Annotated in this window: 56 protein-coding genes and 2 tRNA genes (2 of these 58 running past the window's edge); 33 read left to right on the top strand and 25 right to left on the bottom strand. The window is 63.7% G+C overall.

What is annotated here, in order from left to right:
- The 14 genes from eno to C437_RS09765 form a co-directional block, all read left to right on the top strand.
- Positions 1-998: the 3' portion of a phosphopyruvate hydratase gene (gene eno / locus C437_RS09830; RefSeq protein ID WP_004516795.1), read on the top strand. The gene continues 208 nt to the left of window position 1, outside the view; 998 of the gene's 1,206 nt are visible here — the last part of the coding sequence; the start codon falls outside the window, past its left edge; the stop codon is at positions 996-998.
- A complete protein-coding gene (gene rpsB, locus C437_RS09825) occupies positions 995-1,816 on the top strand; it encodes a 30S ribosomal protein S2 (protein WP_004516794.1) in 822 nt (273 codons plus the stop codon). The genes eno and rpsB overlap by 4 nt, the downstream gene beginning before the upstream one ends.
- 101 nt (positions 1,817-1,917) lie before the next feature.
- Positions 1,918-2,301: a DUF5518 domain-containing protein gene (locus C437_RS09820; RefSeq protein WP_004516793.1), complete on the top strand. Its 384-nt coding sequence runs from the start codon at positions 1,918-1,920 to the stop codon at positions 2,299-2,301.
- Positions 2,302-2,357: 56 nt separating this feature from the next.
- On the top strand, positions 2,358-2,738 hold the full coding sequence (locus C437_RS09815; protein ID WP_004516792.1) for a DUF5518 domain-containing protein: 381 nt from the start codon (positions 2,358-2,360) through the stop codon (positions 2,736-2,738).
- Between the two features lie 70 nt (positions 2,739-2,808).
- Positions 2,809-4,146, top strand: a complete 1,338-nt coding sequence (locus C437_RS09810; RefSeq protein ID WP_004516791.1) for a cytochrome P450 — start codon at positions 2,809-2,811, stop codon at positions 4,144-4,146.
- 371 nt (positions 4,147-4,517) lie between these two features.
- Positions 4,518-6,698, top strand: coding sequence for a PAS domain S-box protein (locus C437_RS09805; RefSeq protein ID WP_004516790.1), 2,181 nt, complete (start codon positions 4,518-4,520; stop codon positions 6,696-6,698).
- A gap of 47 nt (positions 6,699-6,745) precedes the next feature.
- Positions 6,746-7,729 (top strand): mevalonate kinase, encoded by a 984-nt coding sequence (mvk, locus tag C437_RS09800; protein ID WP_004516789.1) that lies wholly within the window; start codon positions 6,746-6,748, stop codon positions 7,727-7,729.
- A complete protein-coding gene (locus tag C437_RS09795) occupies positions 7,726-8,478 on the top strand; it encodes an isopentenyl phosphate kinase (RefSeq protein ID WP_004516788.1) in 753 nt (250 codons plus the stop codon). Before mvk ends, C437_RS09795 begins: the two co-directional genes overlap by 4 nt.
- A gap of 173 nt (positions 8,479-8,651) precedes the next feature.
- Positions 8,652-10,133 carry a hypothetical protein gene (locus tag C437_RS09790; RefSeq protein ID WP_004516787.1) on the top strand — a complete coding sequence of 494 codons (1,482 nt, stop codon included), beginning with the start codon at positions 8,652-8,654 and terminating at the stop codon, positions 10,131-10,133.
- 264 nt (positions 10,134-10,397) lie between these two features.
- Complete coding sequence (locus C437_RS09785; protein ID WP_004516786.1) at positions 10,398-11,738, top strand: ribonuclease J; 1,341 nt, start codon at positions 10,398-10,400, stop codon at positions 11,736-11,738.
- Positions 11,739-11,742: 4 nt separating this feature from the next.
- Positions 11,743-12,783, top strand: coding sequence for a geranylfarnesyl diphosphate synthase (gene idsA3 / locus C437_RS09780; protein ID WP_004516785.1), 1,041 nt, complete (start codon positions 11,743-11,745; stop codon positions 12,781-12,783).
- Positions 12,784-12,785: 2 nt separating this feature from the next.
- The gene (locus C437_RS09775; RefSeq protein WP_004516784.1) at positions 12,786-14,051 is read left to right on the top strand and encodes a hypothetical protein; all 1,266 of its coding nucleotides are present in this window, start codon (positions 12,786-12,788) and stop codon (positions 14,049-14,051) included.
- Positions 14,052-14,126: 75 nt separating this feature from the next.
- A complete protein-coding gene (locus C437_RS09770; protein WP_049919722.1) occupies positions 14,127-15,062 on the top strand; it encodes an ArsA family ATPase in 936 nt (311 codons plus the stop codon).
- Between the two features lie 349 nt (positions 15,063-15,411).
- Positions 15,412-17,151, top strand: coding sequence for a glutamate--tRNA ligase (locus C437_RS09765; RefSeq protein WP_004516782.1), 1,740 nt, complete (start codon positions 15,412-15,414; stop codon positions 17,149-17,151).
- 7 nt (positions 17,152-17,158) lie between these two features.
- Here the strand turns inward: C437_RS09765 and C437_RS09760 are convergent, their stop codons facing one another.
- Positions 17,159-19,600 (bottom strand): PAS domain S-box protein, encoded by a 2,442-nt coding sequence (locus tag C437_RS09760; protein ID WP_004516781.1) that lies wholly within the window; start codon positions 19,598-19,600, stop codon positions 17,159-17,161.
- A gap of 252 nt (positions 19,601-19,852) precedes the next feature.
- Between C437_RS09760 and C437_RS09755 the strand changes: the two genes are divergently transcribed.
- From C437_RS09755 to C437_RS09720, 8 genes are all read left to right on the top strand, one after another.
- The gene (locus tag C437_RS09755) at positions 19,853-20,224 is read left to right on the top strand and encodes an Hsp20/alpha crystallin family protein (protein ID WP_049919718.1); all 372 of its coding nucleotides are present in this window, start codon (positions 19,853-19,855) and stop codon (positions 20,222-20,224) included.
- Between the two features lie 185 nt (positions 20,225-20,409).
- Positions 20,410-21,366 (top strand): alpha/beta hydrolase, encoded by a 957-nt coding sequence (locus C437_RS09750; protein ID WP_004516779.1) that lies wholly within the window; start codon positions 20,410-20,412, stop codon positions 21,364-21,366.
- Positions 21,367-21,415: 49 nt separating this feature from the next.
- Positions 21,416-21,745, top strand: coding sequence for a 4Fe-4S dicluster domain-containing protein (locus tag C437_RS09745; protein WP_004516778.1), 330 nt, complete (start codon positions 21,416-21,418; stop codon positions 21,743-21,745).
- A gap of 196 nt (positions 21,746-21,941) precedes the next feature.
- Positions 21,942-22,796, top strand: a complete 855-nt coding sequence (locus C437_RS09740) for an electron transfer flavoprotein subunit beta/FixA family protein (protein WP_049919717.1) — start codon at positions 21,942-21,944, stop codon at positions 22,794-22,796.
- A gap of 2 nt (positions 22,797-22,798) precedes the next feature.
- Positions 22,799-24,463 (top strand): electron transfer flavoprotein subunit alpha/FixB family protein, encoded by a 1,665-nt coding sequence (locus tag C437_RS09735; RefSeq protein WP_004516776.1) that lies wholly within the window; start codon positions 22,799-22,801, stop codon positions 24,461-24,463.
- Positions 24,456-26,117, top strand: a complete 1,662-nt coding sequence (locus tag C437_RS09730) for an FAD-dependent monooxygenase (protein ID WP_004516775.1) — start codon at positions 24,456-24,458, stop codon at positions 26,115-26,117. Before C437_RS09735 ends, C437_RS09730 begins: the two co-directional genes overlap by 8 nt.
- Positions 26,114-26,488, top strand: a complete 375-nt coding sequence (locus C437_RS09725) for a hypothetical protein (protein WP_004516774.1) — start codon at positions 26,114-26,116, stop codon at positions 26,486-26,488. The genes C437_RS09730 and C437_RS09725 overlap by 4 nt, the downstream gene beginning before the upstream one ends.
- A 68-nt stretch (positions 26,489-26,556) precedes the next feature.
- Positions 26,557-27,288 (top strand): GNAT family N-acetyltransferase, encoded by a 732-nt coding sequence (locus C437_RS09720; protein ID WP_004516773.1) that lies wholly within the window; start codon positions 26,557-26,559, stop codon positions 27,286-27,288.
- On the opposite strand, the gene C437_RS09715 is transcribed toward C437_RS09720, so the two are convergent.
- On the bottom strand, positions 27,285-28,259 hold the full coding sequence (locus C437_RS09715) for an LLM class flavin-dependent oxidoreductase (RefSeq protein ID WP_004516772.1): 975 nt from the start codon (positions 28,257-28,259) through the stop codon (positions 27,285-27,287). The genes C437_RS09720 and C437_RS09715 overlap by 4 nt on opposite strands.
- A gap of 251 nt (positions 28,260-28,510) precedes the next feature.
- Between C437_RS09715 and C437_RS09710 the strand changes: the two genes are divergently transcribed.
- The gene (locus C437_RS09710) at positions 28,511-29,716 is read left to right on the top strand and encodes an RNA-guided endonuclease InsQ/TnpB family protein (RefSeq protein ID WP_004516771.1); all 1,206 of its coding nucleotides are present in this window, start codon (positions 28,511-28,513) and stop codon (positions 29,714-29,716) included.
- Positions 29,717-29,794: 78 nt separating this feature from the next.
- Here C437_RS09710 and C437_RS09705 read toward each other — a convergent pair whose 3' ends face one another.
- The 4 genes from C437_RS09705 to tmcA all read right to left on the bottom strand — a co-directional run bounded on the left by C437_RS09705 (position 29,795) and on the right by tmcA (position 34,412).
- Complete coding sequence (locus C437_RS09705; RefSeq protein WP_004516770.1) at positions 29,795-31,396, bottom strand: class I adenylate-forming enzyme family protein; 1,602 nt, start codon at positions 31,394-31,396, stop codon at positions 29,795-29,797.
- Positions 31,397-31,519: 123 nt separating this feature from the next.
- Positions 31,520-31,684: a hypothetical protein gene (locus C437_RS20615; protein ID WP_004516769.1), complete on the bottom strand. Its 165-nt coding sequence runs from the start codon at positions 31,682-31,684 to the stop codon at positions 31,520-31,522.
- Positions 31,681-32,178: a DUF456 domain-containing protein gene (locus C437_RS09700; RefSeq protein ID WP_004516768.1), complete on the bottom strand. Its 498-nt coding sequence runs from the start codon at positions 32,176-32,178 to the stop codon at positions 31,681-31,683. Before C437_RS09700 ends, C437_RS20615 begins: the two co-directional genes overlap by 4 nt.
- Positions 32,175-34,412, bottom strand: coding sequence for a tRNA(Met) cytidine acetyltransferase TmcA (gene tmcA, locus C437_RS09695; RefSeq protein WP_004516767.1), 2,238 nt, complete (start codon positions 34,410-34,412; stop codon positions 32,175-32,177). Before tmcA ends, C437_RS09700 begins: the two co-directional genes overlap by 4 nt.
- Positions 34,413-34,499: 87 nt before the next feature.
- Between tmcA and C437_RS09690 the strand changes: the two genes are divergently transcribed.
- The 6 genes from C437_RS09690 (at position 34,500) to C437_RS09665 (ending at position 37,471) form a co-directional block, all read left to right on the top strand.
- The gene (locus tag C437_RS09690; protein ID WP_049919716.1) at positions 34,500-35,513 is read left to right on the top strand and encodes an NAD(P)H-dependent flavin oxidoreductase; all 1,014 of its coding nucleotides are present in this window, start codon (positions 34,500-34,502) and stop codon (positions 35,511-35,513) included.
- Between the two features lie 213 nt (positions 35,514-35,726).
- Positions 35,727-36,089: a 50S ribosomal protein L7Ae gene (gene rpl7ae / locus C437_RS09685; RefSeq protein WP_004516765.1), complete on the top strand. Its 363-nt coding sequence runs from the start codon at positions 35,727-35,729 to the stop codon at positions 36,087-36,089.
- An 11-nt stretch (positions 36,090-36,100) separates the two neighbouring features.
- Positions 36,101-36,328, top strand: a complete 228-nt coding sequence (locus tag C437_RS09680; RefSeq protein ID WP_004516764.1) for a 30S ribosomal protein S28e — start codon at positions 36,101-36,103, stop codon at positions 36,326-36,328.
- 2 nt (positions 36,329-36,330) lie between these two features.
- On the top strand, positions 36,331-36,684 hold the full coding sequence (locus C437_RS09675; RefSeq protein WP_004516763.1) for a 50S ribosomal protein L24e: 354 nt from the start codon (positions 36,331-36,333) through the stop codon (positions 36,682-36,684).
- Positions 36,684-37,148, top strand: coding sequence for a nucleoside-diphosphate kinase (gene ndk, locus C437_RS09670; RefSeq protein WP_004516762.1), 465 nt, complete (start codon positions 36,684-36,686; stop codon positions 37,146-37,148). The genes C437_RS09675 and ndk overlap by 1 nt, the downstream gene beginning before the upstream one ends.
- Before the next feature lie 65 nt (positions 37,149-37,213).
- Complete coding sequence (locus C437_RS09665; RefSeq protein ID WP_004516761.1) at positions 37,214-37,471, top strand: glutaredoxin family protein; 258 nt, start codon at positions 37,214-37,216, stop codon at positions 37,469-37,471.
- Here C437_RS09665 and C437_RS09660 read toward each other — a convergent pair.
- The 11 genes from C437_RS09660 to C437_RS09610 form a co-directional block, all read right to left on the bottom strand.
- On the bottom strand, positions 37,444-38,157 hold the full coding sequence (locus C437_RS09660) for a hypothetical protein (RefSeq protein ID WP_004516760.1): 714 nt from the start codon (positions 38,155-38,157) through the stop codon (positions 37,444-37,446). The genes C437_RS09665 and C437_RS09660 overlap by 28 nt on opposite strands.
- Before the next feature lie 48 nt (positions 38,158-38,205).
- On the bottom strand, positions 38,206-38,610 hold the full coding sequence (gene msrB / locus C437_RS09655; RefSeq protein ID WP_004516759.1) for a peptide-methionine (R)-S-oxide reductase MsrB: 405 nt from the start codon (positions 38,608-38,610) through the stop codon (positions 38,206-38,208).
- A gap of 35 nt (positions 38,611-38,645) precedes the next feature.
- A tRNA-Thr gene (locus C437_RS09650) sits at positions 38,646-38,719 on the bottom strand.
- A gap of 32 nt (positions 38,720-38,751) precedes the next feature.
- A complete protein-coding gene (locus C437_RS09645) occupies positions 38,752-39,219 on the bottom strand; it encodes a GNAT family N-acetyltransferase (RefSeq protein WP_170832133.1) in 468 nt (155 codons plus the stop codon).
- Between the two features lie 86 nt (positions 39,220-39,305).
- Positions 39,306-39,881 carry a CBS domain-containing protein gene (locus C437_RS09640; RefSeq protein ID WP_004516757.1) on the bottom strand — a complete coding sequence of 192 codons (576 nt, stop codon included), beginning with the start codon at positions 39,879-39,881 and terminating at the stop codon, positions 39,306-39,308.
- A 67-nt stretch (positions 39,882-39,948) separates the two neighbouring features.
- Positions 39,949-40,722: a GTP cyclohydrolase III gene (locus C437_RS09635; RefSeq protein ID WP_004516756.1), complete on the bottom strand. Its 774-nt coding sequence runs from the start codon at positions 40,720-40,722 to the stop codon at positions 39,949-39,951.
- Positions 40,723-40,830: 108 nt separating this feature from the next.
- Entirely contained in the window at positions 40,831-41,169 is a 339-nt protein-coding gene (locus C437_RS09630) for a DUF7344 domain-containing protein (protein ID WP_004516755.1), read from the bottom strand.
- A 55-nt stretch (positions 41,170-41,224) separates the two neighbouring features.
- Entirely contained in the window at positions 41,225-41,524 is a 300-nt protein-coding gene (locus tag C437_RS09625) for a DUF5785 family protein (RefSeq protein WP_004516754.1), read from the bottom strand.
- Between the two features lie 45 nt (positions 41,525-41,569).
- On the bottom strand, positions 41,570-42,835 hold the full coding sequence (locus C437_RS09620; protein WP_004516753.1) for a CARDB domain-containing protein: 1,266 nt from the start codon (positions 42,833-42,835) through the stop codon (positions 41,570-41,572).
- 495 nt (positions 42,836-43,330) lie between these two features.
- Positions 43,331-43,414: transfer RNA gene (locus tag C437_RS09615), tRNA-Ser, on the bottom strand.
- A 26-nt stretch (positions 43,415-43,440) separates the two neighbouring features.
- The gene (locus C437_RS09610) at positions 43,441-44,193 is read right to left on the bottom strand and encodes a hypothetical protein (RefSeq protein WP_004516752.1); all 753 of its coding nucleotides are present in this window, start codon (positions 44,191-44,193) and stop codon (positions 43,441-43,443) included.
- A gap of 100 nt (positions 44,194-44,293) precedes the next feature.
- Between C437_RS09610 and C437_RS09605 the strand changes: the two genes are divergently transcribed.
- Positions 44,294-44,836: a hypothetical protein gene (locus tag C437_RS09605; RefSeq protein WP_004516751.1), complete on the top strand. Its 543-nt coding sequence runs from the start codon at positions 44,294-44,296 to the stop codon at positions 44,834-44,836.
- Here C437_RS09605 and C437_RS09600 read toward each other — a convergent pair whose 3' ends face one another.
- The 4 genes from C437_RS09600 to aroA all read right to left on the bottom strand — a co-directional run bounded on the left by C437_RS09600 (position 44,837) and on the right by aroA (position 48,501).
- Positions 44,837-45,463 (bottom strand): uracil-DNA glycosylase, encoded by a 627-nt coding sequence (locus C437_RS09600; RefSeq protein WP_004516750.1) that lies wholly within the window; start codon positions 45,461-45,463, stop codon positions 44,837-44,839.
- Position 45,464: 1 nt separating this feature from the next.
- A complete protein-coding gene (gene aroC, locus C437_RS09595) occupies positions 45,465-46,664 on the bottom strand; it encodes a chorismate synthase (RefSeq protein ID WP_004516749.1) in 1,200 nt (399 codons plus the stop codon).
- A 48-nt stretch (positions 46,665-46,712) separates the two neighbouring features.
- A complete protein-coding gene (locus C437_RS09590) occupies positions 46,713-47,108 on the bottom strand; it encodes a hypothetical protein (protein WP_004516748.1) in 396 nt (131 codons plus the stop codon).
- A gap of 103 nt (positions 47,109-47,211) precedes the next feature.
- On the bottom strand, positions 47,212-48,501 hold the full coding sequence (aroA, locus tag C437_RS09585) for a 3-phosphoshikimate 1-carboxyvinyltransferase (RefSeq protein ID WP_004516747.1): 1,290 nt from the start codon (positions 48,499-48,501) through the stop codon (positions 47,212-47,214).
- A 95-nt stretch (positions 48,502-48,596) separates the two neighbouring features.
- Between aroA and C437_RS09580 the strand changes: the two genes are divergently transcribed.
- Both C437_RS09580 and C437_RS09575 read left to right on the top strand, forming a co-directional pair.
- Positions 48,597-49,304, top strand: a complete 708-nt coding sequence (locus C437_RS09580) for an SDR family NAD(P)-dependent oxidoreductase (protein ID WP_206537045.1) — start codon at positions 48,597-48,599, stop codon at positions 49,302-49,304.
- Between the two features lie 45 nt (positions 49,305-49,349).
- On the top strand, positions 49,350-50,216 hold the full coding sequence (locus tag C437_RS09575) for a ZIP family metal transporter (protein WP_004516745.1): 867 nt from the start codon (positions 49,350-49,352) through the stop codon (positions 50,214-50,216).
- Positions 50,217-50,225: 9 nt separating this feature from the next.
- On the opposite strand, the gene C437_RS09570 is transcribed toward C437_RS09575, so the two are convergent.
- The 4 genes from C437_RS09570 to C437_RS09555 form a co-directional block, all read right to left on the bottom strand.
- Positions 50,226-51,623 (bottom strand): PAS domain S-box protein, encoded by a 1,398-nt coding sequence (locus C437_RS09570; protein ID WP_004516744.1) that lies wholly within the window; start codon positions 51,621-51,623, stop codon positions 50,226-50,228.
- Between the two features lie 6 nt (positions 51,624-51,629).
- The gene (locus C437_RS09565) at positions 51,630-53,120 is read right to left on the bottom strand and encodes an ATPase domain-containing protein (protein ID WP_004516743.1); all 1,491 of its coding nucleotides are present in this window, start codon (positions 53,118-53,120) and stop codon (positions 51,630-51,632) included.
- Positions 53,121-53,317: 197 nt separating this feature from the next.
- Positions 53,318-54,547, bottom strand: a complete 1,230-nt coding sequence (locus C437_RS09560; protein WP_004516742.1) for an ornithine cyclodeaminase, nickel-pincer nucleotide-dependent — start codon at positions 54,545-54,547, stop codon at positions 53,318-53,320.
- A 60-nt stretch (positions 54,548-54,607) separates the two neighbouring features.
- Positions 54,608-54,994, bottom strand: coding sequence for a hypothetical protein (locus C437_RS09555; protein ID WP_004516741.1), 387 nt, complete (start codon positions 54,992-54,994; stop codon positions 54,608-54,610).
- A gap of 159 nt (positions 54,995-55,153) precedes the next feature.
- Between C437_RS09555 and C437_RS09550 the strand changes: the two genes are divergently transcribed.
- On the top strand, positions 55,154-55,668 hold the 5' end (the start) of the coding sequence (locus C437_RS09550) for a thiamine pyrophosphate-binding protein (protein WP_004516740.1). It continues 1,135 nt past the right edge of the window; the window shows 515 of its 1,650 coding nt (coding positions 1-515); its start codon is at positions 55,154-55,156; the stop codon falls past the right edge of the window.

The following is a 55,668-nucleotide window of genomic DNA, read 5'->3' as shown; positions in this document are numbered from 1 at the left end:
GTGAGGTCCACGCCGGGAACCAGCGTGACGTCGACGCGGCACTGCACGCCGCCGACGGCACGGACGACTTCTCCGGCATCGGCGCCAACAGCGCTGTCGCCATCTCGATGGCGGCCGCCAAGGCCGGTGCCGACGTGCTGGGCGCACCGCTGTACCAGCACCTCGGCGGTACGTTCCGGGGCAACGAGTACCCGACGCCGCTTGGCAACATCATCGGCGGCGGTGAACACGCTGCGGACGCGACCAACATTCAGGAGTTCCTCGCGGCCCCCGTCGGCGCACCGAGCGTCGAAGAGGCCGTCTTCGCCAACGCCGCGGTCCACCAGGAAGTCCACGACATTCTGGCCGACCGCGACCTGCCAGCGGGCAAGGGCGACGAGGGTGCCTGGGCACCGTCCGTCTCGGACGACGAAGCGTTCGAGATTATGGACGAGGCCGTCGAGACTGTCGCCGACGACTTTGGCTTCGCAATCTCCTTTGGCCTCGACGTTGCTGGCGCAGAACTCTACGACGAGGAGGAGGACGGCTACGTCTACGACGACGGCGTCAAATCCACCGAAGCGCAGATCGAGTACATCGCCGGGAAGGTCGAGGAGTACGACCTCGTCTACGTCGAGGACCCCCTCGACGAGAACGACTACGAGGCCTTCGCGGACCTGACCGCACAGGTCGGTGACCAGACGCTCGTCTGTGGTGACGACCTGTTCGTCACGAACGTCGAGCGCCTGCAGGCCGGTATCAACGCCGACGCCGGGAACTCCATCCTGATCAAGCCCAACCAGATCGGGACGCTCACCGACGCTGTCGACGCCATCGAACTGGCGACGGCAAGCGGCTACGAGTCCGTCGTCTCCCACCGCAGCGGTGAGACGGAAGACACGACAATCGCACACCTCGCTGTCGCCACTGACGCACCGTTCATCAAGACCGGCGCGGTCGGCGGCGAGCGCACAGCCAAGCTGAACGAACTAATCCGTATCGAGGACAACGCAGTATGAGCGGCAACGAAAAAGAAGGTCTCGACGCGTCCGACTCCGACTTCGACCCGTCCGACGAGGACGACGAAGCGGTCGACGCGGAGACCGAAACGGAAGCCGAACAGCCCGCCGACGACGCCGACGAGGCGACAGAGGCCGAACCAACCGATGCCGACACGGAGGCCGACGAAGAAGCCGAGGCCGACGAGGCCGCCGGCCCGCAGCTGGACGAGGACGTCATGCCCGACGAGCAGTCGGAGGCCGACCTCCTCATCCCCGTCGAGGACTACCTCGGCGCCGGTGTCCACATCGGGACCCAGCAGAAGACCCAGGACATGGAGCGGTTCATCCACCGCGTCCGGACCGACGGGCTGTACGTGCTGGACGTCTCGATGACCGACGAGCGCATCCGGACCGCCGCGGACTTCCTGTCCAACTACGAACCGGAGCAGATTCTGGCCGCATCGTCGCGCCAGTACGGTCGGTTCCCGGCCGAGAAGTTCGCCGAAGCCATTGGCGCACGCGTCCGCACCGGCCGGTTCATCCCCGGCACGCTGACCAACCCCGACTACGACGGCTACATCGAGCCTGACATCGTGGTCGTCACCGACCCGATTGGTGACGCCCAGGCTGTCAAGGAGGCCATCACGGTCGGGATCCCGGTCATCGCGATGTGTGACTCCAACAACACCACGTCGAACGTCGACCTGGTCGTCCCGACGAACAACAAGGGGCGTAAGGCGCTGTCGGTCGTCTACTGGCTGCTGGCCAACGAGACGCTCGACCGTCGCGGTGCCGAGCCGACGTACGGACTCGACGACTTCGAGTCCGACCTCTAACGTCGCTGAACTGTTTCGTTTTTCCGCCCGTTGACCTGCGAGTGGCAACACCGGTCGCTCCAACACAAGACCTACCACGAGACCCGGAGTAGGGCTGGCAAATGGGAGAGGGAGACACGTTCGTCAACGCCGTTATCGGTGCCGTCGCGACCGCACTGCTGAGTGGGTTCGTCCCACTCGCACCGCTGCTCGGCGGCGGCATCGCGGGCTACCTCGAAGGTGGCGAGCGAGCCGACGGCGTCCGCGTCGGCCTGCTGTCCGGCGTCGTCGGGCTGGCAATTTCGCTGGTCTTCTTCGTGGTCGTGTTCGTTTTCCTGGCCGCGTTTCTGGCGTTCGTTCCCGAGGCGCTTGGCGTGTTCGGCGCACTGGGGCTGGTCGTGCTCGTTCTGGGAACGCTCACGACAGTCGCGTACTTTCTCGGACTGAGCGCGCTCGGCGGGTGGCTGGGCAACTACGTCAGGTACGATACGACTATCGGCGACTGACAGCTCACACAGTGTCGGTAACTACATCACTCGGGACGCTACTACCAGCAACGCATATGCGCGAGTCGGTGAGAAACGCGGGTCTCGGTGCATTCGTGACGATTGCGCTGTCTTTCATTCCCTTCTCGTCGGTGGCCGGCGGTGCCATCGCCGCGGCGAACCACGGTGGCGGCTACCGGACCGGACTCTGGCTGGGGTCGCTGGCCGGCGTCTGTGCGATGGTCCCCTTGCTCGCACTCTTCATCCCGGCGCTGTACATCGTCGGGTTCCTCGGGTTCGGAATCCCGCCCGGGACGCCCGGGTACGACCTGTTTCTGGCACTCGTCTTTGCGTTCTTTCTGCTGTACACTGTCGGTCTCAGCGCGCTTGGCGGCCTCGGCGGGGTCTGGGTATCGGCACACACCGACTGGAATCTAGATGCCGACCGCTGGCTCTAAACGCGCCAGAGCCGCCCGCTGTCCGATATTTGGCATACCATTCAAGCGTGTTCGGCACTAATAGCGGCTGATGTCAAAGACGCCGCCCGGACCGAAGGGCGAACCGCTGTTCGGCAGTAGTCGTACGTACGCTCGGGACCCGTTCCGATTCATCTCAGCGCTGGAGCGGGCTTACGGCGACGTCGCCCGTTTCGACATGGGGCCGATGGACACGGTCATGCTGTGTGACCCGACGGCAATCGAGCGCGTGCTGGTCTCGGAGGCCGACCGGTTCCGAAAGCCAGACTTCCAGGGCGACGCGCTGGGGGATTTACTGGGTGACGGGCTGTTGCTGAGCGAGGGCGAGACGTGGGAGCAGCAGCGAAAGCTCGCGAACCCCGCGTTCTCGATGGCTCGGCTGTCGGGGATGGCCGAGCGCATTACCGGTCACGCAGAGGACCGCATCGCCGACTGGTCCCACGGGGACATCATTGACGCCGAGCAGTCGATGACGCGGGTCACGCTGGACGTGATTCTGGACCTGATGATGGGCGTCGAACTCTCCGAACAGCGAGTCCAGACCATTGAAGAGCAGTTGTTGCCGCTAGGCCAGCGGTTCGAGCCGGACCCGATCCGCTTTGCCATGCCGGAGTGGATGCCGATGCCCGACGACGGCGAGTTCGACCGTGCCGTACGGACGCTGGATGAGGTGCTGGACGACATCATCGCGGTCCGCGAGGATTCGCTTGGGACGGATGAGGACGGCCCGATGGACTTCCTGTCGGTGCTCCTGCGCGCTCGCGACGAGGGGAACCAGTCGCCCGAGCAACTCCGCGACGAGATGATGACGATGCTGCTTGCGGGCCACGACACGACGGCGCTGACGCTGACCTACACGTGGTTCCTGCTGTCGGAACACCCGGAGGTCGAACAGCGAGTCCACGAGGAACTGGACGACGTTATTGGCGACGACCGACCGGGGATGGAACACGTCCGCGAACTGGACTACCTCGAATGGGTGATTCAGGAGGCGATGCGTCTCTACCCGCCAGTGTACACCATCTTCCGGGAGCCGACCGAGGACGTGACGCTGTCGGGCTATGATGTCGAGGCGGGGACGACGCTGATGGTCCCACAGTGGGGCGTCCACCGGTCCGAGCGGTTCTACGACGACCCGGAGACGTTCGACCCGGAGCGCTGGAAGCCCGAGCGAGCCAGCGAACGCCCGCGGTTCGCCTACTTCCCGTTCGGTGGTGGCCCGCGCCACTGTATCGGGAAGCACCTTGCAATGCTGGAAGCGCAACTCATCACCGCAACAACGGCCAGTCAGTATCGACTGGAATTTCAGGGGGAAACACCGCTGGAACTGCTGCCGTCGCTGACTGCTCACCCACGACAGCAGATGTCGATGCGCGTGCAGGAGCGGTAACACGGTCCCCGAGATAACTACTCCGTCGTCGTCGGTTGCCGCCGAGCAGGGCCGGCGTGACAGCTGACTTGGTCACCAGCTATTTACTGCAGAGCCCCGTGTAAACGTGCAAGAAAAGCAGATTTATACGTCGCTCCAGTGACCGATTTCGGTTACGGTCACTGCTAGAGGACCACAGCCGCAACTGATAACCCACTCATGATGACACTACTGCGGACAAGTACTAGCAGTAATCGTCTCGCGCTGTTTATAGTTGTCCTGCACCCGGCGCTGCCCCGGGACCGTGCACAGAGCTACACTGCTCCGGGTATGATTAGTAATTTAGATGGCATTAATCCTGACGCAACGACCGAATCCGAACAGGATACCGGATGACGTCTGAAACCACTGTCAACAGGGACGATAGGGTCCGGGTCCTCTACGTTGGCACCGATGCAGACGACATCGAGGCGCTGTCGGCGGCGCTCGAACGCGAAAACGACCGTTTCATCGTCGAGACAGCTCGTACTATCGACGAGACTGTGGCAATGCTGGCTGCCGATGCCGTCGACTGTCTCGTCTCCGACTACGACCTATCAGGTAGCAACGGTATCGAGCTGCTGGAAACGGTCCGTGACGAGTACTCGACTCTCCCGTTTATTATCTACACCGCGAAAGGAAGCGAGGCAGTCGCCAGCGAGGCAATTTCAGCCGGTGTTACGGACTACCTCAGGAAAGAGCCAGGCAACGAACAGTATGCCGAGCTGGCGAACCGAATCATGGATGCCGTCGACCATTCTTGCTCACAGCGGGCGGTCAGCGAGCGGAACCGAGCGCTACAGAGCTACGAGCGGATGGTCAACTCCATGCAGGAGGCAGCCTGTATTTATGATGCCGAGGGCCGGTTCGAAACCGTCAACGAGACCGTAGCAGAGTGGTACGACACGACGCGTGCTGCGCTCGAAGGACAGAACAGTAGACTCGTTCCGCGTATTCGAGCCGAAGGTGAGACAGACTGTTACCAGGAACTGCTCGACGGAACGCGGGAACAGCTCAGTGGCGAAATCGAAGCTGAGTTCCCCGGCCATGGACACGCAGTGGTCGCGTATCAATTAACGCCGCTACTTGTCGACGGCACTATTGACGGCATCGTCGGCGTGGCACGCGATGTCACCGACCGGAAAGAGCGCGAACAGGAGCTACTCCGGAACAAACGCGCGATAGACGAGGCCCCGGTCGGTGTCGTTATTACCGACCCCGACCAGACGGACAATCCGCTGATCTACGCCAACGACCACTACCGCGACTTGACTGGCTATTCGCTTCCGGAGTTGCTCGGGAAGAACTGCCGGATGCTACAGGGCGAGAACACTGAGCCAGAGCCCGTCGCCGCGATGCGGGACGCTATCGACACAGAGGAGCACGTGACGGTCGAACTCCGGAACTACCGGAAGGACGGGACCGAGTTCTGGAACAGGGTTCGAATCGCGCCGGTTCGAGACGACGACGGGACAGTCGTCAACTACGTCGGGTTCCAGCAGGACATCACGGCGCGGAAACAACGCGAGCAACGGTTAGAGGAAACCTCGTCGCGGCTGGAAGCCCTCTTCGAGAACTCACCGGACATGATCGACGTGCTTGACGCCGACGGAACGATTTGCGACGTGAACCAGCGGTTCTGTGCGGAACTGGGGTACGACGAAAGCGAGGTACTCGGGCGGTCGATCTGGGAGTTCGACCTGACGTTCGACGCCGAGGATGTCCGGACACAGCTTTCCGGATTCAGCGTCGACGAGCGCCGGAAGTTCGAAGGCCTGTACGAGCGCCGCGACGGGTCGACGATGCCGGTCGAAGTACATCTGCTCCGGCTCAACCTCGACGGCGAGGACCGATTCCTGGCGATCAGTCGCGATATCACAGAGCGCAAGGAACGAGAGCAGGAACTCCAACGGCAGAACGAACAGCTCGAACAGTTCGCCAGCGTCGTCAGCCACGACCTGCGGAACCCGCTGACCGTCGCCCGCGGACGCCTCGAACTCCTGCGTGAGGAGTCCGACAGCGAGCATATCGACGCTATCGGCAGCGCACACCGACGCATGGATACGCTCATTGACGACCTGCTCACGCTCGCACGCGACGGCGCGTCACCTGCGTCACCAGTCGTGGTCGACCTTGAGCCGTTTGTCCAGACGTGCTGGCAAAACGTCGATACGAAAGCCGCGACGCTCCGCACTGATATAGACCGCTCCATCCGTGCCGACGAGAGCCGCCTCCGCCAACTGTTCGAGAATCTCGTCCGCAACGCGGTCGAACACGGCGGTGAGGACGTGACCGTGACTGTCGGCGAACTGGCCGACGGCTTCTACGTTGAGGACGACGGTCCCGGCATCCCCGAGGCCGACCGTGGAGACGTGTTTGACGCCGGCTATTCGACGGCGGTCGAAGGGACCGGATTCGGCCTGAGCATCGTGAAACAGGTCACCGACGCCCATGGCTGGACGGTACAGGTCGTCAGCGGGGCCGACGGCGGCGCGCGGTTCGAGTTCACCGGCGTCGATACCGTCTCCGAGTAGCTACCGACTCCGAAAACGCCTAACGCCCTGGGCGCACACGGGCGGGTATGGTCACGTCGAGCGCTCCCGGGAAAGTGTACCTGTTCGGGGAGCACGCAGTCGTCTACGGGGAGCCGGCAGTGCCGTGCGCCATCGAGCGGCGGGTGCACGTGACGGCAACCGAGATCGACGAGGGACTGCGCATCCACGCGAACGACTTACAGCTCGATGGCTTTACCGTCGAGTACTCCGGCGACGGCGAGAGCCATCCGGACGTGGATGTCGCCGAGTCGCTCGTCGAGGCTGGGATGGGGTACGTCAACGAAGCGGTCGCACAGGCTCGTGACGCGGCCGATGCGCCGGGAGCCGGCTTCGAGATATCTGTCGAGGGCGACATCCCGCTCGGGGCGGGACTCGGCTCGTCGGCCGCGCTTGTCGTTGCGGCGATAGACGCAGCGACGAGAGAACTCGGCGTCGGACTATCGGCAAGCGAGATCGCCGACCGCGCCTATCAGGTCGAACACGCAGTACAGGATGGGCAGGCCTCGCGTGCAGACACGTTCTGCTCGGCGATGGGCGGGGCAGTTCGTGTTGAGGGGGACGACTGCCGGCGGCTGGACGGCATCGACACTCTCCCCTTCGTCATCGGTTACGACGGTGGGGCCGGCGATACCGGGGAACTGGTCGCCGGCGTCCGGGACCTCCGTGGGAGGTACGATTTCGCCGCGGACACCGTCACGGCAATCGGTGATATTGTCCGTGAGGGCGAGTCAGTGCTTGTAACGGGAGACTACGAACGGCTCGGGGAACTGATGGATTTCAACCACGGACTGCTCTCGGCGCTTGGCGTCTCCTCGCGGTCGCTGGACTCGATGGTGTGGGCAGCCCGCGACGCCGACGCACACGGCGCGAAACTCACCGGGGCCGGTGGCGGCGGCTGTATCGTCGCGCTGGACGAGACGGACGATGCGCTCACGGCGCTGAAGTACACGCCGGGGTGTGAGGATGTCTTCCGGGCCGGACTCGACACCGACGGAGTCCGGCAGGAATGACGGTCGTCCTCAAACTCGGTGGGAGCGTCATCACCGAGAAAGACGAACCGGAGACGGTTGACCGGGCTGCCCTGTCAGCCGCGGTGTCGGCCATCGCTGAATCGGCCGTCGGTGACGACATCGTCATCGTCCACGGCGGCGGGAGCTTCGGCCACCACCACGCCGCCGACTACGGCGTCAGTACGACTGCGGGGACCCACGACGTGGACGGCGTACAGGCCATCCACGGCGCGATGTGTCGGCTCAACGCCGCTGTCGTGGATGCGCTTACAGAGCACGGGGTCCCGGCTGTCCCGGTCCATCCGTTCTCGGTGGCCGTCCGCGACGCCGACGGCGACCTCTCGTTGCCGACGGCGCAGGTCACGACGCTGCTCGACGAAGGGTTCGTCCCGGTGCTCCACGGCGACCTCGTCGCACACGCCGGCGCCGGCGCGACGGTCCTCAGCGGCGACGAACTGGTTGTCGAACTCGCGCCGGCTGTCGACGCCGAGCGGGTCGGCGTTTGCTCGACTGTTCCCGGTGTTCTCGATGAAGACGGAGCTATCATCGACCGGATCGAGACGTTCGAGGCCGTCGCACCGGCGCTGGGTGGCAGCGACGCGACGGACGTGTCGGGCGGGATGGCCGGCAAGGTCCGTGCGCTGCTTGCGCTCTCGGCCCCTGCCCTCGTGTTCGGCCCTGACGCGCTCTCCGCGTTTCTCGGCGGCGAAAGCCCGGGGACGACTATCGCTGGTGATGACGCCGGCTGAGCGGACGGCCGTCTCTGTCGCCAGCGGGTCTACCCCGGCATACGACGTGGCCAACAGTGTGCGCGACCCGGCTGATACAGCGGTATCCCTATCGGGTTTGGCTGACAGGTAGGTTAAATATCACTTCAACAACTGTCGTAACATATTTGTCCTCTGTTATCAATTATGCGACTATGTCTGCAGTAGGTCTGACCGACGTCTATCGATACGGAACGAGGTTTCTCGGGACATTGCTTGTCGTCGCCGGCGTCGGTGGCGGCCTCATCGCTGCAGGGTACGTGTTGATACAGAACGGCTCGTTTGGCTCGCTCTCGGGGAACGCGGGCTATCGTGCGGTACTCGGTATCGTCGTCGGTGCCCTCGGTGGGCTCCTGTTGCTCTCCGGTCTGCTCGGTCTGACCCACAAGCTCATCGCCGATGCGACGATGGCAGGGACGCTCGCGGCCCGGGCAGCGAGCGATACGGCAGCCGGCAGTCCTCCGGCAAGCGACCAGATAGCAGCTGAAACTGCCGATAGTGACACTGCGCCCGCTGTTGAACCGTCTTCGGACTCCGATGAACCGACGCCAGAACCGGCCGAGCCTGAGCCAGCAGTTTCCCGGGATACCGAGCCGGCCGACGACTCCGCGTCTGCCGAGCCGGCGGTAGGTGAATCCGAGGTGTCGGAACCAGTCGCTGACTCCGAACCGGATGCCGACTCCTCCGGCGAATCGGGGGTTCGGGCATCCACACAGCAAGACCCTGACCCATCAGATGCAGCAGCACCGTCTGGTGGGTCCGACACTGCGGCGGCCGAGGCCGGCGACGGTCCGGTGGCGGCAGCCGACGACGATGCGCCAGCAGATGGCGACTCGATGACAGCCGATGGCCCAATGGCAGAGGTTGACCCAGCGACAGATGAGGACCCTCTGACAGCCAGCGACACACCGGAACAACCGGTAGCTGACGAGACGGTGGCCCCGGCGGCAGATGCAGACGCAGTGGAGACGGCCGCGGCGGCTCAGGACGAACAGATACCGAACCAACAGCCGGCAGAAGACGTATCCGGGCCGGAACCTGAGACGGCAGACGACATCACTGCGGAGCCATCCCCAACTGATCGCGCCGACGACTCTGAACCAGTGGATCCCCAGTCCGACTCTGGCGAGCCGTCGGACCGCGACCTGCTCACGGAGGGCGCTTCCGAAGACCCGGAGCGGAGCACGGAACCACAGGAATGGACGCCGCCGGACCCTGCGGAGTTCGACACACAGAGCGAGGAACCCACGGCGGCCGACGACTGGGGAGCCGGTGAGCCGGCTCCAGCCGACGATGGGGAACTCGAATCTGAAGCCGAGACCGACCCCGCAGGCGTCGGCAGTTTAGATGCTGATAAGGCCGACCAGCACGACGCCGTGACTCAGGATACCCGACTACTCGACGACACCGACGAGACAGACACGTCCAGCGGCCCGCGGACGACAGACGACCTGTTTGGCGGCGCTGATACCGACCAGTCCGGAACCGACGCTGACGAGAGCGTGCCGGGCGAGCCGGAGTCACAGGACACGGAGACGACTGCTGACGAGGACTCGACGCTCGCGGACGACGGTGTCGCTGGCTTCGATGTCTCCAGTGATGACGACCCACTTTCGGACCCCTTAGACGACGAGTAGCGACGAACCCACACCGTTTTAAGAACCGCCGTTGTAGTCCGAAGTAACCGAGCGCACGGCCGCCCGTGGACTGCGGTTCGGCGGCCGGCAGACGGCGGATGTAAGTTGCGGGACGGAAGTCCCTCCCACTGCGGTTGCACAGGCTACGGGCGTACCCGACTGGCCTGGAGCGCCGACGCGGACAATGTCGCCTACATTGCAGATACCGTCGTTGCCGTGCCCCACCGGATGCCCGCGGCCGGCTTTCCACTCGGAGCTACAACCATGGAAGTCGAAATTGCGACAATTGGCGGTTACGAGGCTGTAGGCCGACAGATGACGGCCGTCCGTGCAGGGGACGACGTCGTCATCTTCGACATGGGCCTGAACCTCTCGAAGGTACTGATTCACGACAACGTCGAAACGGAACGGATGCACTCGCTGGACCTCATCGACATGGGTGCCATCCCGGACGACCGGGTCATGTCTGACCTGGAGGGCGACGTGAAGGCCATCGTGCCGACGCACGGTCACCTCGACCACATCGGCGCGATATCCAAGCTCGCCCACCGCTACGACGCCCCCATCGTCGCGTCGCCCTTTACCATCGAGCTCGTCAAACAGCAGATCAAGAGCGAGGAGAAGTTTGGCGTCCAGAACGACCTCGTCAAGATGAGCGCCGGCGAGACGATGTCCATCGGCGAGCGCAACGAGCTGGAGTTCGTCAACGTCACACACTCCATTATCGACGCCATCAACCCTGTGCTCCACACGCCTGAAGGCGCAGTCGTCTACGGGCTCGACAAGCGGATGGACCACACGCCGGTCATCGGCGACCCCATCGACATGAAGCGGTTCCGAGAGATCGGCCGCGAGGGCGTCCTCTGTTACATCGAGGACTGTACGAACGCCGGCCGGAAGGGCCGCACGCCCTCCGAATCCGTCGCCCGTCGCCACCTCAAAGACGTGATGACGAGCATTGAGGACTACGACGGCGGCATCGTCGCCACGACGTTCTCCTCACACATCGCTCGTGTCAAGAGCCTCGTCGAGTTCGCCGACGACATCGGCCGTCAGCCGGTGCTGCTTGGCCGCTCGATGGAGAAGTACTCCGGTACCGCCGAACGACTCGACTTCGTCGACTTCCCGGAAGACCTGGGAATGTACGGCCACCGGAAGTCCGTCGACCGGACGTTCAAGCGGATCATGAACGAGGGCAAGGAGAACTTCTTCCCCATCGTCACGGGCCACCAGGGTGAGCCCCGCGCGATGCTCACCCGCATGGGCCGCGGCGAGACGCCCTACGAGCTAGACGACGGCGACAAGGTGCTGTTCTCGGCCCGGGTCATCCCGGAGCCGACCAACGAGGGCCAGCGCTACCAGTCGGAGAAGCTCCTGGGCATGCAGGGCGCACGCATCTACGACGACATCCACGTTTCCGGCCACCTCCGACAGGAGGGCCACTACGAGATGCTCGACGCGCTCCAGCCGAAAAACGTCATCCCGGCCCACCAGAGCCTCGAAGGGTTCGCACCGTACGTCGACCTCGCGGAAGACATGGGCTACAAAGCCGGACGGGATCTCCACATCACCCGCAACGGCAACATGATCAAGCTCACCGAGTAAATCGATGTCCGAACGCCATCAGCAGGTCGAAGACGCGATTGTCGCCCGACGAGACCGGGTCAACGACGCCCTCCCCGAGGACCTTCCGGTGCAGAAGCCGGACCACCTCTATGAGGCGTCGCGCTACCTGCTGGACGCGGGCGGGAAACGGCTCCGCCCGACGGTCCTGCTGCTGGTCGCGGAGTCGCTGCTCGATGTCGACCCGCTGACGGCAGACTACCGTGACTTCCCGACGCTCGAAGGCGGGCAAGCCGATATGATGTCGGCCGCCCTCGCAATCGAGGTCATCCAGACGTTCACACTCATCCACGACGATATCATGGACGACGACGCGCTCCGGCGCGGGGTGCCCGCCGTCCACAAGGAGTACGACCTCTCGACGGCGATTCTCGCCGGCGACACACTGTACTCGAAAGCGTTCGAGTTCCTGCTCGGAACGGGCGCGGCCCACGAACGGACTGTCGACGCGAACAAGCGACTCGCGACGACGTGTACCCGCATCTGTGAGGGCCAGTCCCTCGACATCGAGTTCGAGCAACGCGACGTCGTCACGCCCGAGGAGTATCTGGAGATGGTCGAACTCAAGACGGCCGTGCTGTACGGCGCGGCCGCCTCGATTCCGGCCACGCTGCTCGGGGCCGACGAGGAGACCGTCGACGCCCTGTACAACTACGGGCTCGACGTGGGTCGCGCGTTCCAGATTCAGGACGACCTGCTGGACCTGACGACTCCCTCGGAGAAACTGGGCAAGCAACGGGGCTCAGACCTCGTCGAGGAAAAACAGACGCTGGTGACGCTACACGCTCGCCAGCAGGGCGTCGATGTCGGTGGTCTGGTCGACACGGACTCCGTCGAGGCCGTCTCGGAGGCCGAAATCGACGCCGCCGTCGAGCGCCTGCGAGAGGTGGGCTCCATCGAGTACGCCCGCCAGACCGGACAGGACCTCATCGCGAGCGGCAAGCAGAACCTCGAAGTCCTGCCGGACAACGAGGCCCGCTACCTGCTCGAGGGTATCGCGAACTACCTCGTCGAGCGAGACTACTGAGGATGCCCCGAACCCGGCGAGCCTTCCTCGCCGGCGTTACCGGACTTGTCGCCGGCTGTGGAACCCCCAGCCGGCGGACTGCGACGCCACATCCGACAGTGACGGTGACCGGCACCACTGAGACGGTTCGCTACACCCATCTCCGTCCGTCCGGCAACCGCCGTCTCCACGGTGCGGGCCGGTTCGATACTGTCGACCCGATAGACATCGCGATCGAGAGGCAGCCGCAGTGGCTCGCCGGACTGCCGGTCGAGAGCGGGAGTCTCTGGGTCGCCGTTCCGGAGACAGGGGCTCCAGAGGCGGTCCGGGTGAGTCAGGACGGGACTGCGTCGGTTGCCATCGAAGCGGACCTGCCAGCGGGCCAGCCGCCAGCGGTGGCTCTTCAGGACGACGGACCACAGCTGCTCACCGCCGACGAGACAGGGCCTAACACTCACGCCGTGGAGTTTCCTGATGGTGCCGTCGCGACAGTGACGGAGTCCGGGGCCGTTCTCGTGGACGGCGACCTGCTCATCGAGGACGCCCTGCCCGACGCCCGAATCGTCTGGCAGGACGGCACAGCCGCCGTTCTCGCCGGCGCGACGCAGCGATACGACCATGGGGCGCTCGGTGACGGGGTCGAGGCCAGCGCCATCGTTCTGTTCGCCGCTGACGGAAGCGGCTCCGTCCGCCAGCGGGTGCCGCTCCTCGAACCGGCCGTCGTCGAAGGGACGGCACCGATTCTCGCCGATGTCGACGATGACGGTGATTCGGAAGTACTCGTCACCGTCACCGGCCCCGACGAGGGCGCTCGACTGGCCGCCTACGGACTGGACGGCGAGCGTGTCGCGACTGGGCCGGCAATCGGGACGGGGTTTCGCTGGCGACATCAGCTCTGTGTCGCGCCGTTTACCCCCGACGGGCCGCCCGAAATCGCCGTCGTTCGCACCCCGCACATCGGCGGGACCGTGGAGTTCTACCGCGTCGACGGCGACCGGCTCTCAATCGCGGCCCGCCACGACGGGGTCTCCTCACACACGTTCGGCTCGCGTATCCTCGATGGCGGGCTCGCAGGAGACCTGCTCGGCGACGGCCGACAGACACTCCTCGTTCCGACTCAGGAGCGTCGCCGACTCGTTGCACTCCAGCGGGAGGACGGCGTTCGCCAAGCGGCCCGGCGCGATATCGGCGCGTCGCTCACCTCGAACGTCGCAGCGACGCCGACCGGCAACGGCGGCCTGAGTGTTGCCGTCGGTCGCAGTGATAGTGTCGTCCGGGTCTGGCAGTAAGGCGGGCCAGTGCTGTCGAGCGGCCCTGAATGGTGCTGGTCAGCAACTAAGACGAGGGAGTCCTTATAGATGCCCGTGACCCGGTTCCTCCTCTACGGCGGCAAGGGCGGCGTCGGCAAGACGACTGTTGCGGCGGCGACCGGCCACCGCCTCGCAACGGCGGGCCACGAAACGCTGGTCGTCTCCACTGACCCCGCGCACTCGCTGGCCGACGCCGTTGAGACCGATGTCGGCGGCGACCCGACAGAAATCCGGCCGGGGCTGTGGGGCGTCGAGGTCGACCCGCAGACTGGCATCGACCGCTACCGGTCGCTATTCGAAGCGCTGGCGTCGGAGTTCGACGATGCCGGCATCCGGATGGACGAGGACGAAATCGCCGACCTGTTCACGACCGGCGTGATGCCCGGCAGCGATGAGCTGGCGGCAATCGAGGGCATGGCGACGTACATCGAAAGCGAGCGCTGGGACCGCGTGGTGTTCGACACCGCCCCGACCGGCCACACGCTCCGTCTGCTCGACCTGCCGTCGGTGATGGACCGCGGCGTGGCGACCGCGATGGACCTCCGCGACCAGGTCCGCCGGAAGGTCAACACCGCCCGGACGATGATGTTTGGCCCGATGGCGAGCCGGCGCGACGACGGCCCGGACGATTTCACGGCGATGCGCGAGCGTATGGAGCGGGTCGGAACGGTGCTTCGAGACCCCGAACAGACGGCGTTCCGGGTCGTGACGATTCCGGAGACGATGGCCGTCCGCGAGACGGAACGGCTAGTCGGAAAGCTCCGGGAGTTCGACGTGCCGGTGACGACGCTGGTCGTGAACAAGGTCATCGAGGACGCCGGCGACTGCAAGCGTTGTCAGGGGAAGCAGGCGGTACAAGAGGAAGCTATCGCACAGCTCCGAGAGTCGCTGCCTGAACTGGACCTGTGGACGATTCCCGACGAATCCGGGGAGGTGACCGGAATCGAGGCGCTGGACCAGGTTGGGGCGTCTCTTGGGGATATGGAGTGACGTGTAAAGACGGGCATCCGGCGGCGAAGCCGCCGGTTCTCCGGAAGCGCCGCTGCGGCGCTTCCAGCCTTTTTCGCCACCGAAAGACTCGCTTCGCTCGTCTTTCGAGCCTTGCTTCGTGGTTCGAGAGAGCTTCGCTCTCTCGTCATCACGAGGGGCTGCGCCCCTCGAACGACTCCGCTCAGCAAGACCACGTTTTTCGAGTCGAGCGGGACCGAAGGTCCCGCTGACCATGCGAACGGGCGCATCGCGCCCGTAAGCAGAGAGTGGTTCGCGCGGTCAGCGCGAACCCGACGCTGAAAAAGGTGGTCCGACGGCGTTTTGACCCTCCCAGTCGCAGGTCCCGGTAATGGACGACGAGCTTCAAGACCGTATCACGGAGGCGGCGGAGACGAACGCCCTCCTCAACGCGGTCAAACACGACAGCGAGGCACAGGTCGGCGCAATAATGGGGCCGCTCATGGGCGAGAACCCCGAGTTCCGCGAGTACGGCGACGAGATACCCGGCGTCATCGCACCGGTCGTCGAGCGGGTCAACGGCATGGACGCCGAGGAGCGCCGGGAGCGGCTGGCGGAGCTTGCGCCAGAGAAGCTCGAAGAACTGGAGAGTGAGGACGAGGGCGAAGATCACCCGCTGCCGGACCTGCCCAGCGCCGACGAGTACGACACCGTTCGGATGCGGGTCGCGCCAAACCCCAACGGCCCGTGGCACATCGGCCACGCGCGGATGGCGGCCGTCGTCGGGACGTACAAGGAACGCTACGACGGGGAGTTCATCTGCCGCTTCGACGACACCGACCCAGAGACGAAGCGCCCCGACCTCGACGCCTACGACGCTATTCTGGACGCCATCGACTACTTGGGCTTTGAGCCCGACGACGTGGTCAACGCCAGCGACCGGGTGGAGACGTACTACGAGTACGCCCGCGAGCTCATCGACAAAGGCGGGGCCTACACCTGCTCGTGCCCGCAGGGTGAGTTCTCCGATCTGAAGAACAACGGTGAGGCCTGCCCCCACCGGGAGAAGGACGCCGAAACGACGCGCTCGGAGTTCGAGTCGATGGTCGACGGCGAGTACGACAGCGGCGAGATGGTACTGCGGGTCCGGACCGACATCACGCACAAGAACCCCGCCCTGCGGGACTTCGTCGCGTTCCGGATGGTCGACACGCCCCATCCCCGGGAGGAAGCGGCGGAGTACCGCTGCTGGCCGATGCTCGACTTCCAGAGCGGGCTGGACGACCACCTGCTGGGCGTCACGCACATCATCCGTGGCATCGACCTGCAGGACTCCGCGAAGCGCCAGCAGTTCGTCTACGACTACTTCGACTGGGAGTACCCCGAGGTCATCCACTGGGGCCACGTCCAGGTCGACGCCTATGATGTCCCACTCTCCACCTCAAGCATCGCCGAACTCATCGCGGACGGCGAACTCGCGGGTTGGGACGACCCACGAGCGCCGACCGTCGCCAGCCTCGAACGCCGCGGCATCCGCGGCGAAGCCGTCGTCGACGCGATGATTCAACTGGGGACCTCCACCTCGAACGTCGATCTCGCGATGTCGTCGATCTACTCGAACAACCGCGACCGCATCGACGACCAGTCGGACCGGGCGTTCTTTGTCCGGGACAGCGACGACCACGGCGGCCTCGTCGAGCGCCAGATCGTCGGCGGTCCCGATGCCGGAGAACCGCCGCTCCATCCGGACTTCGAAGACCGTGGCTGCCGCGAAATTCCAGTGACTAACGGTGTTGCCGTTGAGGGCGATGACCTGCCGCCCCACGGCGAGCGCGTCTGGCTCAAGGGGTACGGCTGCGTGCGCCACACGCGCGACGCCTTCGAGTACGCCGGCGACGATATCGACGCTGTCCGTGAGGAGGGCGTCGACGTAATTCACTGGGCACCGACTGATGGGCCACGGCTCCGCCTGCGGACGATGGACGGGGACGTGTCAGGCGTTGCCGAACCCGGACTGCTCGGCTACGACACCGACGACGTGGTGCAGTTCGAGCGTATCGGCTTCGCCCGCCTCGACGAGGTTACGGACGAGCCGGACGCGGAGTCCGTCGCGTACTTCACACATCCCTGAAGCGCCGCTACGACGACCCAGCTGTTGGTTCTTCACCCTGGCACCCGGTCTCGACGCCGCTGAACTCGAACCGAGCACCGCCGTCTTCGCTGTCGGTGATCGTGAGCTCCCAGCCGTGGGCCTCGGCAATCGTCTCAACGATTGCCAGACCGAAGCCGGTGCCGTCGTCGTCGGTACTGTAGCCCGAGTCGAGGACGTCATCGCGCTGTTCCGGCGGAATCCCCGGGCCGTCGTCGGCGACGTAGAACCCGTCTGGCGTGGCCCCGAGCGTGATAGTAACCGTCCCTCCACCGTCGGCCGCTGGGCCGGCGTCGGAAGCAAGATCGTCCCTGCCGTGTTCCACGGCGTTTTGCACGAGGTTCTGGAACAGTTCAGCGAGGCGGTCGGGGTCAGCCAGTACACACTCTGGCGGGTCTCGAATCCGGCGCTTGGCGGTGCTCGTGGATGCAGCGTTCCACGCCTGTACGAAGGTCTCACGAAGCGTCACCGGTTCGGGGTCGCTGATGTCACGCCCCTCGCGGGCCAGCGTCAGGGTGTGATCGATAAGTCCCTCCATCCGGTTGAGAGCATCTGAAGCGGCCGCTATCGACGCGTCCACCTCCGAATCGGCGTCCTGTGAGGCCAGCTCTAGGTGACCGCTGGCGACCTGCAGGGGGTTCCGGAGGTCGTGAGAAATGAGGCTGGCGAACTCGTCGAGCCGCTCGTTCTGAAGTCGCAGCTGTCGCTCCCGGCGCTTCCGCTCTGTGATGTCTGTTACGACGGAGACGCTGCCGACCACGGAGCCACTGAGGTCACGAATCGGGGCGGCGGCAAGGCTCACGTCGACACGGCTTCCGTCCTTTCGTTCGAGTTCTGTCTCGTGGCCCGACAGGCGCTCGCCTTCGAGGACCTGCGCGTGAAGCTCGGCCGTCCGCCGTCGGTTCTCCTCCGGAATAACTGGAACCCTGTCTCCCAACACTTCCTCGGCACGCCAGCCGAACAGCTCTGTCGCAGCGGGGTTCCAGACATCGACAGTCGCGTCGGCGTCAAGCGCAACAATCGCGACCGGGGCAGCTTCGACGAGCGTTTCGAGGCGGTCAGTCGTCACCGCGAGTTCGGACTCGATCTCCTTCCGCCGTGAGATATCCCGGACGATACCGACGCGGCCGGACTCACCGCCGGCCAGTTCGATGCCCGCCGCGTCGACTTCACAGGGGACCTGTTCGCCGGACGCAGTCCGGATCAGGAACTCCCCGGTGCCGTCGTCTATCGGCACGGTCTCAATCTGCCCCAACACCGTCTCGAAGCGCTCACCGACGAGACTGTCCTCGACGGTACCGACCAGTTCGGCAAACGGGTCGTTGTACGTGACGAACCGGTCGTGCTCGTCGAGAACGTAGACCGGTTCACTGACGCCTTCGAAAATCGTCTTGTACTGCGCCAGCCGCTGCTCGCGTTGTTTGCGTTCCGTGACATCCCGAAGGACGACGAGCCGGCCAACGAGGCCGTCGAACCGGTCAGTAAACGGTGTCACCTCGAGTTCGACGAACCGCTGCTGGCCGTCGATGGCGAGCGCGAGTTCCGCCCAGTCTGACTGCCCGTCGCTCTCACTCGGGAGACTGTCCCAGGTCGGAATGACAGCCTCCACTGGCTTGCCGACAAGCGTTTCTTCGGCTCCAGCGAGCAGCGCCTCGGCCGCTGGATTCGCATGGTTGATACGACCGTCAGTATCCACAACGAGCGTTCCGTCTCCCATCTGCTCGACGATAGTCTCCTGCGCTGCTGGGACCGGATCCAGCGTCTTGAACGTGTAGAGGCCAGCCGTCATCGCTAGCCCGGAAACTCCCCAGGCGAAAATCGTGGCATCTTCGGGAATCTGCAGGAAGTACTGCTGGGTCAGTGCAATGGTCCATGGGGCCAGCGCCGCGATGAGGACGGCCGCGGCCTGTGTTCGGTACAGATGCCGCGAGCGGACGAACAACTGTATGAGAACGATTGTCCCGGCAAGCGCCGCGATTAGAATCGTCGCCATGTGAGAGATGAACACTGCCGTGAGCCCGGCTCCCGGAGCAACCACCAGTGACCCCACTGAGCCGCTGGGCGGGAGGTCAAATAGCGATACCCCCGGGAAGATGAACACGGCCATCAGCACCAGCAGGTCAAGCGACAGGAGCCCGACGGCCCGCCGCGTCACCGTTCGGTCGAAGTCGGCGTACTGCAGTGCGGCGTACAGCCAGGCGATGGCAACCGCACCCTGCGCGATGGTCGCGACCTGCCGGGCGAGCAGTTGCGTCGACAGCGTCGTCGCGGTGATGTCGACGGCGTAACTGGCCGCACCGACCGCCAAGGCGAGGTGAAACACCACCATCGGCGTCCCGCCAGGCTCCTCGCGCTTGCGCCATGCAAGCAACAGAAAAACCGTCGAAAGAGCCGTCAAGACCCACAGAACCGTCACAAAGCGGCCGTACATCGTTTCACCGTTTATTGGCGTGTTACTACTTCATTTTATCGGTCAGTAGCATACTGGCAGTAAAAAATCGTCTGGCCGCGTTTGGTCTCCTATCCCCTCGAATCTGGTGTGTTCCCTCGACTGGGGACTGACTGTCGCGGTACTTCTCTGGTCGATGGTGTGCTATTTCTGGCCATGACAACTACTGGCGTGGTTAGTAAGATTTTTATAGAATCGCAACACCACTGTCAAATGGATGCGAGGTGATGGCCAATGGCACTGCCAACGACCACACCAAGTTCCTGGATGCGCGGTCTCGACCTTCCGTCCCGCTTGTTCGAAACCGGTAGCGACGACTACGAACTGTACGAAGAGGACGACGAGTTCGTCCTCAACGTCGAACTCCCGGGCTTCGACGTCGCGGACATCGACGTCTTCTGGGACGACAGCATGCTGAACATCGCCGCCGAACGCGAGGACGAGCAACGCGGCGAGCGCCGGACGTATCACCGACGCTTCCGATTCCCGAAGCGCGTCGACGACGAGGGAATCGCCGCGAACTACACGAACGGCATCCTCGAAGTGCACCTGCCCGTCGAGACGGGCGCGACGGCCCGCGGCAAGCAGATCAAGGTCGAAGGCTGACCGTCGGGCCGCAGGCGTATCGCCCGATAACTGCCCTTTTTCGGTTCGGTCATAACGAGACAACCGACGTTTACGCCAGTGCCCGACAGACCGCGAGTGGAATGATGGTGTCGACGCGATCTTTGACTCCGGCGTCGAGAGCTGATAGCGTCGGGCTTATGTCCGCGACGGCCCGACAGTAGCCCGTGACAGACCGCGCTCCCGAGTCGGTAACCGTCCAGCGCGATATCCCGTTTCACGAGGTGGACGGCGAGACGCTGACGCTCGACCTGTACGACTCGCCGGCGGAAAGCGGCCCGAAACCGCTCGCTGTGCTCGTCCGGGGTGGGGCATTCACGGTCGGCGACAAGGGCGAGTTCGCCCGGCACGCGCTCGACCTTGCCGCGGACGGCTTTCTGGTCATCGAACCGCAGTACCGTCTCGCACCCGAATGGACGTTCCCGGCGGCGCTTGTCGACGTGAAGGCCGCTGTCGAGTGGGTTAGAGCGGAGGGTGAGCGCTACGGCGCGGACTCGGACCGAATCGTCGGCATCGGCCACTCAGCGGGCGCGAACCTCGTCCTCCTGGCCGCACTGACGGCGGACGAGCCCGGGTTCGAACCCGAACTGTACCCCGGCGCGTCCTCGGCCCTGTCGGCCGCTGTCGGCTACGCCGGTCTCTATGACTTCCACGCGCTCGACACCGCAACCGATGCCCCAGCAGGCGAGGGCCACCGCGCGTACCTCGATGGCGGCCCCGACGACGCACCCGCGGCCTACGACCTCGCCTCGCCGGTCGGGCAGGTGGATACCGACGCCCCGCCGACGCTGTTGCTCCATGGCACCGACGACGACGTCGTGCCGCCGTCACAGTCCGAACTGCTGGCCGACGCGCTCGGCCCGATGACTGATGTGGTCCACGAAACAGTGCCGTCGGACCATGGCTTCCCGTTCCACGGAGCCCACTACGACGACGTGTACGAGCGGACCATCGAGTTCATCCGGCGGGTCGGAACCGGCGGTCCAGACACTGGCGGCGCGACAGGCACAGACGAGGACATCGGCTTACCCGGCGGCGATGTGCCGGGGCCAGCCGACCGCATCGACGACCTCGGCTCGGGGGAGATTCGTGGTCCGGATCGCCGCGACGGCCCCGGATTCTGACGGCCAGGTCGAAAAGTTAAGTAGCTCCCAAAAGTGAGATAAGATACCAATGGCCATAGACCCGGAGTTCGAAGAGAACCGCGACGTTGTCGAACAGCACGACGGACACGACGTCTGGGGACCGGTCGACGAGCCCGAGGAACTGGGTATCCACGGCACACACGTCGCCGTCGATTTCGACATCTGCATCGCCGACGGCGCGTGTCTGGAAGACTGCCCCGTCGACGTGTTCGAGTGGGTCGACACACCGGACCATCCGGAAAGCGAAATCAAGGCTGACCCGGCTCACGAGGACCAGTGCATCGACTGCATGCTCTGTGTGGACGTGTGTCCGGTCGATGCTATCGACGTGGACCCAGGCCGCGCTGGTCGTATCTGAGTTCCTTCCTGTTCTACCGAGTTCGCAGCAGCCCCACTCTGAATAGATACGGCTCGTAGCTGTCAGTCTGTGGGTATGCCTTGCGTTTTGGGACTCTCTACCCTTGAGACAGAAGCATCAGCCTGTCGTGCAGAATTGTAAACATACATTTATTATATATTCTTGTGTGACATTCACTTACGAGGACCACAATGCCATGCACACAGTTGTCATGACCAAAGGCGTACCTGATTTCCGCGAGGGACAGGTATCGTTCGACGAGGACGGCCATCTCGAACGGGGAAAGACACCGACGGTGATGAACCCCAACGACAAGCATGCGTTGCGGGCCGCGTTCCAGACGAAAGTCCGCAACGGCGGCCATGTCTCGCTGATGAGCATGGGGCCGCCGGGGTACAAAGAGGTGTTGCAGGAGGGGATGGCAGACGTATATGCCGACGACCTGTATCTCCTCTCGGATCGAGAGATGGGGGCCGCGGACACCTGGGCTACCGCGATGACTGTCGCTACCGGCCTCCAGAACCTCGACGAGCGGCCTGACCTAGTCTTTGCCGGGTTCAAAACAGCCGACGGCGAGACTGGCCACACCGGCCCACAGACCTGCTGGTGTCTTGACTGGCCGATGATCACTCACGCCCTCTCGCTGGACATCGACGAGGACGCCGGTACCGTCCGGGCCAAACGACTGGTCGACGGCGATGTCTCCGAGATCGAGACGGTCGAAGCGCCGATGCCGTGTTTCATCGTCGCGGACCCGGAGTTCGAACCGACCTATCGGAAGGCAAGTCACCGGCTGAAGCACAAAGACCTCCGCGAGGAGACCCAGCAGCGTGCCGAGGAGTACGAGGAGCACCTCAAGGTCTGGGACCACGAGGACCTCAACCTCGACCCGGACTACATCGGTCTCGACGGCTCTCCGACCATCGTCGCCGGGGTCGACCCGATTCCGAAAGCACCCTCGGAGCGGGAAGCCACGGTTATCGAGGCAGACGAACGCGAGGCACTGGAACCGGTACTGGACGAACTCACGCCGTACGCGACAGGTGACTGACAATGCCCGAAATCGACCCCACGGAACACGACATCGCCGAGTTGGGCCCGAAGATAAAAGATGTCGATGACGCCGATGAACTGCAGGCGATGCTGGAACTGGAGGAAGACGGCGAGGACCGAGTCCCCGTCAAGACGCTCATCGAGGACCGCATCGAGAAAGTCGAGAGCGAGGACGACGGCGAAATCGAGCCTGAAACCGTCGACCTCTCCGACCGCACCGTCGCCGACGTGGCGAACATGGTTCGGGACATCGACGACGCCGACGTGCTCCGGGACCTCCTCGAACGAGAGCAAGCGGGCGAGGACCGAAAGACAGCGAAGTCACAGATAGAGAGCCGTATCGAGTCCGTCGAGGGGACCGAGGAAGCCGAGGGCGAGGCGGTGACGGAAGTCGAGTACGTCCCCCCGGAAGAGAAGTATCCCGAACTGGACCACCCGACCAACGACAAGCAGTGGGTCGAGGGCACCGTCGGCGCGGAGTACCGCGACATGTGGGTCTACTGCGAGACGCAGGCCGGCGAACTCGTCGACGTGTCGAAGGAGATGCTCGGGAAGGCCCGCGAACTGATGGACACGTACAACGAGGAGTACAACGAACGGGAGCGCGTCGTCGCCGTCCTCATCGGGGCCGACGCCAGCGACCACGTCGAGGAGGTCATCGCCTACGGCGCGGATCTGGTCGTCTACCACGAGGACCCCCGCCTCGAACGGTTCCGCCACCAGCCATACACGGAAATCTTCTGTGACATGGCCCGCGCCGGCGGGGACCTCGCTGCCGACGGTCGAGAAGAGGTGGCGTGGAAGGACTACCACGAACCGCGCTACGCCGTTTTCCCGGCGACGAACAACGGCCGGGACCTCTCAGCGCTCGTTCAGGGGGAACTCGACTCCGGGCTGGCCTCGGACTGTTCAGGACTGTACATCGAGAACGCGATGATATCTAACCCCGCGAAGGTCGGCACCGCTGGCGACAAGAAGGAGTTCGAACGGGTCCTTCACATGAAGCGCCCGGACTTCTCCGGGTTCGAGTACTCGACAATTCTCTGTATCGACAAGCCAAACCGGGACTTCCACCCCCAGGGGGCGTCTGTCATTCCGGGCAGCTTCGAGATGCCCGATCCCGACTACGAGCGCGAGGGCGAGGTCGTCGACTACGAGATGGCCCTCGACGAGGACTGGTTTCAGGTCGAGGTCGAGGAATTCGACCGCCTCTCGGGCGGCGTGGACCTCACCGGGAACGACGTCATCGTCGCCGTGGGTCGCGGTATCGGCGACGACCCGACGCGGGGCATCGAGCAGGCGCTCGACCTCGTGAATGCCTTCGACGAGGCCGATTTGGGGCTCTCACGCGGGGTCATCACCTCTTCGTACTCCTTCGACGGGCACGTCGAGCAGTACGTCACCGAAGAGCGCCAGATCGGCGAGTCCGGACAGGCGGTCGAACCGGACGTGTACATCGCTGCGGGCATCTCCGGCGCGATACAGCACAAGGTCGGCTGCGACGAGTCCGATACGATAATCGCCATCAACACCGACCCCGACGCCGATATCCGGGACTTCTCGGACTACCTCATCGAGGGCGACCTCTTCGAGGTGCTGCCGCAGTTGACCGAGGCGGTCGAAACCGGTGAACTGGGCGCGATGATGGAGGCCAGCGATGACTGACGCTGTCGAGGAGTATGAGGCGGTCGTCGTCGGTTGCGGGCCGGGCGGAGCGGCCGCGGCGGCGACCCTCGCCCGCAACGGCGTCGAGACGCTGGTGCTCGAACGCGGCGTTGACGCCGGCTCGAAGAACGTCTCGGGCGGGCTCATCTACGCCGAGGAGTCAGCCCCCTACACCATCGACGGGCTGTTCCCCGATTTCCGTGAGGAAGCCACGGAGCGGCCGGTGACCGAGAACCTCATCCACAACATCGCCGGCGACAAGGTGAAGTCCTTCGACATCGGCGACCTGCACCACCACGATACGGCGTGGGCCGACGCAGTGCTCCGCCGGAAGATGGACTCGTGGCTCGCCCAGCAGGTCCACGAGCGCACTCGCGAGACCGGCGGTGGTCTGCTGACCGAGGTCCACGTCACCGGCTTGCTCCGTGAACGGGGTGAAATCGTCGGCGTGACGACCGAGGAGCTGGACCCTATCAAGGCCGACATCGTGGTGGCCGCCGACGGCGTCAACTCCGAACTGGCCCGCGACGCCGGGCTGATGGACTGGGAGGAGCCCGAAGAGTGGTTCCAGGGTGTCAAGGCGGTCGTCGACATGGAGCCCGAACTCATCAACGACCGCTTCGACGTCGCTCCGGATGACGGCGCGGCCCACCTGTTCTCGGGGGACCTGTTCGACGGCGTCCGCGGCGGGGGGTTTCTCTACACCAACGAGTCCTCGCTGTCTATCGGCACGGTGTTCCACCTCGACTCCATCGCCGAAGAGCGCGCCGAGCCCCACGAACTGCTAGACAGCCTGCTCACCCATCCGCTGATGGCCCAGTGGCTCGGCGACGAGTACGACGAGCGCGAATACAGCGCGAAGCTCGTCCCGGACTCGAAGAAGGCGGCCCATCCCTCGCCGCACACGGACCGGCTGGTGCTGGTCGGCGACGCCGCGGGCCAGATGCAGGCCCAGGGCCCCATCATCAAGGGGATGAACCACGCCGTCACCGCCGGGGCGCTAGCCGCCGAGGCGTTCGCCGACGCCCGGGCTCGCGGAGACCCATCCCAGGCCGGCGAGCTATACGAGAAGAAACTCCACGACGAGGGCGTGATGGACAAACTCCAGCCGACCGGGTACAAGATGTTCGGCCAACTCGGCGAGGTCGGGCCCGTCGACGACCTCTCGAACGCTATCGCCGACTCCGCCGTCGGCCGGTTCGGGGTCCGCGCGGCCGGCGGGCTGCTCGAACGGGCCTACTCGTCGCCGCGGCTGATCTCGATGATTCCCGACACCAAACTGCCGTACGTGACGCTACCGACAGTCATCGCCGAGGAACTAGGCGAGCCGGTGGCCGAAGAGAACACCGTCTCGCCGCCCGATCTGGCCGACCGCATCGGCGATCTGACCTACGACGTGGACGACCCTCACATCGAACTCCTCGACAAATCCTTCGAGGCGTCCGGCACCGCCGTCACGGCCTGCCCGGTCAGCGCCGAGGACTTCGGCGGCGGCTGTTACCGCGATGAGATGGTCCAGACCAACGGCAGCACGGAACACCTCGTGAGCCTCGACACCCAGCCCTGCGTCGAGTGTGGTACCTGCGCCATCGTCGCCGACACCGAGTGGGAACACCCTGCCGGCGGCAAGGGCGTCGAGTTTAACCGAGGATGACCGGTCCGGTGACGAGCAGGCAGTATGACCACCGGATTCGGGCGCTCGCTAGGCGCGCCGAGGCCGTCCGCGAGTCGCTAGATCCCGACCCGCCGGACGACGAGTGCGCGATGGAGATTCTCCGGGAGGGGTTCGGCCCCACTGTCGCGCTGTACTGTGAGGGCCGGACTGGCGAGTCGTGGGTCAGTTTCTCCGAGACGGAGTTCGCGCGACTGGAGGAGACGATGAACGACTGGCTTGACTGCTATGCCGCCTGCTACGGCGTGGCGTTAGCCGGCACCTACTCCGTCAGAGCGGCCGCAGAGTTGCTCGTCGACACGCACAACGTTCGTGACGTAGCGGTGCTTCTGACCGGCGTTCCGGAGCAGTAGCGACTGTCTATTGGGAAGTACATGGTTTTTGATAAAAGATTAAATACTGTGTCGTGGTAGCAGACAGCATGGAGTTAACAGAGCCACTGCACTTCGACCACGAAGACCGACGAGATATCTACGAGTATGTCGAATCACACGGATCTGTCGAGCCGAGGGCTGCCCGGTCGGCGCTACAGATGGACCCGCGGCCGTTCGGTCATCACGTCGCGATACTCAAACGCGACGGCGTACTGGAGGAGATCGATGGGGAACTCCGCATCGCCTACAACGACACTGCCGAGGTAGAGTTCGAGGCTGACGACATCGAGTTTACCATCCGTCAGGCGCGACAGGAAGACCTGACTGGCCTCGTCGGAGCCATCCGGGCCGCCATCGGCGGGGGTGAGTACGTCAACGCAGAGACTGTCGCCGACGTGGTGGACAGCGAGGGCGTGTTACTCCGGCACAACGAACTGGAGTCACGCATCTTCTTTGTCGCCTGCATCAACGATGACGTGGTCGGCTGGGTCCACCTCAAACACCCCGAAGTCGAGAAGCTCAGCCACACGGCGGAGCTGACGCTGGGTGTGCTTGAGCGGTATCGGGGCCACGGTATCGGCTCCCAGTTGCTCGCCCGGGGCACCGAGTGGGCGGCGTCGAACGGCTACGAGAAGCTGTACAACTCCGTACCCTCGACGAACGAGGACGCAATCGAGTTCCTCGAAGCCCACGGCTGGGACACTGAAGCCATCCGCGAGGATCACTACAAGTTCGGCGACGAGTACGCCGACGAAGTGATGATGGAGATCGACCTCTAAGTCGGGCCCAGCGCCTGAATCGTCGTCCGGGCCAGCTCCCCGTCGACCTGCTGTGGTACAGTTAGCAGAAGCCGGTCGATGACAGCTCTGTCCGCAACTCTATCCCGCTTTTCTCGCGCCTGTTCCGGTGTCCCGGCGATGCCGAGGTCAGCTGTCATTTCGTCAGTGACGAGCTCCGTCGCCTCGCCGCGGTCACCCGCCTGCCAGGCGTCGGCGATGCGTTCCGCCCGGTCGGGATACGTCTCCGCGACCGCCCGACGGTAGCCCTCGCCGCTACCGACGTAGTAGGCGATGTGCTGCCGGAGCTCCTCGGTTGCCCGCTCGGCGTCCTCGTGGACTACCGCTGGCACGTACGGTGCGACGGTAATCTCACTCGGGTCGCGGTCGGCATCGCGTGCGGTTTCGGCGATGTAGTCGAACGATGCTTCGAGCTCAGAGAACGGAACCATGTGCGGGAGCCAGCCGTCGGCGAGTCTGGCGACGACTCGCCTGTTCGCCGGCCCGAGCGCGGCGTGGTACACCGGCACGTCACGGTCTAAGGGCGGCACCCCCCTGACTGACACAACCTCGCCGTCGTAGGTCACTCGCTCGTCACTGGTCATGAGCTGTTTCACGATGTCGATAGTTTCGTGAGCGCGACGGACTGGCCGCTCGAACTCCATGCTGTGCATATTCTCGATGGACCGGGCTGTACTCGTTCCCAGACCCAGCACTGCTCGGCCGTCCGAGACCCTATCGAGGGTCGTCGCTGTCATCGCCAGTACGGCCGGCGACCGCGAGAAAACGTTGAGTATCGCGCTGCCGATTTCGATGTCGTCGGTCCGGGTCGCGACGTCTGTGAGTTCGACGACCGAGCTAGCCCCCCACAGTTCGTTCAGCCACACCGAGTCGTAGCCGTGGTCTTCGGCTTCGACAGCCAGGTCGACTGTGCTGTGGTCCTCGACGCGTGGCACGACGACTCCCAGATGCATGCTATGACCGACTGCTGGGAACCTAATAAAGAATCGTGTTGGTCACTCAGTGGTGTCCGCCTCTGATACTTTCGGCGTGTTCACCAATTCGAGGCGGAGGCCCCACCCTCAAGGAGCGCCGGGCTTCCGATACGTCGGAAGCACAAGCGAGTAGGGTGGGGAGGAAGCCGACTTGCTACTGACCAGCCACTAGACTGTTGCCTGCTAACTCCCAATTATTAAGTAACTACAAGTAGACATGTGAAAATACAGTGGAGTATCGTCGTACTGCCGTTATCAAGCTCGATACACCCGAAGGCGCGGATGCACACCTTCGAGAGACCGTCGAGCAATTCAAATACTGCGCCAACACCGCAAGCGAATGGTGCTGGCACGGCGACGACGGCTACCACATCACTTCGAAAGCTAAAGCCGAACGTGGCCTGTACGACCAGCTGCGCGAGGACACCGAGTTGACCGCGAATCTCGTCCAGAAGGGGATTCGCCAAGCCGTCGAAGCCGTCAAAAGCGGCGTCGAACGCCTCACAAACGACCAGGACACCTCCCGTCCGACGTTTACCGCTGACACCGCAATCTACGACAAGCGAAGCGCCACGTTCCACCGTGACCACGTTTCCCTGTCAACAGTGGACGGACGAATCGAGTGTGACTATATCCTCCCTGACGACGCTGAGGTACCACCGACGAAGTACGTAGCCAACGAGGACTTCGAGTTTCGGCGGGCCACACTCCATCGACGTGACGGCGACTGGTATCTCCATGCGTCGATGCTCAAAGAGGACGATACCGACACCACAACCGGGCACAGAACAGTCCTCGGTGTGGACCTTGGTGTGAACCAACTCGCGGTCGCTTCAACCGGACGCTTTTGGTCGGCAGACGCGTTCAACCACTGGAAGCGAGAGTACGAGAAACGCCGTGGAGACCTCCAACAGTGCGGAACGAGAGCGGCCCACGACGCGATAGCAGGCGTCGAGCGCAAAGAGGACGGCCGCTTCGAGATATTCCTGCATCGTGTCGCCAACAAAATCGTGGCCGAAGCCCTCACCCACGACTGTTCGCATATCGTTTTCGAGGATCTGACCGACATTCGTGAGAACGTACCGAAAGCGTCGTGGCACCATCTGTGGGCGTTCCGTCGCCTCTACCAGTACGTCGAATACAAAGCCAGAGAGCACGGTGTCGAAACTGTCCAAGTAGACCCTCGGAATACGTCAAAGCGGTGTTCGACCTGTGGGTTTACCCATGACCATAACCGCCACGGTGAGGACTTCGAATGTCAAGATTGTGGCTACCAGAACCACGCCGACTACAATGCGGCGAAAAACATCGGTTTGCAGTATCTCCGGCGTCGGCAAAACGCAGACGCCGGAGGCGCACCTGTAGACGTGCGCTTGAATCGCGGGATGCTGAACGTGAGTGGGGAGTACAACCCTCCTGCCTCTGCTGAGGCATAGAACGGGAGTCCACGCGAAAGCCCTCCCCTCAACGAGCGAGTGGGGCGATTGCCCCCGAGCGAAGTAGGGGAGGGTAGTTTACTCTTGGCCGATCATCCGCTCTTGCTCCTTCCAGTACTCCTCCCGGAGTTCGTACTTCTGGATTTTCCCGGTCGCCGTTTCCGGGAGCGAGTCCCGGAAGTCGACGCCCGTTGGGACCTTGTAGCTCGCGAGGCGCTCTCTGAGGAACTCGAGTATCTCCTGCTCGGTCGCGTCGCTGTCGGCCGTCGGGACGACAATTGCCATCGGCGTCTCGCCCCAGTCCTCGCTCGGGGCCGGAATGACCGCAGCCTTCAGAACATCAGGGTGGTCGTACAGTTCGTCTTCTAGTTCTATCGAGGAGATGTTCTCACCGCCGGAGATGATGATATCCTTTCGGCGGTCCATGATCTGTACCATCCCGTCCTCGTCCCACGTCGCGAGGTCGCCGGTGTGGAAGTACCCCTCGACGCGGTCGTTGAACGCCTCCTCGGTGATTTCAGGCTTGTTGAGATAGCGGTCCATCACCTGATTGCCCTGCACCACAATCTCGCCGATAGCCGACCCGTCGTGTGGCACGTCGTTGCCGTCCTCGTCGACGACCCGGATGTCGGTACACAGGGTCTCCGAGCCCTGCTTGACCTTGAGTTCCCGGCCTCGCTCGGCGATACGCCGCGGGGAGTTGCTGGTCGTGATAATCGGAGCCGTTTCGGTCAGGCCGTAGATATGGATGATGCGCCAGCCGAACTCGTCTTCGACGCGCTCGATAGTCGCTGTCGCCGGGGCGCTTCCAGCGGTCGCAATCCGTACGTCGCGGTCACCCTGTGTTACTATGTCGCCGTCGTTGGCCCGGTAGTGCTGGATGAGCTTGTTCAGCACCGTCGGTGCGCCACACATGAACGACACGTCGTACTCGCGGACCCGGCGGAAGGTGTCCGCGGCGTCGAAGGTTCGCTGACAGACGTGGGTGCCGCCAGTTCCGGTGATGGCGTAGGTGTGACCCCAGCCGTTGCAGTGAAACATCGGGAGCGTCCAGAGGTACGTGTCGTCGTCGCGGATCTCCATGTGCTGATTAAGCACCAGCGCGTGCCAGCTCTCGGTCCGGTGAGTCCTGACCACGCCCTTCGGGTCCCCCGTTGTGCCGGACGTGTAGTTGATGCTGGCATCGTCGCCCTCGGCCACCTGCGGGCGGTCCGGTTCGGCTGTCGGCTGGCCGTCGAGGATATCGCTGTAGGCGTCCCATTCGCCGTCGATGCGGTCGGGCTTGTAGCCGATGAACGTCTCCGCAGGGATGTCGTCACGCACTGGCTGGACCTTCTCCGCGAAGTCGTAGTCAGCGATTACTGTCGACGCCTCGCAGTCGTTCAGGATGTATTCGATTTTCGCGGGGTCGAGCCGGTAGTTCAGCGGGACGAACACTGCACCGAGCTTGTTCGTCGCGTACAGCGTCTCGATGAAGTAGTGTGTGTTCGGCGCGAGGAGGGCCACGCGACTTCCCTCCGAGACACCCCGGTCCGACAGCGCGTGTGCTAACTGGTTGACCCGCTCGTTTACCTCCGCGTATGTGTACTCGGTGCCGTCGTGGGCGACGATACCGGTCACGTCGTCGTATATGTCCGCGGCACGGTCGATGAAGTCGGTGGTGAGCATCTCGCGTTTCATGATAACACTCCTCACTTGTCGTATTCAAACCCAATTATTATTATATTTTCTTCGTGAACAGTTGACACCCTCCTGATTCGGTTCCGACGTGTAAATCAAAACATCAATTCCGACGACAGCGGGCTACGGCCACTTGTCCTCGTGGCCCTCCAACGGCGCAGGGACGACGCCGTCTTTCTGTGCCCAGACGCGGGCATGGTCCGGACACACTTCGCGGTTCGCGTCCCAGGGGATGTGGAGTTCGACCGCGGCCTCGTTTTCACAGCCGTCTTCGGCGCACTGGGTCATAGCACCGCGACAGCAATCATGGTGACCAGTATCGACGCGGTCAGCAGGGCCTGAACGACGCCGGAGGCCAGCATCCCAGCGGTCGTCACCAGCGCCGCCTTCAGGCCGCCCCTGGCGTCCTCTTGGCGATAGAACTCGACGACGAACACCGTCCCAGCAACGCCCAGCAGAATCCCGAGCGGACCAGTGACGAAAAAGAGGACGAGCGCCACGACGCCGGCCAGTACCGCCGTCCAGTTCGACGCCCCGCCGACGCGTGCGGCGACGGCCCCGCCCGCGATGTCGACGGCCCACGTCAGCAGGCCCACAAGCGTCAACAGGGCCAGCAACAGTGTGCCGGGGTCGGTCATCCCGCTGGCGACCCAGTAGAGGTAGACGCCGGCAAGCGAGACGAGCGCACCGGGGACCTGGGGCGTGAGGCTGCCGACGACGCCGCCGACCAGCAGAGCGAATGCAAGCACGAACAGCAGCGATTCGAGGCCGAGCAGGCTCATAGGTGTCTATCGAGTTCCTCCTGTACCCAAAGGTCGCCGTACAGACGCGTCAACCTTTCGACTATTCCACCGAGTGTCCGCATGCACTCTCGCTCAGAAACGAACCCCAGCCCCTCGGCGACAGCCGACCATGGCTGTGCCTGCAAGACCTTTCGGACAAGCAGGCGTTCCTCCCGCGCCGAGAGCGCGGCCGGGTCGGCCGGAGCTGACAGGTGCTGGCGGGTGAGTTCACGGAACGGCTTCGGGTTCGTGTCGAGAACTGACGCGCCGCCGGGGACGCCGGCGACCAGTCGCCATTCCCACTCGGAGAGGCGAAGGGACGGTTCGCTGTCAGTCGCTCGAAGCACTGCCCGAACTACGTCGGGGTCGCAGTCGTCGAGTGAGTCAGACAGCACTGCGGTGATGCGGTCCTGAAACCACGCACTATGCCGTGCCGCGAGCGCCGCCCCGTCGTCGGAACACGGGTCGAGCATCACGACGGAGTACTCGCCGCTGGTCGCGTTCCGCGAGGTGGCGAGGTGCACCGTCTGATAGCCGCTGTCCGCCCAGAAACGGACGAGTTCCGGCGTCGCACCGTAGCTGACACCAAGCCAGTCCACTCGGTCGGCGAACTCCGCTCTGGTCTCCGACAGGAGTTTCGAGCCGAGCCCTCTGGAGCGGACCGCGGCGTGGGTCGCGATGCGGAGGACCCGCTGGCCGACCGGGATTCCGGCGGCTTCGTCACGGAGTTGCGTCGACAGCACGTCCGGGAGCATATTTCCCCGCACCCGTCCGCCTTCGTACATCGTGGCTCGCGTGTCAGCCGAAAGCCCGCCCTCCTGTGCCAGCAACGCCACTGCAACGACGTGGCCTTCGTGGGTTAGCGCCCGGACGGTAAGATTGGGTGCGTCGAGCAGTCGGGCCAGGTCTGAGGGTTCAGTCCGGTAATGCGCCAGCACGAGCAGGCCAAACACCTCCCGGAGCAGGTGCTTGTCGGCGAGCAGGTCCGCCGCCGAGAGCCGCCGGTACTCGACGGTCTCCGGCGTCGCGTCTTCGATAAGCTGGTTGACCGGCGGGCGGGCGTCAAGCAGTAGCGCCCGGAACGCCCACACCTCTACGGGGTCGGCGTCGCCGTACCGTATCGGTGTCGTCATCGACACGTCGGTGACGGCATGGTCGCCTTCCACGAGTCGGTCACGGAACCGAACGGAGAAGCCCCGGCCTGCCCCCTCGTAGCCGTGGACGGTCGTCGTGAAGGCGACCGCTGGGGCGTCGAGGAACTGTTCGAGTCGCCGGACCGGCAGAGCTGCGGCTTCGTCGACGATGACAACATCGGGGTCGTCCGGCAGGGCCGCGGCCTCGTCAGGCGGCGCGTACCGCACGCGGCCCGCCGCCGCAATGTCGAGCCGCTGGGGTTCTGACGCACGGTCACGCGCGAAACCAATATCGAGCGTCTCCAGCAGGTTCCCCGCCCGCGCAAACACCTCGGCAGCGCTCCGGTACTGCGGCGCGGTCACCAGCACATCTTTCCCCGCCACAGCGAGGTTTCCGGCTGCCAGCCCGGCAGCGCTAGATTTCCCCCGACCCCGGTCGGCCTCGACCACGACCGCCGTGCCGTCGTCCCGCAGGGACTCGAACGCCTGGACCGCATCCCGCTGGTCGTCGGTGAGACACTGGGCGTACGTCTCGGAGCGGAACCACGCATCGCTGGGCGGAGTCGGTGCGGGAACCGACCGGCTTGGTGGCGGGTCCGTCAGCCCCTCCTGCTCGACAGCATCCGTGTCGGCGTCGACAATAGCGATACCCCGGTGTGCCCGGAGCGTTTCGACGAACCGCCGGCGGAAGTGGCCGCTCACGTCATCGACGCCGAACGGCGGGACCGAAAGCGAGGCGTCGAAGCCGTCCCGCTTCTCGGGCCACGTCTCCAGTGGCGGAGCGAGGAGGACGTAGAGGCCGCCGCCGTCGACTGCGCCGACAGTTCGCCCGACAGCATCCGGGCGCAGTTCCCCGTGTGCATCGAGTACGACGGCCGTCCGGGTTCGGCCCAGCAACTCCTCGGCGCGAGACTGCTCGTGGTGTTCGCAGTCGAGGAATGCCGTCGGGCCGACAACGGTCGTCTCCGCGCTCGGGATGTCTGCCGCGTCGAGCGCTGTTGCCGCTCGCTCCCGCGTCCGTTCGGGGTCGCCCGCCAGCACGAGGAGCCGCCGCTCGTTTGTACGGCGGGCCTCTGCCCGGAGCGAGCGCGCGATGTCCATACCGGTGGTGGCGGACGAGCCAGTATGGACCTGACGGTCACGGCGTTATCGGGGTACGCTTTTGACGGACCGGTCACAGTGGCCAGCATGGCTCCCCTCCAGACCCCGCTCTGTACAGAGATCGGTATCGACCACCCAGTCGTTCAGGCTCCAGTGGGAAGCGTCTCAACGCCGGCTCTGGCCGCGGCCGTCGCTGACGCGGGCGGACTCGGGATGCTGGCGATGTCCTGGCGCGGCACCGACGCGATTCGCGATGCATACACGGAGGCCGCAAGCGCGACCAGCGGCGTGGTGGGCGTCAACGTCGTCCTCGACGAGTCAACGGGCGTCCTGTCCCCGTCGGACTGTCTCGATGTCTGTCTGGACGCTGGCGCGTCGGCTGTCTCCTTTTCCTTCGGCGATGCTGGGTCGTACGTCGACCGGGTCAACGAGGCCGGCGGCACGGCGATGGTCACGGTCGGGAGCGCCGACGAGGCCAGGGCCGCTGTCGCGGCTGGTGCTGATATCATCGTCGCACAGGGCCGGGAAGCCGGCGGCCACGTCCAGAGCGACGTGACCACTATGGCCCTGCTCCCGCGGGTAGCCGACGCGGTCGAAGTGCCGGTCGTCGCGGCCGGCGGTCTCGGCGACGGGCGCGGACTCGCGGCGGCGCTGACACTGGGTGCCGATGGCGGCTGGTTCGGCACTCGGTTCGTGGCGACCGAGCAATCGGGCGCACACGAGAAATACCGGCGGCAAATCGTCGACGCGCCGGAGACGGCGACGCGGCTCACCGACATGTTCGACCGTGGTTGGCTGGACCAGCCACACCGGGTTCTCGAAACCGATGAGGTCAGGCAGCAGGGGGCGGCCGATTCGGGAGTAGCGACCGAGGCCAGCAACCCCGAACAAATCGCACAGATGCCCGACGGCGAGCCAATCAGTCGGCTTGCTGATATGCCCCCGCTTGCCGGGATGACAGGTGAGGTCGAGGCCCTGCCCCACTACGCCGGCCAGAGTGCCGGGCTCACACAGGGCGTACAGCCCGCTGGTGAGGTGGTGACCCGACTCGTCGCGGACGCCCGAGCAGCGCTGGCCGACGCGTCGGCGGCCGCGGAATAGGCAGACCCCGACACAGCACCCGTGTGCCGGCCTGGCACGCGATTTCGGCTTCGAAAGCGCTTTTAGGGCCGGTGGCACAGAATGGGGTACAGCCTGCGCCGAGTTGATGATGCTCCCAGCCTTTTCAGGATACACACCATCACGGTGTGACGGGCCTCGTGGCCCGGACACGGCGGGGGAGCCTGAGCTCGCGCGCAGGAGGTGAACATACAAATGCCAGTATACGTAGATTTCGACGTTCCCGCGGACCTCGAAGACGACGCCCTTGAGGCGCTTGAGGTTGCCCGGGACACAGGCGCGGTAAAGAAGGGTACAAACGAGACGACCAAAGCCATCGAGCGCGGCTCCGCCGAGCTCGTCTTCGTCGCTGAAGATGTCCAGCCCGAGGAAATCGTCATGCACATTCCGGAACTCGCCGACGAGAAGGGCGTTCCCTTCATCTTCGTCGAGCAGCAGGACGACCTCGGACACGCCGCCGGGCTCGAAGTCGGCTCGGCCGCCGCAGCCGTCACCGACGCCGGTGAGGCTGACGCCGATGTCGAGGACATCGCCGACAAGGTCGAGGAGCTTCGGTGAGGTGACCTCGGATGAGCGCTGAGGAATCCGAAAGCAGCGGTTCCACGCCCGCCGAGGTTATCGAAGTCGTGGGCCGGACGGGGATGCACGGCGAGGCCATGCAGGTCAAGTGCCGCATCCGTGAAGGCGAGAACCAGGGGCGCATCATCACGCGCAACGTTCTCGGTCCGGTCCGCGAAGGTGACGTGCTCCAGCTCCGCGAGACGGCTCGCGAGGCCGACACCATCGGAGGGCAGTAACCATGCCCCGGACACGCGAATGTGACTACTGCGGCACGGACATCGAACCCGGCACGGGCACGATGTTCGTCCACAAGGACGGCGCAACCACGCACTTCTGTTCCTCGAAGTGCGAGAACAACGCCGACCTGGGCCGGGAGGCCCGCAACCTCGAATGGACCGACACCGCCCGCGGTGAGGCCGGCGAGGTCGAGGACGAGGCCGAAGAAGTCGACGCTGACGAGGCAGAAGCGGAGGCCGAGGCTGACGAGGAAGCAGACGCAGAAGAAGCCGCTGCTGACGCCGACGAGGCCGACGCGGACGCTTCGGCTGATGAAGACGCCGAGGACGAAGAAGCCGAGGAGGCTGAAGCGTAATGTCCGACCACGAGCGAACCTTTGTCATGGTCAAGCCCGACGGCGTCCAGCGCGGTCTCATCGGGGACATTGTCTCCCGCTTCGAGGACCGCGGCCTGAAGATGGTCGGCGGCAAGTTCATGCAGATCGACCAGGAGCTCGCCGAGGAGCACTACGGTGAGCACGAGGACAAGCCCTTTTTCGACGGGCTCGTCGACTTCATCACCTCCGGCCCCGTGTTCGCGATGGTCTGGGAAGGCCAGGACGCGACCCGGCAGGTCCGCACCATGATGGGCGAGACGGACCCCGCCGAGTCCGCACCCGGCACCATCCGCGGCGACTACGGGCTCGACCTCGGTCGGAACGTCATCCACGGCTCCGACCACGAGGACGAGGGCGCAAACGAGCGCGAAATCGAGCTGTTCTTCGATGAGGACGAACTCGTCGACTGGGACCAGATCGACGCCCCCTGGCTGTACGAGTAACGCCAGATCGGCCGCCGCGTTTTTTCGAGCACAACCACCTTGAGGGCAGCGTCCGTATCGCCGGTATGAGCGTGACGCTCTACCAACTCGACGGCTGTCCGTACTGCGAGAAGGTCGCCGACCGACTGGACGAACTCGGTATCGATTACGACAGCGTCTGGGTCGAGGCGCTGCACTCGGAACGCGACGAGGTCAAGCGGGTTTCCGGCCAGCGTGGTGTCCCAGTCCTGGTCGATGGAGATCGTGGCGTCACGATGGCCGAGTCCGAGCGCATCCTCGAATTTATCGACACGACCTACGCGCCGGAGGCCCGGTCAGCGTAGAGATATTGGACGGCCGCGCCGAGGCTCGCAAACAGCAGCGGCAGGAAGAACATCAGGATAAGGAGCCACAGCACTGCCGGTGCGGCCTGTCCCTCGCCCCCGCCGTCGAACATGACTGTCCGGACGAAGACGAAGCTCCCCGCGAACCCCGTTGCGACATAGCCAAAGCCGATGCCAGTTCCGACGAGCGCCGCTTCTTCGAGTAGACTGTCTGTCCGGTCATCGCCGCGGTAGCGCTCGAACAGCGCGCCGACGACGAGCAACGAGACGATGGGTATCAGGAAATAGACTATCGGCGGGACGCTCGCGCCCTGTGCGCCGTACAGGACGTTCCGCGCAGCCGAGCCGTACACTTCGGCATCTGCCGCGGTCACCAGCGTCGGCACGTGGTGGGCGTTGTACAGCACGAACCCGTACTGGATCAGCCGGTCCGACAGCTCAGGCAGGTCGACCGACGACGGGCCGGCGAGAAACAGCAGTGCGACGAGCAGATACTCGACAGCCAGCGTCCCGATTGCGACGCCGGCCGCGCGGAGCCACGGAAACGTCCGGAGGCTCTCGGCTAACATGTGACTCTCCGGCTGTGGCTGTTCGGCGGTGGCAGTCGGTGGCTCGTCGACCAGCGACTCGTCGACCGGTGGTCCGGCCCCCTCGTCGCCCGCCTTGTCGGTCCCGTGTTCAGTCACGTCTAGCCGTATCAACTTCAATGACGGAAAAAAGGGTTCCGGTGGTCGCTACTCCGACTCGAAGTCCAGCGCCGCGCCGTTGATGCAGTACCGCTTCCCGCTCGGCTCCGGTCCGTCGTCGAACACGTGGCCCAGATGACCGCCACACTCGGCACAGACGACTTCCGTTCGCTCCATCCCGTGACTGTTGTCCGCCCGTGTCTCGACGTTGCCTTCCTGATACACGTCCCAGAAGCTCGGCCAGCCAGTTTCTGACTCGAACTTTCGGTCACTATCGAACAGTTCCGTCCCGCAGCCAGCACAGGTGAACACGCCCTCGTCTTCTACGTCGATGAGGTCGCTGCTGAACCGCGGCTCTGTTCCAGACTCGCGGAGGATTCGGTACTCCTCGTCGGAGAGAATTTCGCGCCACTCTTCGTCGTTGTCCGGGAGTTCTCCTTCGGATTCACTCATGAGCTACTGTACGCCTTCCAGCGGTAAAAACCTAGAGCCAGGGGTGGGATTTGAACCCACGAACTCTCGATTACAAGTCGAGTGCTTGGACCACCCAAGCTCCCCTGGCGCGGTTACATACCAGCGTTGTGTGGGGACCGTTTAGAGAGTATCGTTTTCGGTTGGCTTTTCGAGCTCGACCCGGTGTGGTGCGTAGCCGTGTGCGCGGTAGAACTGTCGGGCAGACTCGTTGTCTGCCATCGCCTCCAGCGCGAGAATATCCGCACCGGCCTGGCGAAGTAGTTCTTCTCCCGTCTCGAGCAGTTCGCCGCCGATTCCCTGGCTCCTGTGGACTGGTTCGACGAAGATATTCTCGATGATGCCCCGCGTCTCGTCCTGTTCGTACCGGCCGCTGTCGATAGTCACCATAACGAACCCGACGACGCGTCGGTCTATGCGGGCGATACAGACGTTTTCGGCGACGACGCGCTGTACGACAGTCTCTCGAACCGCGGTTCGGTTCCGGTCTCCGAACAGGTGCGACCCGTGGGCACGCTGGCTCTCCGCCAGTCGGACCCACAGGTCGACGATGGTGTCCACGTCATCCATCGAGGCGGTAGCAATCTCCACGGTGGTACTCGGTGTCGTACGGTCAAAACAGTTCGGCTACACCGCCGTATCTGTCCGCTACGAGAGCGGAGACCGACTGACGCGGCTCAGACATCACGACAGTCTGCACAGAGGAGTTGCCCGTTGAACGACGCCAGGTCCCGTGTAAACGTGCTGCAGGCAGAACAGATGCCCTGACTATCGAACGAATCCTCGGCGGCGGACTGCATCCCGTCTGTGGTGGCTTCCTGACCGGTCGTTGCAACCGGCGAGGGCTGCTCTACGAAGTCTGTCGACTCGCTCTCCAGTCTCGCGGTCGAGAGGATGTCGTGCTCGGTCAGCGTTCCGAGTGGTTCACTGTCCGCCGTGACCAAGAGGAATTCGGCCGACCGCGTCGCCATTTGGTCGCGGGCCTCCGGAAGCCCGGCGTCAGGGTCAATCGTTGGAATGGACTCGCGCATCACGTCGCCGACTGTGGCGGTGTCCGGGTTGCCGCCGTCGACGATGTATGCCAGCACGTCCCTGTCCGTCGCGACGCCGACCGGTTCGTTCCCCCGCAACACGAGAATCGGATGCTGGTCCTCACGGATCAGCAACTCCGTCGTTTCGAGGAGGTCGTCGGACTCGCTCGCACCGACGTACTCTCGATTCATAACCTCCCGCACAGTGACCTCACCGTTCATGTGTGTGGTTACCACACGACCGGTCTAAAAGATACCTCCACTATGTTTATATCGCGTGACTCACAAATTACTCAATTGTCTCGGTTTCGATGGTGACGGCCTCTCCGGTCGCCCGACAGGTCTCTAACGCGTGCTTGGCGTCCATCCCGGCCGTAGCTGCTGTCCGTCCGCGTCCGACACCGACTTTCAGATCCACGTCGACTGCTTCGCGAACATGGTCGATTGCGTCGTGGTAGTCCGCCTCGTCTAAGTCCGGGCAGACTGCGATGACGTTATCCCCGCCGACGAAAAACGACAGCGAGTCGTGGGCCTCACGCATATACTTCATGAGCGCCGCGTACCCCTGCTCGATCTGGATGAACGTGTCGAACTCGTTGAGCTGGTCGGTGTACTTCTCGGTCGCGTCGTCGACATCGAAATGCGCGAGTTGTACGTCTGTGGACTTTCGGAACTCCTCGTCGATTGTCTGACCGCGTAGCACTTCTCGTCGACTCTTGTCCTGTGCACTACCGGCCTCCTGCAGTTGTTCCGTCGCCGTCCCCAGCGCCGAGACGGGCGTCGTTCCTGTCGCGACAGAAAGGCTCATCGTCACCGGGTAGCGGTTGCCGACGGATTCCTGGATGAGGGCGTGTGCTTCCTCGTCCAGTCCATTCGTCACGGCGATCATGTTGTCGAACCGCGAGAAGAAGATGTAGCCGTCGCGGTTCCCGAACAGTTGTGCGAGGTCAGCGTACAGTCTCGACTGGAGTGTCTGAAGATCGACTTCACGGCGGGGTTCCGGCGTCACGGTCCACGGTCCGTAGTTGTCAATCTGTATATGGGTTATCTGGGTGTTAGTCACTGTCCATCGACAGTTTGGAAGCAACAGGTATTGCTCTATCGAAATGCTCCGGCAGAGGGCACTGTTATCCGATTCAACCGGTGTCGGATTCCGGACGCCAGGACCAGTTCAACGGCGGTCAGTCGGTACTACGTCACACCGCTGTATCTCGACGGTCCCAACCATTGAGTCGTACGTAACGATATCTGTTGCCGTCAGCTTTGGAAGGTGCTCGGTGAACAGTTCCTCGGTGAGTTCGTCTCTCGCAGCGTCCGGAACTGCCGCTGGCTCAATGCCACGCTCGGCCGCCAGAACCGCCGCCGCGAGATCCGACACGACTACCGGCTCATCGCGCTCAGCCAGTATCACCAGCGCGTGACGGCGAATGTCATCCGACAGCAGGTCGGCAACAACGTTCTCGGGAAGCCCCTGTTCGGCGCGGTCACCGCCTGAAGATGTCGTCGCCATATGCGACGCTACACCGTCCACCCACAAGTATGTGTCGTGCCCACACACTACACAATCAGGCCTGTTCGAGTCTGTATGGCCACCAGTCTGCCTCGCGCAGCGCGCGCCCGAGCGATTTGTGGAAATCAGGGAAGTCCTCGAACTCCTCTTGGTCGACATGTTCGAAGATGTCTGCCACGCTAACGACCGTCTCGTAGTCGATCCGAACCGGGTGGTCGCCGTACTGTTCGACGTACTCCGCGGCGGTCAGTGGGAAGTCCTCGTCTTCGTCGACTTTCTTCGCCAGCACAGCGTGGCCGTACTTGCGCCGGCCCTCGCTTCCTTCCTCACCGTCCGGATCGTGTGGCCAATCCATACGCGGTTCTCTGGACACTGGCATAAAAAGGGTTTCTCTCCCCGCCTACAGTTCGAAGCCGCTATCGTTTCGGCTGCCACCCCGTCGGAGGATCACGATGACGAGGCCAAACAGGAGTAACGCACCGAGAAGTCCGCCAAGGATCAGCACCGTACTGATACCCATAACTGTTGCCGGGAGCGGCCCGAATCCGCCGTCACCGTCGACCGCGGGTTCGGTCTGGACCGCTGACTCTGTGCCCGTCGGCTCCGCTTCTGGTTCGGCACCGCCGTCTCCGCTGGTCTGGAGTTGGCTCTCGGTCACCCGCACTTCGCCAGCCTCGATACCGCTGAAGCCGATCTGGTACTGTCCCGGCGTCGTCATGACCGTCGATAGCGTCACTGTCTGTTCGGTCTCCGGCGGAACAGTCACGGACGTCTCGTTAACGACTTCCCCGTCGACCAGCATCTGCGCGTCGTACGTACCTGAGGCACTGCCGTCATTTTTGACGGTTCCCCTGATGCTTACTCGATGGCCGTCTGACGCCTGTTCGCTAACGACTGACGTCCGTGTGACGGTAAAGGACGGTTCGATTCGACCGATGGCGTAGGCCGACGCTCCCCTAGTATCTACCTCGTAGACGACGTGGTCGGGTTGCTCCGACACGACGCTTGTCTCGGCGGCCTCCCAGGACTCGTTCACGCGGTGATACACGCGGACATCCGACGCGGTAATTCCGGCCGACTGAAGTGTTGCACGGTCTACCGTGAACTGCATCGACGACGGCTCGACCCCGTCCGATGAGCTAGCAGTCACCACGCCGAACACCGACGCGTCATCCCCGGACGGAACCGGGATACCTGCCGCTCCGGGATCGGTGTACTCGGTCACGTCCTGCGTGAACGCTTGCTGTGATGGGTTGACGGTCCAGGACTGGACGGCGAAGGACTGGTTCGTCGGCCCCGACACGTTCAGTTCGTAGGGGTCGTTCGTCGAGACTGTCCCGGCGCGTATCCTAAGCTGTCGCGTATTCGGGTCCGGACGCGTCGTCTCGACAATCGCCGGCTTGACACTGACATTCCCAGCCGACCTCTCCGGGCCACTCCTAACTGTTATGCTGTATGTTCCGGGAGTGTCGAACTCTATCGCCCGTGTCCGCTCGACTGACGAACCGGCGTCGAGGACCACCCGTTCACTCGCTCTTGTCGTTCGGTTAACCCTGTACTCGATAGTCGCCGCGCCGCCTGAGCTACCGATGTTTGCAACCGTTGCCGTGATGTTTACCGATTCACCGACCAATATCGTGTCGGCGTCTTTCGACGCGTCGGACACGATCAGACTCGGATCAGCAACAGCGGGGCCTGCTGCCGTGGCTGCGAGGAGGAGGGCAACGGCACAGATGATTAGCAGACCCGGAAGATGCTGTCTTGGGGACCTATCTTCACGTACCATTACTCGGACATAACCAGACTATCGACATAAAACCGCCCGGTTGCTTTAATCTGGTAAACAACCCCTACGAATCAGAAGGCAGTGAATTCTGCGATCCTGTTTTAGGGTTGCTTGGATTGGACAGAACGTTACTGTGGGCGAGATTTGAACCGAGCCGAGACGGTCCTGCTCACGTCGTTGTGCGGGCTGGGACTCGTCGGCTTCAGAGCGCTAGCACGTACCGGTGGCTCCTCACGTATTTGCTCGGAGCAATAGGTGGGACTGGGATTTGAACCAGAGCAAGACGTTGCACTCACTGTGTTCGTGCGCTGCGACTTGCAGGGCTCAGATTCCAGTTGATGTATTTGCCACTCACGGTTTGTTCGTGGCAAAATACGGTGGGACTGGGATTTGAACCCAGGAATCCGTGAGGATACCTGCTTTCAAGGCAGGCGCAATAGGCCGCTCTGCCATCCCACCGCAGTCAAGCATATTCGGTGGGCCTTCTAAGGCCTGTCGGTCTCTCGGACCACGCTCGGCTCGCCGTCGTCGTCGGCAACACGTATTCCAAGGTCATCGAGATACGCCATCGTTCGTTGCGGTACGACCCGACCAGCCCGATTCCTGGCGCGTAGCAGCGGCACGATGGTCTTGAGATCTGCTTGCGTCTCGAGGACGGCTGCGGATGGGAGAAAGTCCACGTCGAGACCAGCATCCGCCGCCCGCTCGCCGATGGTTTCGATTGCCGGGGTAGCGTAGCTGTCCTCGAAATCTATCGGTTCGCCGAAGCCGGCGTAGTAGACGCGGCCGTCCGCAGCGGGGCCAAGAACCACCCCGCTAGACCGGAGTTTCATCGCCGCACTGTCGATGAGCTGGCGGGTCAACAGCGCCGCTGTTGGTTCAACGGCGGCGACAGTTGCGATGTCTTCCCGGTCAAGGAGGTGAGTCACCGTGTTGCCGACCCGACCCGCGTACGTCGAACCGACCTGTACCTCGAATCGAGCGTTGCCCGGTGATTCGAGGGCCTCCGTCACTGGCTCTCGCACCGCAGCCTCGGAGTCTACGCCGTCCGGGACCTGTTCCGAGGGACGGTAGTTCACCAACAACTCGGCACCGCTGATCTCCACCGCACGACAGACGTCGAGCAACATGGCTTCGTATAGCTCGGCAGCCTCGGCGTCGTCTAAGATGCCGCCAGCCAGATCCTGTAACACGAACCCTTCGACTGGCGGGTCAGCCAGCACAGTTACCGTAGTCATACTGTCCTCTCGGCCCGACTGTGATTAGTCGCTTGTGTTCCCGCGCAGCTACAGAACAATTATAAGATGTGAGCAGTATTTGATAACTAAGAGAAACTATATGGAGCAATCCCAGACCTACAGATGTGACGGATGTGGGTCGGAGTACCGTGTTATTGGAGAGTCGCAACCGAAGATCGTGTGTCGTGACTGTGAACGAGAAGCCACGCTGTCCGGGACCGCAGCGGCACAGCGGGCGTACCATGTCGGCTACATCCGGTATCGTGAAGCACGCCGACAGCTATCCGACGCACTGGCGACCGTCGAAGACGGGGAGATGGCGCTCGCTCGGGGTGGGTTCGACAGTGCCGCAGCGGACTTCGAGGAAGGCGTCGAGGAGTTCACGACGGCTGTCCGTGAAGCAGACGACAGTGAGTTGGCCGAGTTGTCGGAACGCGCGCGCAAAAAGGCGACCTGTCTCTGGCAGGCTGCCGAATGGCTCAGCGGCATGACCTACGCCAGCGAACAGGGTGAATCGACACAGGCGGACCAGTACCGCCACGACGCCGAAAACCGGTTGCAGGCAGCGACAGAGTACGGAACAGTCTCGAGCCCGGAGGAGTTGCTTCAGGCCGTTGAAACCGAAATCCGGTCTGAGACCTGACTACCGCCCGCGTCGGCCCTTCGTCTGGCGGTAGTCCTGTCCGAGTGTCTCGCTGAAGTGGTCCAGAAACGCCGTCCGTTCCTCGTCGGTCTGTTCGCTCGGCGGAATCATCGGGAGGATTTCGAACCCGCGGCCGCGAATCGTCGTGGCGTGCCGGTCCTTGATGTCGAGTTCGTCTTCACTCATCGTCGTGTACTCGAAGGCCAGTTCTTCGAGGGGGCGCTGCCCGACTGGGAGCAGGATTTCGGGGTTAATCATCCGTATCTCGCTGTTGAGGTACGGCTCGCAGTTGACGACCTCCTCGTCGGTGGCCGCCCTGTCTGGGTGGCGACAGCGGGTCACGTAGGTCAGAAAGGTGTTCTCCAACTGTGGTCTGTCGGCGTCTGGGTCCGAGCACATGTCGACTGCGGCGAGGATGTCGAGCAGTTCGCGCTCGCGCTCACCAGTGAAGGGGATGCCTGACTCGTCCGTGCCGGCCGCAGGCGAGTCACCGAGGACGATGAACTCAGCGCCAACGTCGCCGTAGCCATGGACGACGTTCTCACGTGTCTCACAGAGCGCGGGGCAGTTCTGACACTCCTCGTCCATTCCGAACGGGTTCGACTTGGACTCCTGGTGTGCGTCCATGTTAGTCGTCGTCGATAGTTTTCGCGTGGGTATCCGCGTCCTCGGGGTCGTTCTGTGGACTGGACGGGTGGTAGTCGGTGTCGTACTCGCCGGGCCGGCCGTCGAGTCGGTCGGGGTTGATGCGACCGCCAAGCAGCATGAAGTCGAGGACTGTACAGGCGAGCATGGCTTCGACGACTGGGACCGCCCGCGGCGGCAGGACCGGGTCGTGGCGGCCGGTGACGGTGATTTCCTTGCCCTCACCTGTCTCCCAGTCGACCGTCTCCTGGGTCTTGGGAATCGACACGGGTGCGTGCCACGACACTTCCCCGTAGATGGGCTGGCCGGTCGTGATGCCGCCCTGGATGCCGCCGTGGTCGTTGCCCACGGGCGTCGGGTGGCCGTCCTCGTCGAACTCCCAGTTCTCGGTGTATTCGCTGCCCTTGGTCGTCCGGGCCTCGCGGCCGATGCCGTACTCGAAGTCGTTGACGGCCGGGATGGAGTACATTGCCTGGCCGAGACGTGACGGGAAGCTATCGAACCGCGGCGCGCCGAGGCCCGACGGGACGCCACGACATTCGAAGTAAATCGCACCGCCGATGGAGTCCCCTTCCTTCTGGTGCTGGTCGGCCACATCGCGCATCTCCTCGGCGGCCTCGGGGTCGGCACAGCGAACCTCGTTTTCTTCGCTGTGTTCGAGCATGTCCTCGAAAGTCACCGGCCCGGCCTCGACGTCGCCGATCTGACAGACGTGGGCCTTGATCTGGACATCATAATCGGACTGTTCGAGTACCTGCTTGGCGACGCCGCCGGCGGCGACCCAGTTGACAGTTTCGCGAGCGGATGAGCGGCCGCCGCCGCCCCAGTTCCGGGTCCCGAATTTCGCGGAGTAAGTGTAGTCGCCGTGGGAGGGTCGCGGAGCCGTGATGAAGGGCTCGTACTTGCCCGAGCGGGCGTCCTTGTTCTGGATGACCATCCCGATGGGTGTCCCGGTGGTGTAGCCGTCCTGAATCCCGGAGTTGATCGTCACCTTGTCCGGTTCGCCGCGGGAGGTGGTAATCATCGACTGCCCGGGTTTGCGCCGGTCGAGGTCTTTCTGTATCTCCTCTTCGGAGAGTTCGACGCCCGCCGGAACGCCGGAGACAGTACAGCCCATCGCCTCCCCGTGAGACTCGCCGTAGGTCGTCATGCGGAACAGACGACCGAACTCGTTGCCGTTCATTACAGTGGTGTCGGGGTTGCGGGCATTTGAACCTTGTAGATGCGCCTGTCAGTCGTCGAGCCACCTGACGCGGTCGAGAAGTTGCACTGTCCCCGCTGACTTGACCTGTTTCTTGAAGACTGCATCGAACACCTCGCCCGCGTCGCCCTGCCACGGCTCCCAGGTGTACCGGACCAGCGTCACCTCCGGATATTCCGTGTGGACTTCACGAGCGAACCTGCCCGGTGTCGAGACAGTTCGCCTGCTTCCGACCACCACGCAGTCGAACCCGCGGTCAGCCAGCAGTGACACCGCCCGGTCGGTGTTCGATGTCGTAACTAGTTCGATAGCCTCGCGTTCGTCGGCGATATCCGCCTGCAAATCGAGCAACAACTGGTCGTCATCGACGTAGAGGACTGTCGTGGCCTCCGAAGTAGATTGCTCAGAGACGCCTGTTCGATTCACAACGTGTGTTGTAAATATTTCTCATCCAATATAAGCACACTCATCTGTCAGATACGTAATATTCTTTCATTGCAAAACACGGTGTACTCACGCCTGCTGGGGCTTATCGCTGGACAGCAGCACCGAGCGAATCGAGCACGTCGAAGAAGTTCGGAAAGGACACGTCGACGTGTTCAGCGCCAGTCACTGTCGTCTCGCCGTCGGCGACGAGGCCAGCGACGGAAAGTGACATGATGATTCGGTGGTCCGCGCGGCCCCCGACGGTCGTGCCGACGAGGTCACTGTCCTCGCCGTACACGATGAGTTCGTCCTGTTTCTCCTCGACCTCGGCCCCCATCTCGGTGAGTTCCTCGGCCATCGCGCTCACGCGGTCGGTCTCCTTGTACCGGACGTGCTCGGCGTCGGTGATCCGGGTCACGCCGTCGGCGACCGCCCCCAGCGTTGCGATGGTTGGCAGCAGGTCCGGCGTGTCCTCGACACCGACCTCGATACCGGTCAGCTCGGACTTCGAGACGGTGATTTCACCGTTTTCCTTGTCCCAGTTGAGGTCGGCCCCCATCCGGTCGAGGATGTCGACGATGGCGGCGTCGCCCTGTGCGCTTGGGAACGCCGACGTGACGCACAGACCGTCCTCGGCGGCAAGTGCGCCCGCTGCGAGTAGATAGCTCATCGACGAGAAGTCCCCGGGAACGTTGTAGTCGCCGCCGTCGGGCGCGTAGGACTGGCCGCCCTCGACGGCAAACCCGGCATCGGTTTGCTCGGCGTCGACGCCGAAGTCGGCCAGCACCTCCAGCGTGATGTCGACGTACGGTGAGGACTTCAGTTCGGTCGTCAGGTCAATGTCGATGCCCGCCGACGAGACGGCCCCAGCCATCAGCAGCGCAGTGATGTACTGTGAGGACACGTCGCCGGGAATCTCGACTGCACCGCCGTCGATGCCGCCGCCGACCACGAGCGGGGCCTGCCCGTTTCGCCGGGTCGACTCGGCGTCGCCGTCGAGTTGTTCGAGGGCATCGAGCAGCGGCCCCTGCGGGCGCGACCGGAGGGATTCGTCACCAGTCAGGACCGTCAGATTGTCCTGCAGCGCGGCGGTGGCGGTGACCAGTCGCATCGTCGTCCCGCTGTTGGCGCAGTCGATGATATCGTCCGGCGTGTCTGGGCGACCGTCGAAGCCCGTCACCTCGACCGTCGATTCGTCGTCGGCCAGTGAGACGCTGCCGCCGTAGGCCTCGACCGCTCGCATCGTGGCCTTCGTGTCCGCGCTCACGAGCGGGTCGCGGACGACTGCACCGTCCGCATAGCCCGCTGCCAGCACCGCTCGGTGCGTGTAGCTCTTCGAAGGTGGCGCTTGCGCCGTCCCCTCGACCGTCGACTCGGCAATCGTGATGTCCATGCCCGGTCGGTAGCGGGCGTTCGACAAGAGACTACCGCTCCCACCCCACCGAGGGCGAGAGCAACGACCTTGTGGCTGGCAGCGGTATCACCGATATGGTCCCAGCGATGGACGGCGCAACCACTGTTGTCACGGGTGCGAGCAGAGGTATCGGCGAGCAGATAGCGCATGCGGTAGCGGGTGCGGGCGCACATGCGGTCATCTGTGCTCGTGATGCCGAAGCACTCGACGCGGTCGCAACCGATATCCGGGACGCGGGCGGCTCCGTCACCGCAATTCGGACGGACGTACGCGACGAGTACGACGTAGAACGGCTGGTCGAAACTGCCACGCGCGCAGGCAACGGGGCAATACAGTACGTCGTCGCCAACGCTGGTGTCTACCACGGCACTGCCGGCGAGACACCGCTTACGGAGGAGTCCTACGCCGCCTTCGACGACCACCTCCGGACGAACGCCCGCGGCGTGTTCTCGACCATCCGAGAAGCCCTGCCACACCTCGATCCGGACGCCCGCATCGTCGTCCCGACGGGCGTCGTCGCCCGTGAAGGGATGCCCGGCTACGGCTCTTATGCCGTCTCGAAGGCTGCTGCGGAGGCTGTCACGCGCGGGTTCGCAGCCGAACTCGACACGCCGGTCGGTGCAGTCGATCCCGGACAGGTCGCGACAGACCTCTCCGGTGACGGCGGTCGTGACCCGGAATCCGTCGCCAAAATGGTCCTCTGGGCGCTCTGCGACGTGGACCCGTCAGCGCTGGACGGCAGTGTCCTCGACTGGGGCGACTATCGATCAGCGACACGGTGACCGCCACCGATGGGTTTATTAGTAACAGCCCAGTGTGTGTAGGTAATGTCTATTAACTCAAACTCAGTTTTTAATAATGCAGGCCGGATATCCGCCGCCGGCATTGCGAGTGTCGTCGGCCTCATTGTCCTGTCTGCTGTCGCAGTCACTGGCGGGGCGAGCAAGGTTCTCGTTATCTCGTGGGTTGCGTTCATCGCAATGGCATTGGGCGCGTGGCTCGGTGCGCGGGCCGACGAGACAAACCCGTACAGACTGGTCTGGGGCTACGGGCTCGCGAGCGGGGCGATGGTCACCTCGGCGGCCATGTTCCTCGTCCCGCAGGCGATGGGACTGGGGGGCCAGGCCGGCGCGGCACGCATCGGCGGTGTCGGTATCGCTGCCGGACTGGTCGTCGGCTACGGCACCCACACTATCGGCCACCGGCTGACTCACGTCGAGACCTCCTTCGACATGACGACGCTCGCCATCGCCGCCCACGCGCTCTCGGCGGGCCTGGTCATCGGGCTGGTCTACGCCTCGATGCCCGAACTGGGCATCCTGCTCGGCCTCGCTATCGTCTCGCACAAAGGGCCAGCCGGCTACGCCGCCGCCCGGCGGCTCGGACGTAGCGACAAGTCCGCGACTGCCCTGTTGCTCCCCGCGGCCGGCGTCGGCCTGACGGCGATTCCGTCCGCGCTGCTTCCAGTTCCGGAATCGGCGCTTCTCAACGCGGTCATCTTCGGGTTCGCCGCCGGCATCTTCCTCCACGTCGCGATGGACTTTCTGCCGAACTGTGAGGCTGGCAGCGAAATCGACGAGGTCTGTGAACTACACGACCACTCCCACGACCTGCTCGATGAGCTCCGAACGCACGCCGTCGGGTCGACGGTGGTCGGCGCTGCTGTCATTGTGCTGGCATGGGTCGCTATCTGACGCTCGCGGTCACCGCACGGGGATAGTCACGGAGATTTTCGTCCCGTCACCATCGGTCTGGATGTCAATATCGCCACCGACGTAGCTGATAAGCCAGTAGGCGAACCACAGCCCCAGCCCGGACCCGTGTTCGAGCGGTTTTTCCTCCGCCGCCTCGATGACTCGCCGCTCCTGATCTGGGACGCCCGGTCCGTTGTCCGCAATCGTCACTGTCGCTGTTGTGTCGTGGCGGTCTGTCCGGACGATGACCCGCGGTGCCGATGCGTCCGAGTGCTTGATCCCGTTCTCGATGAGTTCCTGCAACGCCGGGACGACCTTTGCATCTATCGTCGCCGGCTGGGAGTCGCTTTCGACGACGAACTCGGCGTCGGGGTACGCTGTGGCCAGCCCGTCCGTGATGTCACCGAGAGCGTCTTCGAGTTCGCGCTCGACATCGTCGGCCAGTGAGTCCGCGAGCAGTTCCTGTACGTGGTGGGCTTTCTCGCTGATATCGAGCAGGGACTGTACGTTCGCCTTGATCGTCTCAAGATGGTCGAGCGCGTCGTCGTCCTCGACTAACTCCGACAGGATATCTGCGCGTCCGCTGATTGTCGTGCCGTTGTTTCGGAGATTGTGCCGGAGAATCCGATGAAAGACGGTGAGTTGTTGCTCGCGCAGCCGACGACCGGTGATTTCGTCCTGCATCCCGACAAACCCCTGAATCGCTCCGTCCGCGTCCTGAATCGGGGCGATGGTCTGGTTGATGATGAACCGCTCGCCGGACTTTCGCTCGTTTACGATCTCGCTCGTCCAGACCTCGCCGCGACAGATCGTGTCCCAGAGCCGCTCGTAGAACTGTTCGCCCTGTTCACCTGACTTGAGTATCCGTGGTGTTCGGCCAATCGCTTCGTCGGCGCTGAACCCAGTCAACGCCTCGAACGCCGGGTTAACGTACTCGATGACGCCGTTAGTGTTCGTTATCAGAATCGCGTGGCCCGCGTGTTCGACGGCGTTTCTGAACCGCCGGAGTTCGCTGTTTTGCTCCCGGAGGTCCGCGACGAGGTCTTCAGTCTGACTCCGGCGTGCGAGGAGGTTCACGATGGTTCGAAAGAGCGCCTGCGTGTCAACCGGTGCCGTCACGATGTCGTTCACGACGAGTGGCTGCTCGGCGTCGTCGATATCGGGCAGGTCGACACTGGCTGGCCGCCCCTCGCGACGGACCAGAATCACGGGACAGAACACCGGATCTGCCCGGTGTTTGTACTGCTCTATCGCCGCCCTGTATTTCGGAAACGACGCTTCGTCGACGATGTGGAGATCCACCTCCCGGAACTCGTCGTCCGTGATCGGCGTGTGGTGTTCGGCGACGACGGAGGCGAGTGCGTCCCGATTACCATCGCCGGCAAGCAGTAACTGGATATCAGCCATCGGTGGTTAGCGAGTGGACGACTGATTGGTATCCTCGCCGTGCTGTTCAGGAACGCCCTCGAACACGCCGTGCATCCCTGAGACGGGGTCACCGACCTGCAAGCCGTCGGCCGTTATCTCGAACCGGCGGGGGACTGTCTCGAACCCGCCGACGCGCTTCTTCAACGCGCCGACGACCCGCTGGAGTTCCCCTTCGACCTCGATGTAGTTCTCGAAGACGATGTTGTCGGCGAGGTAACTGACGTTCTCGCTCGTCGGTTCGTGCAGGCCCGTCACGTCTCTGCGCTGGTCTATCAGAATGACTGCGGTGTTCCCGCGCGTGAGATGCTGCGTCAGAGCGTGGAGCCGCCGCCGCAGTTCCACGCCGTCATGCCCGTGTTTGATTGCGTTCTTGTAGCCCGCGATGCCGTCGATTACGACGAGTTCGGCCCCACGCTCCGCTGTCTGGGTCTTGACGCGGTTCGCGAACTCTTCGGGGGACAGCGCCAGCGATTCGACCTCCTCGACGAGAAGCGTTCCCTCATCGCGCAATCGCGAGAGTGGCAGTCCAAACGTCTCACACCGGTGTGTGAACGTGTCGATTGATTCGTCGAACAGGTAGGCAAGCCCCGGGGACCCGTCTGCCGCTGCGGAGGCCAGGAACTCCGTTGCCGTCGTCGATTTGCCAACGCCAGAGGGGCCGCTGAGAATCGTCACTGTCCCGCGTTCGAGCCCGCCATCCAGAAGCGAGTCCAGCTCCGGAACCCCGGCGGAAAACTGCGTCGGGTCGAACGACCGCGTCCGCCGTTCCGGTTCGAGCGCCGGGTAGACCTCGACGCCAGACTGGCGGATTTCCATCCCATGCGACCCGTCCTGTTGGCCGATGCCGCGATGCTTGCGCAGTCGAATCCGCCGGCCAGCTCTCTCGTCGCCGTAACTGAGCGAGATAATGCCGTCGCTGAGTGACCTGAGCTGGCTGTCCATCTGGTTGCTCGGCGTCTTGGTCGCCAGCACGGTCGTCTCCCTGTCCTGCAGGAAGCGTGCGAATGAGATGACGCGCTTGCGGAACTGGTACTCGGTCGGTTCGAGATACTGGAAATGCGTGATGGGGTCGATGAGAACGCGGTCCGGGTCGACCCGCTCTATGGCCTCGCGGATATCCGAAATCAGGTGGCCGTCCTCGACGTCGCGCGGCTTGACCACGTCGTACGACTCGGCTTCCTCGAAGAATTCTGAGTCGGGGCCGACGTCGAGAAACGTCGCGTCGGCGATATCGATACCGAGTTCGGCGGTGTTGGCCAGCAAATCGGTAGCCGACTCTTCGGCGTGGATGAACAGCACGTCGTCGCCCGCCTCAAGCCCCGCTTCCAGAAACTGCGTGCCAAGCAGTGTTTTGCCGGTTCCGGGCGGCCCGATAACGAGATAGAGTCGCCCTTCTACTAGTCCACCTCTGAGAAGCGAATCAAGGCCAGAGATACCGCTAGAAAGCTGCGTGAACTGCCGCGCGGGAGCGGTCATAGAAGGAGTATCGGATGGCGGGTAATAAGCATCTCGCGACCGGTCAGCGAGTGATAATTGGTGACGCGTGAAACAGTAGTTGCGGGTACATTGCTGTCTAAAGCGCTGTGGCCGATGTTACTCTCTCTGAAACAACTGCTGTCCAGAATCAGTACAAAAAATGCGAACGAAAAAACGACCACTCGCTCGTGGTCGGCCTATTCCTCACCCAACAACTGCTCGGCCAGAATCGGAACAAACGTGCCGATATCGGTGACCATCCCGACCGCCTGTGCGGACCCGCGATCGAGCAGTTGGGTCACCGTCGCGGGGTTGATGTCGACGCAGACGGTCCGTGTCGTCGAGGGGAGACAGTTGCCGACGGCGACCGAATGCAGCAGCGTCGAGAGCATCAACACCATGTCGGCTTCGTGGGCCTGCTCCCGGATGGCGTTCTGGGCCTCGACGGCGTCAGTGACCGTGTCCGGGAGCGGGCCGTCGTCGCGGATAGAGCCTGCAAGAACGAACGGACGGTCGTTGTCGACGCACTCGTACATGACGCCGGACTCGATGGTCCCCGATTCGACGGCTTCCTCGATGCCACCCTCGCGGATGACCTCGCTGATGGCGTAGATGTGGTGCTTGTGGCCGTGGCGGGGATGGTCCAAGCTCTCGGTGTCCATCCCGAGCGACGTGCCGTAGATGTCTCGCTCGATGTCGTGGACTGCGAAGCCGTTCCCCGCTGACAGCATATCGACGTACCCCTCGCGGACCAGGCGTGCGAGGTCCTCGCGCGCGCCGGAGTGGATGAGTGCCGGCCCACACACCGCCATTACCTTGCCGCCCTCCTTTTTTGTCTCCTTGATTGCGTTCGCGATCTTGCGGATGGTCGACTCCGACGGGCGCTCCGAGGAGACGCCGCCCTGCATGAAGCCGAACGCGCCGCCGGAGTCACGGGGGCGTTCCGGCGGCTGGACCTTGATGCCGGTTTCGTCGGTAACGACCATGTCGCCTTCGTCGATGGCGTTGAGAACCTTGGTGTAGGCTCGCGGCGGGTCGCCATCCTCGACAACGACGGCGCAATCCATCTCCATATCCTCGACCTCGATCCACTCGCCGTTGTGGCGGATGTACGTCGGGTGATTCGTCGTCGAGTAGAACCCGTGGGGGACGACTTGGTCGTCGGGCGCGGGGACGAGCGTGGCGTCTTTCGGGTCCGAGGGGTTGACGCCGTGCTGGTGGAGTTCGTGGACAATCGACTGCAGCTGGGCCTCGTCGTCGGCTTCGACAAGCATCCGGGCATAGGACTCCTCGTCCTTGTGGCGGCCGATATCGAACTCCTGGACGGAGAAGGAGCCGCCCAGATCCATGATGATGCCGAAACAGGACTGCATCATCCCGGAGTCGATGATGTGGCCCTCTAGCTCGACTTCGCGAGAGACGGTCATGGCGGAGACATGGGGGCAGGTGTGTAAGACGGTTTTGGGTCCGCACTACTCCGGCTCCGGCTACTGCCCGTCAACGTGGCGCTGTACGGCCCACGATTCCCCCTCGCTGGTCTCACACAGGCGCTCGAAGAAGCGCTGTAGCCCGTCGGACTCTGTGGTCGGCAAGACGTGCAATCGCACTGTCCCGTCACGGACCGCGACGCGGAACACGTCGGTCGTCTCCTCGTCGCGGACCAGCCACAGCGGCATCGGCAGGTCGTGGAAATCACCGAAGCGGTACGGCCCAGCCCCGAGAATGTCGACGACTGTCTCCACGAGGTCCGGCGTCGCCTGCTCCCGTTCCGGAATGAGTTCGAACTCCGTCCCGCCCTCGTACTCGACCCCGCTCCCGTGGGGAAAGCGCCGCTGTGGGTGGGCTGGGATGCTGAACGAGGGGTCCGTGGTCATCTGTCACGTAGTTGGGCGCTTTCGGATTTAAATTCGCGGGCCGTGCAGGACTCAGTTGTCTCTGCCCTCCCTGTGGCTGCAGTAACCCGACGCGGTCTAGCATGGCCGGCGGCGAACTAAAGTCACGAGCGTGAATTGACTTACGCGTGAGGAATCAGTATGCGCGTTAGTCTGGCGGTGGTAGACCGTCTCGTCGCAAACGGTATCGATACCGTCTTTGGAATCCCCGGAAAGCAGTCCCTCCCGCTGAACGAGGCCATCGGCAACCGAGACGATATCCGCTTTGTCGTGGCACGACACGAAACTGCGGTCTCACATCAGGCCTGGGGCTATGCAGAGACGAGCGGAGAGATAGCGAGTACTGTCGTCGTCCCCGGTCCCGGCGATATGAACGCGATGAACGGCCTGAAAAACGCGCTGAACGACTGCACGCCGCTGGTGCATTTCGCTATCGAAACCGAGCCGGCGCTCCGGGGCGGCGATGCGATTCACGAAACCCCGCCGGACACCTACGACAACGTCGTCAAAGAGAATATACTGCTGAAAAACCCCGAAACGACAGCGGCGACAATCGACCGGGCGGTACAGGTCGCCCAGACACCTCCGAAGGGGCCAGTCCGGGTCGGACTCCCGAAGAATTATCTCCAGATGGATGTTTCACTCGCCGGTGCAAG

Origin of the sequence: Haloarcula vallismortis ATCC 29715 (assembly GCF_000337775.1) — an archaeon.
Classification (GTDB): Archaea; Halobacteriota; Halobacteria; order Halobacteriales; family Haloarculaceae; genus Haloarcula; species Haloarcula vallismortis.
This window is presented reverse-complemented; position numbering and strand designations above follow the sequence as displayed.

Excerpts from the sequence above, each read along its gene's own strand:
- rpsB (WP_004516794.1), top strand. The coding sequence starts at position 995 with ATGAGCGGCAACGAAAAAGAAGGTCTCGACGCGTCCGACTCCGACTTC.
- C437_RS09820 (WP_004516793.1), top strand. The coding sequence starts at position 1,918 with ATGGGAGAGGGAGACACGTTCGTCAACGCCGTTATCGGTGCCGTCGCG.
- C437_RS09815 (WP_004516792.1), top strand. The coding sequence starts at position 2,358 with ATGCGCGAGTCGGTGAGAAACGCGGGTCTCGGTGCATTCGTGACGATT.
- C437_RS09810 (WP_004516791.1), top strand. The coding sequence starts at position 2,809 with ATGTCAAAGACGCCGCCCGGACCGAAGGGCGAACCGCTGTTCGGCAGT.
- C437_RS09805 (WP_004516790.1), top strand. The coding sequence starts at position 4,518 with ATGACGTCTGAAACCACTGTCAACAGGGACGATAGGGTCCGGGTCCTC.
- mvk (WP_004516789.1), top strand. The coding sequence starts at position 6,746 with ATGGTCACGTCGAGCGCTCCCGGGAAAGTGTACCTGTTCGGGGAGCAC.
- C437_RS09795 (WP_004516788.1), top strand. The coding sequence starts at position 7,726 with ATGACGGTCGTCCTCAAACTCGGTGGGAGCGTCATCACCGAGAAAGAC.
- C437_RS09790 (WP_004516787.1), top strand. The coding sequence starts at position 8,652 with ATGTCTGCAGTAGGTCTGACCGACGTCTATCGATACGGAACGAGGTTT.
- C437_RS09785 (WP_004516786.1), top strand. The coding sequence starts at position 10,398 with ATGGAAGTCGAAATTGCGACAATTGGCGGTTACGAGGCTGTAGGCCGA.
- idsA3 (WP_004516785.1), top strand. The coding sequence starts at position 11,743 with ATGTCCGAACGCCATCAGCAGGTCGAAGACGCGATTGTCGCCCGACGA.
- C437_RS09775 (WP_004516784.1), top strand. The coding sequence starts at position 12,786 with ATGCCCCGAACCCGGCGAGCCTTCCTCGCCGGCGTTACCGGACTTGTC.
- C437_RS09765 (WP_004516782.1), top strand. The coding sequence starts at position 15,412 with ATGGACGACGAGCTTCAAGACCGTATCACGGAGGCGGCGGAGACGAAC.
- C437_RS09760 (WP_004516781.1), bottom strand. The coding sequence starts at position 19,600 with ATGTACGGCCGCTTTGTGACGGTTCTGTGGGTCTTGACGGCTCTTTCG.
- C437_RS09755 (WP_049919718.1), top strand. The coding sequence starts at position 19,853 with ATGGCACTGCCAACGACCACACCAAGTTCCTGGATGCGCGGTCTCGAC.
- C437_RS09745 (WP_004516778.1), top strand. The coding sequence starts at position 21,416 with ATGGCCATAGACCCGGAGTTCGAAGAGAACCGCGACGTTGTCGAACAG.
- C437_RS09740 (WP_049919717.1), top strand. The coding sequence starts at position 21,942 with ATGCACACAGTTGTCATGACCAAAGGCGTACCTGATTTCCGCGAGGGA.
- C437_RS09735 (WP_004516776.1), top strand. The coding sequence starts at position 22,799 with ATGCCCGAAATCGACCCCACGGAACACGACATCGCCGAGTTGGGCCCG.
- C437_RS09730 (WP_004516775.1), top strand. The coding sequence starts at position 24,456 with ATGACTGACGCTGTCGAGGAGTATGAGGCGGTCGTCGTCGGTTGCGGG.
- C437_RS09725 (WP_004516774.1), top strand. The coding sequence starts at position 26,114 with ATGACCGGTCCGGTGACGAGCAGGCAGTATGACCACCGGATTCGGGCG.
- C437_RS09720 (WP_004516773.1), top strand. The coding sequence starts at position 26,557 with ATGGAGTTAACAGAGCCACTGCACTTCGACCACGAAGACCGACGAGAT.
- C437_RS09715 (WP_004516772.1), bottom strand. The coding sequence starts at position 28,259 with ATGCATCTGGGAGTCGTCGTGCCACGCGTCGAGGACCACAGCACAGTC.
- C437_RS09705 (WP_004516770.1), bottom strand. The coding sequence starts at position 31,396 with ATGAAACGCGAGATGCTCACCACCGACTTCATCGACCGTGCCGCGGAC.
- C437_RS20615 (WP_004516769.1), bottom strand. The coding sequence starts at position 31,684 with ATGACCCAGTGCGCCGAAGACGGCTGTGAAAACGAGGCCGCGGTCGAA.
- C437_RS09700 (WP_004516768.1), bottom strand. The coding sequence starts at position 32,178 with ATGAGCCTGCTCGGCCTCGAATCGCTGCTGTTCGTGCTTGCATTCGCT.
- tmcA (WP_004516767.1), bottom strand. The coding sequence starts at position 34,412 with ATGGACATCGCGCGCTCGCTCCGGGCAGAGGCCCGCCGTACAAACGAG.
- C437_RS09690 (WP_049919716.1), top strand. The coding sequence starts at position 34,500 with ATGGCTCCCCTCCAGACCCCGCTCTGTACAGAGATCGGTATCGACCAC.
- rpl7ae (WP_004516765.1), top strand. The coding sequence starts at position 35,727 with ATGCCAGTATACGTAGATTTCGACGTTCCCGCGGACCTCGAAGACGAC.
- C437_RS09680 (WP_004516764.1), top strand. The coding sequence starts at position 36,101 with ATGAGCGCTGAGGAATCCGAAAGCAGCGGTTCCACGCCCGCCGAGGTT.
- C437_RS09675 (WP_004516763.1), top strand. The coding sequence starts at position 36,331 with ATGCCCCGGACACGCGAATGTGACTACTGCGGCACGGACATCGAACCC.
- ndk (WP_004516762.1), top strand. The coding sequence starts at position 36,684 with ATGTCCGACCACGAGCGAACCTTTGTCATGGTCAAGCCCGACGGCGTC.
- C437_RS09665 (WP_004516761.1), top strand. The coding sequence starts at position 37,214 with ATGAGCGTGACGCTCTACCAACTCGACGGCTGTCCGTACTGCGAGAAG.
- msrB (WP_004516759.1), bottom strand. The coding sequence starts at position 38,610 with ATGAGTGAATCCGAAGGAGAACTCCCGGACAACGACGAAGAGTGGCGC.
- C437_RS09640 (WP_004516757.1), bottom strand. The coding sequence starts at position 39,881 with ATGAACGGTGAGGTCACTGTGCGGGAGGTTATGAATCGAGAGTACGTC.
- C437_RS09630 (WP_004516755.1), bottom strand. The coding sequence starts at position 41,169 with ATGGCGACGACATCTTCAGGCGGTGACCGCGCCGAACAGGGGCTTCCC.
- C437_RS09625 (WP_004516754.1), bottom strand. The coding sequence starts at position 41,524 with ATGGATTGGCCACACGATCCGGACGGTGAGGAAGGAAGCGAGGGCCGG.
- C437_RS09610 (WP_004516752.1), bottom strand. The coding sequence starts at position 44,193 with ATGACTACGGTAACTGTGCTGGCTGACCCGCCAGTCGAAGGGTTCGTG.
- C437_RS09605 (WP_004516751.1), top strand. The coding sequence starts at position 44,294 with ATGGAGCAATCCCAGACCTACAGATGTGACGGATGTGGGTCGGAGTAC.
- C437_RS09600 (WP_004516750.1), bottom strand. The coding sequence starts at position 45,463 with ATGGACGCACACCAGGAGTCCAAGTCGAACCCGTTCGGAATGGACGAG.
- aroC (WP_004516749.1), bottom strand. The coding sequence starts at position 46,664 with ATGAACGGCAACGAGTTCGGTCGTCTGTTCCGCATGACGACCTACGGC.
- aroA (WP_004516747.1), bottom strand. The coding sequence starts at position 48,501 with ATGGACATCACGATTGCCGAGTCGACGGTCGAGGGGACGGCGCAAGCG.
- C437_RS09580 (WP_206537045.1), top strand. The coding sequence starts at position 48,597 with ATGGTCCCAGCGATGGACGGCGCAACCACTGTTGTCACGGGTGCGAGC.
- C437_RS09575 (WP_004516745.1), top strand. The coding sequence starts at position 49,350 with ATGTCTATTAACTCAAACTCAGTTTTTAATAATGCAGGCCGGATATCC.
- C437_RS09570 (WP_004516744.1), bottom strand. The coding sequence starts at position 51,623 with ATGGCTGATATCCAGTTACTGCTTGCCGGCGATGGTAATCGGGACGCA.
- C437_RS09565 (WP_004516743.1), bottom strand. The coding sequence starts at position 53,120 with ATGACCGCTCCCGCGCGGCAGTTCACGCAGCTTTCTAGCGGTATCTCT.
- C437_RS09560 (WP_004516742.1), bottom strand. The coding sequence starts at position 54,547 with ATGACCGTCTCTCGCGAAGTCGAGCTAGAGGGCCACATCATCGACTCC.
- C437_RS09555 (WP_004516741.1), bottom strand. The coding sequence starts at position 54,994 with ATGACCACGGACCCCTCGTTCAGCATCCCAGCCCACCCACAGCGGCGC.